At 35.2% G+C, this 57,671-nt stretch carries 55 protein-coding genes and 3 pseudogenes (1 of these 58 running past the window's edge); 42 read left to right on the forward strand and 16 right to left on the reverse strand.

The window, feature by feature from the left end; genetic code table 11:
- Positions 1-385: 385 nt before the first annotated feature.
- Positions 386-718: pseudogene (gene tnpA, locus PCY08_RS05285) on the forward strand (IS200/IS605 family transposase); the annotation flags it as partial.
- A gap of 986 nt (positions 719-1,704) precedes the next feature.
- On the forward strand, positions 1,705-1,881 hold the full coding sequence (locus PCY08_RS05290; RefSeq protein ID WP_180364268.1) for a hypothetical protein: 177 nt from the start codon (positions 1,705-1,707) through the stop codon (positions 1,879-1,881).
- Between the two features lie 290 nt (positions 1,882-2,171).
- Here the strand turns inward: PCY08_RS05290 and PCY08_RS05295 are convergent, their stop codons facing one another.
- Entirely contained in the window at positions 2,172-3,035 is an 864-nt protein-coding gene (locus PCY08_RS05295) for a helix-turn-helix domain-containing protein (RefSeq protein WP_301559674.1), read from the reverse strand.
- A 190-nt stretch (positions 3,036-3,225) separates the two neighbouring features.
- Here PCY08_RS05295 and PCY08_RS05300 point away from each other — a divergent pair, with 190 nt between their 5' ends.
- Positions 3,226-3,396 (forward strand): PhrA family quorum-sensing system peptide, encoded by a 171-nt coding sequence (locus tag PCY08_RS05300; RefSeq protein WP_268717994.1) that lies wholly within the window; start codon positions 3,226-3,228, stop codon positions 3,394-3,396.
- Between the two features lie 155 nt (positions 3,397-3,551).
- Here the strand turns inward: PCY08_RS05300 and PCY08_RS05305 are convergent.
- Positions 3,552-4,780, reverse strand: a pseudogene (locus tag PCY08_RS05305) (IS110 family transposase).
- A 299-nt stretch (positions 4,781-5,079) separates the two neighbouring features.
- On the opposite strand from PCY08_RS05305, the gene PCY08_RS05310 reads away from it, so the two are divergent.
- On the forward strand, positions 5,080-6,333 hold the full coding sequence (locus PCY08_RS05310) for a trypsin-like peptidase domain-containing protein (protein ID WP_301559675.1): 1,254 nt from the start codon (positions 5,080-5,082) through the stop codon (positions 6,331-6,333).
- Positions 6,334-6,351: 18 nt separating this feature from the next.
- A complete protein-coding gene (locus tag PCY08_RS05315; RefSeq protein WP_301559676.1) occupies positions 6,352-7,332 on the forward strand; it encodes an N-acetylmuramoyl-L-alanine amidase family protein in 981 nt (326 codons plus the stop codon).
- A gap of 182 nt (positions 7,333-7,514) precedes the next feature.
- Here PCY08_RS05315 and PCY08_RS09980 read toward each other — a convergent pair.
- A pseudogene (locus PCY08_RS09980) lies at positions 7,515-7,703 on the reverse strand (ImmA/IrrE family metallo-endopeptidase); the annotation flags it as partial.
- A 415-nt stretch (positions 7,704-8,118) separates the two neighbouring features.
- Between PCY08_RS09980 and PCY08_RS05320 the strand changes: the two are divergent.
- From PCY08_RS05320 to PCY08_RS05330, 3 genes are read left to right on the forward strand one after another with little or no spacing between them, the layout of a single operon-like run.
- Entirely contained in the window at positions 8,119-9,708 is a 1,590-nt protein-coding gene (locus PCY08_RS05320; RefSeq protein WP_000625580.1) for an ATP-dependent endonuclease, read from the forward strand.
- A complete protein-coding gene (locus PCY08_RS05325; RefSeq protein WP_301559677.1) occupies positions 9,690-10,736 on the forward strand; it encodes an RNA helicase in 1,047 nt (348 codons plus the stop codon). The genes PCY08_RS05320 and PCY08_RS05325 overlap by 19 nt, the downstream gene beginning before the upstream one ends.
- Before the next feature lie 10 nt (positions 10,737-10,746).
- Complete coding sequence (locus PCY08_RS05330) at positions 10,747-13,065, forward strand: hypothetical protein (RefSeq protein ID WP_301559678.1); 2,319 nt, start codon at positions 10,747-10,749, stop codon at positions 13,063-13,065.
- 148 nt (positions 13,066-13,213) lie between these two features.
- On the opposite strand, the gene PCY08_RS05335 is transcribed toward PCY08_RS05330, so the two are convergent.
- Entirely contained in the window at positions 13,214-13,639 is a 426-nt protein-coding gene (locus PCY08_RS05335; RefSeq protein ID WP_301559679.1) for an ImmA/IrrE family metallo-endopeptidase, read from the reverse strand.
- Positions 13,640-13,641: 2 nt separating this feature from the next.
- Positions 13,642-13,977, reverse strand: coding sequence for a helix-turn-helix domain-containing protein (locus PCY08_RS05340; protein WP_301559680.1), 336 nt, complete (start codon positions 13,975-13,977; stop codon positions 13,642-13,644).
- A gap of 909 nt (positions 13,978-14,886) precedes the next feature.
- On the opposite strand from PCY08_RS05340, the gene PCY08_RS05345 reads away from it, so the two are divergent.
- The 24 genes from PCY08_RS05345 (at position 14,887) to PCY08_RS05460 (ending at position 36,456) form a co-directional block, all read left to right on the forward strand.
- Positions 14,887-17,904, forward strand: coding sequence for an SspB-related isopeptide-forming adhesin (locus PCY08_RS05345; protein WP_301559681.1), 3,018 nt, complete (start codon positions 14,887-14,889; stop codon positions 17,902-17,904).
- Between the two features lie 88 nt (positions 17,905-17,992).
- Positions 17,993-18,295 carry a hypothetical protein gene (locus tag PCY08_RS05350; protein WP_301559682.1) on the forward strand — a complete coding sequence of 101 codons (303 nt, stop codon included), beginning with the start codon at positions 17,993-17,995 and terminating at the stop codon, positions 18,293-18,295.
- Positions 18,295-18,753: a hypothetical protein gene (locus PCY08_RS05355; RefSeq protein WP_301559683.1), complete on the forward strand. Its 459-nt coding sequence runs from the start codon at positions 18,295-18,297 to the stop codon at positions 18,751-18,753. Before PCY08_RS05350 ends, PCY08_RS05355 begins: the two co-directional genes overlap by 1 nt.
- A 19-nt stretch (positions 18,754-18,772) precedes the next feature.
- The gene (locus tag PCY08_RS05360) at positions 18,773-20,524 is read left to right on the forward strand and encodes an FtsK/SpoIIIE domain-containing protein (RefSeq protein ID WP_301559684.1); all 1,752 of its coding nucleotides are present in this window, start codon (positions 18,773-18,775) and stop codon (positions 20,522-20,524) included.
- 277 nt (positions 20,525-20,801) lie between these two features.
- Positions 20,802-22,031, forward strand: a complete 1,230-nt coding sequence (locus PCY08_RS05365; protein WP_301559685.1) for a replication initiation factor domain-containing protein — start codon at positions 20,802-20,804, stop codon at positions 22,029-22,031.
- Complete coding sequence (locus tag PCY08_RS05370; protein ID WP_301559686.1) at positions 22,028-22,348, forward strand: hypothetical protein; 321 nt, start codon at positions 22,028-22,030, stop codon at positions 22,346-22,348. The genes PCY08_RS05365 and PCY08_RS05370 overlap by 4 nt, the downstream gene beginning before the upstream one ends.
- An 81-nt stretch (positions 22,349-22,429) precedes the next feature.
- Positions 22,430-22,702 carry a hypothetical protein gene (locus PCY08_RS05375; protein ID WP_001152051.1) on the forward strand — a complete coding sequence of 91 codons (273 nt, stop codon included), beginning with the start codon at positions 22,430-22,432 and terminating at the stop codon, positions 22,700-22,702.
- Positions 22,703-22,761: 59 nt separating this feature from the next.
- Positions 22,762-23,130, forward strand: a complete 369-nt coding sequence (locus PCY08_RS05380) for a hypothetical protein (protein ID WP_049504181.1) — start codon at positions 22,762-22,764, stop codon at positions 23,128-23,130.
- A 22-nt stretch (positions 23,131-23,152) separates the two neighbouring features.
- Positions 23,153-23,620, forward strand: a complete 468-nt coding sequence (locus PCY08_RS05385; protein WP_301559687.1) for an antirestriction protein ArdA — start codon at positions 23,153-23,155, stop codon at positions 23,618-23,620.
- Positions 23,617-24,090, forward strand: coding sequence for a hypothetical protein (locus PCY08_RS05390; RefSeq protein WP_000561368.1), 474 nt, complete (start codon positions 23,617-23,619; stop codon positions 24,088-24,090). The genes PCY08_RS05385 and PCY08_RS05390 overlap by 4 nt, the downstream gene beginning before the upstream one ends.
- The gene (locus tag PCY08_RS05395) at positions 24,090-25,019 is read left to right on the forward strand and encodes a conjugal transfer protein (protein ID WP_049504186.1); all 930 of its coding nucleotides are present in this window, start codon (positions 24,090-24,092) and stop codon (positions 25,017-25,019) included. The genes PCY08_RS05390 and PCY08_RS05395 overlap by 1 nt, the downstream gene beginning before the upstream one ends.
- A gap of 5 nt (positions 25,020-25,024) precedes the next feature.
- On the forward strand, positions 25,025-25,243 hold the full coding sequence (locus tag PCY08_RS05400) for a TcpD family membrane protein (RefSeq protein WP_049504187.1): 219 nt from the start codon (positions 25,025-25,027) through the stop codon (positions 25,241-25,243).
- A 9-nt stretch (positions 25,244-25,252) separates the two neighbouring features.
- Positions 25,253-25,645, forward strand: a complete 393-nt coding sequence (locus tag PCY08_RS05405; RefSeq protein ID WP_049504189.1) for a TcpE family conjugal transfer membrane protein — start codon at positions 25,253-25,255, stop codon at positions 25,643-25,645.
- Complete coding sequence (locus PCY08_RS05410; RefSeq protein WP_301559688.1) at positions 25,629-28,136, forward strand: ATP-binding protein; 2,508 nt, start codon at positions 25,629-25,631, stop codon at positions 28,134-28,136. Before PCY08_RS05405 ends, PCY08_RS05410 begins: the two co-directional genes overlap by 17 nt.
- Positions 28,137-28,145: 9 nt before the next feature.
- Positions 28,146-30,209, forward strand: a complete 2,064-nt coding sequence (locus PCY08_RS05415) for a hypothetical protein (RefSeq protein ID WP_301559689.1) — start codon at positions 28,146-28,148, stop codon at positions 30,207-30,209.
- Positions 30,209-31,303: a phage tail tip lysozyme gene (locus tag PCY08_RS05420; RefSeq protein WP_301559739.1), complete on the forward strand. Its 1,095-nt coding sequence runs from the start codon at positions 30,209-30,211 to the stop codon at positions 31,301-31,303. The genes PCY08_RS05415 and PCY08_RS05420 overlap by 1 nt, the downstream gene beginning before the upstream one ends.
- A gap of 15 nt (positions 31,304-31,318) precedes the next feature.
- A complete protein-coding gene (locus PCY08_RS05425) occupies positions 31,319-32,191 on the forward strand; it encodes an LPXTG cell wall anchor domain-containing protein (RefSeq protein WP_301559690.1) in 873 nt (290 codons plus the stop codon).
- A gap of 62 nt (positions 32,192-32,253) precedes the next feature.
- Entirely contained in the window at positions 32,254-32,571 is a 318-nt protein-coding gene (locus PCY08_RS05430) for a hypothetical protein (RefSeq protein ID WP_301559691.1), read from the forward strand.
- 49 nt (positions 32,572-32,620) lie between these two features.
- Positions 32,621-32,872, forward strand: a complete 252-nt coding sequence (locus PCY08_RS05435) for a hypothetical protein (RefSeq protein WP_000588738.1) — start codon at positions 32,621-32,623, stop codon at positions 32,870-32,872.
- Complete coding sequence (locus PCY08_RS05440; protein WP_001127469.1) at positions 32,865-33,110, forward strand: DUF4160 domain-containing protein; 246 nt, start codon at positions 32,865-32,867, stop codon at positions 33,108-33,110. Before PCY08_RS05435 ends, PCY08_RS05440 begins: the two co-directional genes overlap by 8 nt.
- 60 nt (positions 33,111-33,170) lie before the next feature.
- Complete coding sequence (locus PCY08_RS05445) at positions 33,171-33,506, forward strand: DUF771 domain-containing protein (RefSeq protein WP_000665060.1); 336 nt, start codon at positions 33,171-33,173, stop codon at positions 33,504-33,506.
- Between the two features lie 37 nt (positions 33,507-33,543).
- Positions 33,544-34,677, forward strand: a complete 1,134-nt coding sequence (locus PCY08_RS05450) for a site-specific integrase (RefSeq protein WP_301559692.1) — start codon at positions 33,544-33,546, stop codon at positions 34,675-34,677.
- 434 nt (positions 34,678-35,111) lie between these two features.
- Positions 35,112-35,975, forward strand: a complete 864-nt coding sequence (locus tag PCY08_RS05455) for a DUF6287 domain-containing protein (RefSeq protein ID WP_301559693.1) — start codon at positions 35,112-35,114, stop codon at positions 35,973-35,975.
- Positions 35,976-36,150: 175 nt separating this feature from the next.
- On the forward strand, positions 36,151-36,456 hold the full coding sequence (locus tag PCY08_RS05460; protein WP_301559694.1) for a hypothetical protein: 306 nt from the start codon (positions 36,151-36,153) through the stop codon (positions 36,454-36,456).
- A gap of 45 nt (positions 36,457-36,501) precedes the next feature.
- Here the strand turns inward: PCY08_RS05460 and PCY08_RS05465 are convergent, their stop codons facing one another.
- On the reverse strand, positions 36,502-38,160 hold the full coding sequence (locus PCY08_RS05465) for an N-acetylmuramoyl-L-alanine amidase (RefSeq protein WP_301559695.1): 1,659 nt from the start codon (positions 38,158-38,160) through the stop codon (positions 36,502-36,504).
- A gap of 121 nt (positions 38,161-38,281) precedes the next feature.
- The gene (locus PCY08_RS05470) at positions 38,282-38,635 is read right to left on the reverse strand and encodes a DUF3397 domain-containing protein (RefSeq protein ID WP_301559696.1); all 354 of its coding nucleotides are present in this window, start codon (positions 38,633-38,635) and stop codon (positions 38,282-38,284) included.
- A 251-nt stretch (positions 38,636-38,886) separates the two neighbouring features.
- On the opposite strand from PCY08_RS05470, the gene PCY08_RS05475 reads away from it, so the two are divergent.
- Positions 38,887-40,137: a dicarboxylate/amino acid:cation symporter gene (locus PCY08_RS05475; protein WP_301559697.1), complete on the forward strand. Its 1,251-nt coding sequence runs from the start codon at positions 38,887-38,889 to the stop codon at positions 40,135-40,137.
- A 14-nt stretch (positions 40,138-40,151) separates the two neighbouring features.
- Positions 40,152-41,093, forward strand: a complete 942-nt coding sequence (locus tag PCY08_RS05480) for a RimK family alpha-L-glutamate ligase (RefSeq protein WP_301559698.1) — start codon at positions 40,152-40,154, stop codon at positions 41,091-41,093.
- Positions 41,094-41,160: 67 nt separating this feature from the next.
- On the opposite strand, the gene PCY08_RS05485 is transcribed toward PCY08_RS05480, so the two are convergent.
- From PCY08_RS05485 to PCY08_RS05505, 5 genes are read right to left on the reverse strand one after another with little or no spacing between them, the layout of a single operon-like run.
- Entirely contained in the window at positions 41,161-42,024 is an 864-nt protein-coding gene (locus tag PCY08_RS05485) for a YihY/virulence factor BrkB family protein (protein WP_301559699.1), read from the reverse strand.
- A 31-nt stretch (positions 42,025-42,055) separates the two neighbouring features.
- The gene (locus PCY08_RS05490; RefSeq protein ID WP_301559700.1) at positions 42,056-44,110 is read right to left on the reverse strand and encodes a sodium:proton antiporter; all 2,055 of its coding nucleotides are present in this window, start codon (positions 44,108-44,110) and stop codon (positions 42,056-42,058) included.
- 11 nt (positions 44,111-44,121) lie between these two features.
- Entirely contained in the window at positions 44,122-44,376 is a 255-nt protein-coding gene (locus tag PCY08_RS05495) for a hypothetical protein (RefSeq protein WP_006150587.1), read from the reverse strand.
- Positions 44,369-44,926: a class I SAM-dependent methyltransferase gene (locus PCY08_RS05500; protein WP_301559701.1), complete on the reverse strand. Its 558-nt coding sequence runs from the start codon at positions 44,924-44,926 to the stop codon at positions 44,369-44,371. Before PCY08_RS05500 ends, PCY08_RS05495 begins: the two co-directional genes overlap by 8 nt.
- Positions 44,910-45,857 carry a TIGR01212 family radical SAM protein gene (locus tag PCY08_RS05505; protein ID WP_301559702.1) on the reverse strand — a complete coding sequence of 316 codons (948 nt, stop codon included), beginning with the start codon at positions 45,855-45,857 and terminating at the stop codon, positions 44,910-44,912. Before PCY08_RS05505 ends, PCY08_RS05500 begins: the two co-directional genes overlap by 17 nt.
- A gap of 200 nt (positions 45,858-46,057) precedes the next feature.
- On the opposite strand from PCY08_RS05505, the gene PCY08_RS05510 reads away from it, so the two are divergent.
- From PCY08_RS05510 to PCY08_RS05535, 6 genes are all read left to right on the forward strand, one after another.
- Positions 46,058-48,244 (forward strand): PTS transporter subunit IIBC, encoded by a 2,187-nt coding sequence (locus PCY08_RS05510; protein ID WP_301559703.1) that lies wholly within the window; start codon positions 46,058-46,060, stop codon positions 48,242-48,244.
- A 52-nt stretch (positions 48,245-48,296) separates the two neighbouring features.
- Positions 48,297-49,115: an endonuclease/exonuclease/phosphatase family protein gene (locus PCY08_RS05515; RefSeq protein WP_301559704.1), complete on the forward strand. Its 819-nt coding sequence runs from the start codon at positions 48,297-48,299 to the stop codon at positions 49,113-49,115.
- Positions 49,116-49,263: 148 nt separating this feature from the next.
- Positions 49,264-49,989, forward strand: coding sequence for a CppA N-terminal domain-containing protein (locus PCY08_RS05520; protein WP_301559705.1), 726 nt, complete (start codon positions 49,264-49,266; stop codon positions 49,987-49,989).
- The gene (locus PCY08_RS05525) at positions 49,986-50,918 is read left to right on the forward strand and encodes a serine hydrolase domain-containing protein (protein WP_301559706.1); all 933 of its coding nucleotides are present in this window, start codon (positions 49,986-49,988) and stop codon (positions 50,916-50,918) included. Before PCY08_RS05520 ends, PCY08_RS05525 begins: the two co-directional genes overlap by 4 nt.
- Before the next feature lie 9 nt (positions 50,919-50,927).
- Entirely contained in the window at positions 50,928-51,839 is a 912-nt protein-coding gene (locus tag PCY08_RS05530; protein ID WP_301559707.1) for a DMT family transporter, read from the forward strand.
- 115 nt (positions 51,840-51,954) lie between these two features.
- On the forward strand, positions 51,955-52,713 hold the full coding sequence (locus tag PCY08_RS05535) for a CPBP family intramembrane glutamic endopeptidase (RefSeq protein WP_301559708.1): 759 nt from the start codon (positions 51,955-51,957) through the stop codon (positions 52,711-52,713).
- A 199-nt stretch (positions 52,714-52,912) separates the two neighbouring features.
- Here the strand turns inward: PCY08_RS05535 and tnpA (PCY08_RS05540) are convergent, their stop codons facing one another.
- The 3 genes from tnpA (PCY08_RS05540) to rsmG form a co-directional block, all read right to left on the reverse strand.
- A complete protein-coding gene (gene tnpA / locus PCY08_RS05540) occupies positions 52,913-53,359 on the reverse strand; it encodes an IS200/IS605 family transposase (protein ID WP_301559709.1) in 447 nt (148 codons plus the stop codon).
- Between the two features lie 202 nt (positions 53,360-53,561).
- The gene (locus PCY08_RS05545; RefSeq protein ID WP_301559710.1) at positions 53,562-54,845 is read right to left on the reverse strand and encodes a solute carrier family 23 protein; all 1,284 of its coding nucleotides are present in this window, start codon (positions 54,843-54,845) and stop codon (positions 53,562-53,564) included.
- A gap of 410 nt (positions 54,846-55,255) precedes the next feature.
- A complete protein-coding gene (rsmG, locus tag PCY08_RS05550; protein ID WP_301559711.1) occupies positions 55,256-55,969 on the reverse strand; it encodes a 16S rRNA (guanine(527)-N(7))-methyltransferase RsmG in 714 nt (237 codons plus the stop codon).
- Between the two features lie 94 nt (positions 55,970-56,063).
- Here rsmG and PCY08_RS05555 point away from each other — a divergent pair, with 94 nt between their 5' ends.
- Together PCY08_RS05555 and htpX are read left to right on the forward strand one after the other, a co-directional pair.
- The gene (locus PCY08_RS05555; protein ID WP_000219831.1) at positions 56,064-56,624 is read left to right on the forward strand and encodes a LemA family protein; all 561 of its coding nucleotides are present in this window, start codon (positions 56,064-56,066) and stop codon (positions 56,622-56,624) included.
- A 1-nt stretch (position 56,625) separates the two neighbouring features.
- Positions 56,626-57,525 (forward strand): zinc metalloprotease HtpX, encoded by a 900-nt coding sequence (gene htpX / locus PCY08_RS05560; protein ID WP_301559712.1) that lies wholly within the window; start codon positions 56,626-56,628, stop codon positions 57,523-57,525.
- A gap of 44 nt (positions 57,526-57,569) precedes the next feature.
- On the opposite strand, the gene PCY08_RS05565 is transcribed toward htpX, so the two are convergent.
- Positions 57,570-57,671, reverse strand: the 3' portion of a protein-coding gene (locus PCY08_RS05565; RefSeq protein WP_301559713.1) for an ATP-binding cassette domain-containing protein. 1,425 nt of this gene lie beyond the right edge of the window; the window shows 102 of its 1,527 coding nt (coding positions 1,426-1,527); the start codon falls outside the window, past its right edge; its stop codon occupies positions 57,570-57,572.

Below are 57,671 nucleotides of genomic sequence, written 5' to 3' on the forward strand. Positions count from 1 at the left end.
TTCTCCTATCGATAACTATTTATTATCGTTAGTATACCATAAATTCATCTTTAGTAGATTGATTTGTATAATGATTTTTTTAGTTAAAATTAAATAGCAAACTATGATATTGATCAACGAGAGCTTAAAACACGATTTTTAAATCATATCTAATACTTTTGATTTAATTACAAACTTGAAACAATGGGGTATTTGTATAGGTTGAAGGAAATAAGTACAAATTTATTAGAAAATCAAGATTTCATAGAATTAGAACGAAAAATTTCAATTTTAGAATTGTATTCTCTAATGATTTTGAATCGGGCTTTTTTATTATATGACTCTCAGTTCGTCTCTCTCCGCTAGTGCGAGACGAAAAAAACACCCACTATGTGGGTGCGTATCGATGGTTATACCCAAAAACTCCAAACGAGATAAAATAAGGATGTTCAAGCCTAAGTATAGACGAAAAGTCATCTATAATCAATATCGAAGTAGTTTATGAGAGATATTAGTTATAAAGGAGTTGAAATTATCGATGGTCACTTAATGCTAGACTATGTACTTGTGTTAGTAAGTATTTCTAGTTTCATCGGTTATTTAAAAGGTAGAATAGCACTCATGATGTTTGATAAACACGCCAATCTCAAGTACAAGTTTGGGAATCGGTACTTTTGGGCAGAAGGTTATTTCTTAGGCACAAGTAGGGCTTAATGAAGCCACAATTAAGAAATGTATTCAAGGTGAGAGAAATTATCCAGTGGATGATTTCTTCACAAGTATGAAAATTTGGGAACGAGTAAAGCATGATATAGTACTAGATAAATGAATATGAGGATCCCTTTAGGGATAGTGATAAGTAATACTAAAGCCTCTTTAAGAGGCAAGTAACGAGTCAAGAGCAATAAGCTTTGAACAAAGTGAAAGGCAGCGTTTTTAGGCGCTGGCTGGTGATTTAGCTTATAGTCCTAATACCAACCACCCGTTTGACGGTGGTCATGATTTTTATAAGTTTGCTTGGTGGAGAGTAGTTTGTAAATAATTCTAAGAATCTTATGAGCACATGTAATAAACGTCTTCATCTTGTTTTTATTTGGGAAATTCGATTGTAAAAAGAAGAAAAAGCTGGATCCTTAGAATGTGCTGCAATCAATCTTGACATGGCAAAGCCTGTTTGATATATCGATTTCCTTGCGTGATGTGTGAGGATTTCTTTATGCCAGTACTTTCATAAGCTCCTGAGCAGAGTCCAGTTCATGATGCTAAATGTGCATCGGATGGAAAGGCTGCAACAGTTGATATGCTTGGTCTATCATAAATGAAGCGGAGATGAATACATGATTGATAAAACCCTGTGGGTCATTCTTCTTACAGTTGGTAGAATTTAAGTAGTTATATTTCTCTTGAGAATATGGTTTAACCTTTTGGGATAGAGTAGTACTAAATTTACGAAGAGAAATATTACTCATAAGGTTGAATAGTTGGTTAAGGAAGATCTTTTCAGTCTTATGAGTTACAGCGACAAAAAGACGTCTTGGTATTAATAGAAAATTGTAACCTGGATATTCACGATGATGAGCAGAGCAATTCCTACAGTGGCTTTACACAAGAGACTACTATAATAAAGAAATTTCAGAATTAAATCGTCACATGTGAGGGAGTGTGAACTAATCCGTTAGCTCTCTTAGGATAGTAAACACACTCCTAAACGTAGACGAACAACCTTTGAAACTAATCGCAGAACTTAACATTTTGATTGAACTGGATACTGATAATAAATCTTACCAGGAGATTAAGGATGAGATGATTCAAGATATTGCTCAATTGGAGTTGATGATTATAGATTATCAAGATGGGCTTGTCCAACTTAATAGAGGGGGCGGAGATTTTATTCAATCTTAATAATGCAGAGTTATAAAATCGCAGGCTGGCCCGATAAGAATATGCTAAGATGAATCTGACAGTAGCTATAATACTTGGACAGGTGGAGCTAGAAGTAAAAATGTTTCAAAGAATATTGGAGAAGTCATTGATCTTTACGAATAAAGTTAGAAGATTAGAGAAATGTGCCAACATACTTGATAAAACAAAGCCACAAAATACCACGAATTTAGGATGTGAAACTAAATCAAACTAGTTATTAGCTTTAGAGGTTATTTCAAGTTTAAGAAGAATTCTAATGATAGGATAAATTAATCAGTCTCCAATTCCTTCAAATAATTCTCTATCTTCATTAGCATTAATGGATTGTTATAAATCTTGCATAATTCTTTTGCTTCTATATAATAATTTTTAACCTGTTCCTTATCTAGAAATTGCGATCCAGCATTTCCGACTAGAATAAGCAGAGGAGCTAGTTGATAGCTTGTTTGTTTTAATTTACAAAGTTCAATGGTTTTAAGTGCTTCTTGAATAGCTTCATTATATTTTTCTTTTGATACTAAATAGTGAGCGTAGTTGTGACGGACTCTGATGTAACCAAATAGAAACTCTTGATAATCCAGATTTTTTGTCTGATATAACTCCATTAGATGAGCGTAGTTTTTTTCATAATCTTCTTCACGGCCAACTAAGGAATAAAAATTAGATAGAGTGTTCAATACCTTTAAGTAAATTAAAGTAGTTGAGGATACTTTTGATAATATATTTTCCAGGTAGGAGATGGCCTCAAACTGAAGATTATATAGATAGAAGTCAATTATAGATTTAATCCATTCAAGGTAAGTTCGGTCTTCTAATGTTAGAAAAGTGCTTCGTTCTACCTCTATTTTATAAAGATATTCTAAATCGTCATAATTTCTATCATCTAATAGGCGAGCAGATAGATGTTTGAAATTAGAGAGGTTAGACTTAACTTCGATTTGTTCATTGAAAAAGTAATCCAAAGGGACTTCAAGTCGTTGAGAGAGTTTGAATAACAAGTCTGCGGAGGGAATAAAATGACCTCTTTCAATTTTACTAATCTGGCTTTGTTCACAAATTCCTTCTGCAAGAGTTTGTTGGGAGAGTCTCAACTCTTTTCTTTTTAATCTGAATTTCTCTGCGAGTGTATTCATTAAAGATAATAAACCTTCCTATTTGCTTAATTTTATTATAAAATTTTTAGTTCAAAATAGCAAGTTAAAGGAATAAAATATTCTTTATGGTAATAAAAATAAAAAAAAGTTCAAAGTAACATAAAAAACTTGACTAGTTTTCATATACGTGTTAGAATTGAGTGGAAAGAAAGGAGGTTCACAATATAAGATGAGGAAAAATCGTGGAATTAAAAAAATAGTTATATTTGTATTACTAAGTGTTCTTGCATTTGGTAATACACTTCCCTATCAACAGTTTGTTCAGAAGAATAGACAATTGGAAGTTCGAGTACAATCACAAGAAAGATCGAATGGACTTGATGTTGGAAAGGCAGATTAAAGAATAATGGAATAGAATTAGTCTCTAGTATATTCGCTTTTATTATTCATAAAAAATTGTAGGGGCAAGTTTAAAAAAAATAAAAATTAGTTGATTGCTTATTTCTCCAAATTTTGGGTATACTAAAAAGAGGTCTTGACACCTAAATTTTAAAATTAAAGCACGTTAAATCCATGTTTCTGTGCGAAGCGAATAGCGTCTTGAAGAGACATTGTCTTATCTGGATTTCTTATTTCTGTAAGACCTTGTAATCTTGGATTATAACTCTCCTGTTTTAAAAGTACGTGGTAGATGGCAACCAATAATCTGCGACAAATAGCGATGATAGCTTTTTGATGCCCGCATCCTTTCTTGAGTTTGAGATATTTATTTCGTAATTCAGGGTGCTTCTCTGATTTAACCACGGCGTTAGCTATTTGAACAAGAAAAGGTTTTAGATAGTGACCGCCTTTCGAAATACGAGTAGAAAATTTCTTTCCTGCACTTTCATTGTTGGTAGGAACTAATCCAGACCAAGAACAGAGTTTATCCGCAGTATTAAAAACAGTCATATCAGCTCCGATTTCAGAGAGTATTCTGAGGGCAGATAGTTCCTCTTTGAAACCAGACACGGTTTGGATTAGCTTGACCTGTTCTTGGTGTTCTTGTCCGAGTTTCCGAATCATGGTTTCTAAATCTTCTTTACAGATGGCAAGTGCATCATAGTGTTGCTTGATGATTCTGATTTTCTCAGCTTGTTCAGGTGTCACATCACCTTCAATAGCGATTTTCAAGTCTTGCACCTTATCCTCATTCGTTTGTGAACCAACTGTTTAATGTCTGGTTTCTCCTCTTGATTGTCAAGGATGCTCTGAATAATAGCCTGAGCACTTTTTCCGAACACATCAGAAACTATACTTGCAATCTGAAAATTAGACCAAGTCAGACAGTTCTGGTAACGATTCTTCTCGCTAACTTGAAGTTGTGTTAATTTTATGAAATAGCGAAACAGATCTCGGAGTTGTCTGATTTTAAGAGGTAGGATAAAGCTAGAAGCAACCAAGTCATGCTTTAAGAGATCGGCTATCCACTGTGCATCTTTCTTATCGGTCTTCTTTACTCTGATAGCCTTGACATACTTGGGGTGAGCCAAGCAAATGTTGCAGGATTTTTCAAGGATATTGAAGACAGGCATCCAATATTTACCTGTGGATTCCATACAGACATCAAAGTAAGAATAGTATTCTAGCCAATCTCGTAGCTGTACTAAACCATTTGTAAAAGTTGAGAAACGTTTACGATGGTAGGTTGTGATTCCTTGCTTGTCGGTGATGGTAATAACCTATATAACAAAGGTTTTATGCACATCAATACCACAACAATTAGGATAAATAATTTTTAACACGAGAGTCTCCCTTCACCAAATTTGAGTCTGCCTATCCCTTGACTATCCTTTCCTTTCACAAACGAGTCGCTTATTCAATTATAAGTTTACGTGCTCCTAGTCACAGTTAGTTGTGCTTGATGGAAAGAATGACACCTATAAAAATGCGAGGTAGTGGCTATACCACTCACTTATTCCCCTCCCCGTGATTTGTAGTAGTGATAGGCTTTCTCACTATTATTATAAAACAAAATAAAGAGCACAACACTTTTTTATTCTGTGTTGTGCCTTGAGTGAAACGAAAGGAATGAATTATAAAAATGAAGAAAACATTTTATCGCAAATTCGGTATTTCAATTATTGCTAGTATTTTATTGGCTAGTCAGTTATCTACAGTATCTGCTTTGACTGTTATTTCTAATACAGGTGAAGAATATGAGGTAAGTGAAACTTTACAAGAGAGTCCAGGAACTAATAATTTTTCCCTTCCAGATATTTCACCGACTTATGGTAAATATTATACAGATCAGTCAGAAGTCATTATTGGCAACAATGATTTAGTTAAGATTGGGAATACTTTACAGTATCCTTATTCTACATCAGCTTACGTAGAAGCAGAATTTAATAGTATGAATGCTAGTTTTAGAGGCAGTGCTAGTTTCATAAGAGATAATGTTTTGGTTACAGCAGCTCATGTTGTTTATGATCGTGATTCTAGAACAGAGGCGGATTCTGTATATGTTATCCCTGCGGCTACTCCGAACGAAAATCCTGTAGGAAAAATAAAGGTAAAAGAAGTTCGTTATCTAAAAGAATTTCAAAACACAGCTTCAAATGAGCTTACTACGTATGATTTAGCAGTTTTGATTTTGGAAGAACCAATTGGCGCTCAATTAGGTACACTGGGGCTTCCGAATAACCTAGGGAATCTTTCAGGTACAAGGGCTACTATTACTGGATATCCTGCTGTAAATAGTGCTAAGCAAATGTATACTGACTCTAAGGATATTGTAAAAGATACTGGAGATTTTCTAATGTATCAAATAGATACTCTAGGAGGTGCTAGTGGAGCTGGCGTATATGACAGCAGTTTTAGATTGATTGGTGTTCATGTGTCTGGTAGTTCTGCTGGACAGATGAATTCTGCTGTTAAGTTAAATGAAAAGGCTTTATCATTTATCTACTCTGTTATTCAAGGACATTCTATTGATGGTTGGAAATTGATTAGTGGTACATGGTACTATTATAAGAACAGTACTAAACAAACAGGTTGGCAAAGTATAAATGGCAAATGGTATTATCTTGAAACCTCTGGTTCAATGTCCACAGGTTGGAAATATGTACGAGGAAGATGGTATTATTTAGATAAGACCAATGGTGACATGAAGACTGGTTGGTATAAAGATAGCTCAACATGGTACTATTTAGATCCTACTAATGGAGATATGAAAACAGGTTGGATAAAAGTAGGAGAAAATTGGTATTATCTCAACTCCTCTGGAGCAATGGTTACAGGTAGCCAAACTATCGATGGTAAAGTTTATAATTTCGCTTCATCTGGTGAGTGGATCTAATATTGGAGGGGTATATAAATGAAACTTTTGAAAAAAACTATGCAAGTTGGACTAACAGCATTTTTCTTTGGTTTGTTAGCTACAAATACAGTATTTGCAGATACCACAGGTGGCCAATTTGTTGATAAGGACAATAGAAAATATTATGTAAAAGATGATCATAAAGCAATCTATTGGCATAAAATAGACGGAAAAACTTACTATTTTGGTAATAAAGGAGAAATGGTAGTTGGATGGCAATACTTAGAAATTCCTGGAACAGGTTATCGTGATAATTTATTAGATAACCAACCAGTTAATGAAATAGGCCTTCAACACAAGTGGTACTATTTTGGACAAGATGGAAGTCTCCAAGAATATGTTGGTTGGAAGGAATTAGATGCTAAGGATTCATTAAATGTTGGCAAAGAGTATGGTGAACCATTTGAAGGTCCTGAAGTTCTTAAATATGCAAATTATTACTTTGATGAAGATCATTCGTTAAAGACAGGTTGGTTTTATGATCAATCCAACTGGTACTACTTAGCAAAAACAGGTTATTTAGGAAAAGACTATCTTGGTGGTGAAAGACGTGCAGGTTGGATATATGACGGTTCAAGCTGGTATTATCTAGATACAACAACTGCTGCAATGCAAACAGGATGGCAATATCTAGGTAATAACTGGTATTATCTCCGTTCATCAGGTGCTATGGCAACTGGTTGGATGAAAGATGGTTCAACTTGGTATTATCTAGATGCTCAAAATGGTGATATGAAGACAGGTTGGGCTTATGTTTCTAACAGTTGGTACTACCTTCGTTCATCAGGTGCAATGTCTACCGGTTGGGTGAAAGATGGTTCAACATGGTACTACCTAAATGCAAGTAATGGAGATATGAAGACAGGTTGGTTCCAAGCCAATGGTAAATGGTACTATGCCTATAGCTCAGGTGCTTTAGCTGTTAATACTACAGTAGGTGGTTACTACGTAAACTATAATGGTGAATGGGTTAAGTAATGAAAGCTAATAGTAAACTGTAGTTGATACTTAACATAGTAAAAGAGAGAGTCAGATTGATTCTCTCTTTTGTAATTCAAAATAATTTTAAGGAAGTTTTTATATGTGTTTGAAAAATTGTATAATCTATGTGATGGATTAAATTTCTACAAATTTTATAGAGTCAAAAAATAACACTATCATCAGATAATGTTATTTTTTTTGTTATCATTATAAAATTGTCTAGCTATTTCTTTAACATAATTTTCATATTTTACTGGAATTTCAGCATTAGAAATATAGTTTTGGTAATTGAAACTATCATCAATTGGATATTCACTATTTACTAGACTCATAAAATCAAGGATTCTTCTTTTTTCAGTATTAGAATCTTATTTTTTTTAAGAGAGCTGAAGATAGGGGATCATAATCTTGTATACTGATTCAAAATATGTTGTTGGAACATCAAGTGTTCTTGCAAGAGCAGAATGAGTTTTTTGATCTGGAACGGATTTACTACTTTACCACTTGTTGTACGAAGCTCTATTGATTTTTAATAGATTAGATAGCTCAGATTGGGAATAGTGTTTATCTATTATGTGCTCTTTAAGATGAATACTAAAAAATATAAGCTAAAACTCCTATTGCTTTATTATGCAACAATTATGTCAAAATCTTTTTAAGATGCAAGAATAAAGCAATATTCATCTTATCTGTAATTACAATTTTGAAAAATTAACACCATTTATGTGATATAATATTAATAAATAACTATTCAAACTAATATGCGAGGTTTAGGTAGTCTGTATGATATCAAGAATAATATTACAAAACTTTAAACGTTATCAGAATGTTGATTTTACTTGTAATTCTGAAGTTAATATTTTTGTTGGGGAGAACGGTGCTGGGAAATCAACTCTATTATACGGAATTGGTTTAGTGCTGAGTGGTAGTCACAGTCAAATTGAAAGAAGTAGTTTGTCTAGTATCATTAATCAAGAAGCGATTTTAGAATTTATGGGTACAAGGGATATAAATCAGCTCCCTGAGGTCTTCATTGAGATTTATTTTGATGAATTAAGTACTGAAATTTCCTCTAACTTCAATATTGAAGGGAAACATAACTCTCAAAAAATCAAAGCTTTTGGACTTTCATTAAAAATAATTCCCAATCAAGATTATATAGCTGAAATTACTTCTGTCTTAAATGATAGTAAATGGACAGTCTTTCCATTTGAGTTTTATAGAGTTGAATTTTTGACATTTTCAGGGAAAACCTATTCCTCTTACAACAAACCATATAAGTTTCTACATTCAATGATAAATACAAGTCTTATTGATACACAACAAGAAATTCAAAAACGTATTCATGAGGTTTATTTGGATAATATATCAGCTGAGAATAGAGCAAAAGTTAATCATCAATACAGGATAAATTCATTTAATTTTTTAAAGACTTTAAGGAAGGATGAACTGTTGAAGGAGAATGCTTCAGAATTCCAACTTCATTTTGACGAATCAGAAAATTCATTTAGAAATTCAGTATCAGCTGTAAAAAATGGTGTAGATATAAAAAATTTAGGGCAAGGAGAAAAGGTATTATTAGGTGTTGAAAATGCATACAGTCATCTCAAGGAAACGGTTAAAATACTACTTATTGAGGAACCTGAGAATCATTTGAGCTTCCAAAACCTCCAGAAATTGGTTAGAATGCTAAGTTCAAATACAGGTGTTCAAGTTTTTATTGGGACTCATTCAAATATGATTGCTTCAAGATTGGGTGTAGACAATCTTCTTTTTTTAGATAATGGTCAGATATCTAAACTTAAAGGTTTGAAAAAAGATACTGTAAGATTTTTCAAGAAATCTACTAATCAAAATTTATTGAACTTCTCTCTAGGTAAGAAGATAATTCTTGTTGAGGGGAATGCTGAGTATATTTTAGTAGAGAAGTTTTTCGAAATACTCCACTCCAAAAAGCCTGAAGAATTTAATGTATCAATTATTTCTGTAGATGGATTAAGTTTTGAGAGGTATTTAGAAATTGCAACTAACTTTACTGATAAAAAAGTAGTAGTTATCACGGATAATGATGGTGATTACGAAAGTAAAGTACAGTCAAAATATAGTTCTTATCAACAATTTCAGAATATAAAAGTTTCTTCTGATTTAGATAATGATAATCGAACATTTGAGATATGCATTTATAATTGTAACTCGGATTTATTAGAGTCTTCAGGATTAACCAAATCTAATGATTTATTAGAATACATGCTCAGGGAAAAGGCTGAATTTGCACTGAGATTACTAGAACAAATGGAAACTGATAATATAAGGGAAAAATTTATTATACCCAATTATATTAAAGAGGCGATTGAATGGATAATAAAAGATTGATTCATGCTGTTGCTGGAAGTGGCAAAACAACTAAAATAATTGAAAGTATTGATCCTCAAAAAAGAAATCTTATCCTTACGTATACAGAGACGAACCAGAATACAATCAGAGCAAAGTTGATTGAAAAATTTGGCTACATTCCTGAGTCTACTTTTATTTTTGGTGTTTTTGAGTTTCTTTATAGTTTTTGCTTAGTGCCATATTTAGGGAAACGACCAAAAGGAATAAATTTTGATTATAAAACTCAAGGAAAATTTGATAAGACTGCTATAGATAATACTGGAAGAATTGTTCAGAATCAACTTTCTAAATCTCTATTAAGGGGTTCATTAATCTATAAGAGGAAAGAAATTAGATTTGATAATTCATATTTGGATAGAATTGATAAATTTTTTGATTGTATTTATGTAGATGAGTGTCAGGATTTTGAGTCAGATGATTTTGATTGGCTTTTAAGTTTAAGTAATCTTAATGCAGAAGTATTTTTATTTGGAGATTATTATCAAAAAACCTTTAGTACTTCAAGGCGAGGTAATAAAGGAAAAGGGATCCATTCGAGTTTTGAGAATTGGTTAAAAGTTATTTCTGATTCAGGATATGAAATTGATTTATCGAGTTTGTCAAAAAGTTATCGTTGTCCCAAAATAGTTTGTGACTTTATTGTTGATAATTTAGCTATTGAAATTTTATCACAGCGAGAAGAAAAGCTTTCTTCCCAAATTACTCTTATCGATTCACAGAAAAAAATAGAATCAATAATGACAGATGACAATATTATGAAACTTTTTTATCAAAAATCTTATGATTATGAATGCAAGAGTCAGAATTGGGGGGATAGTAAAGGCTCTGAATATGACAATGTTTGTGTAGTATTAAATCCAACATCATACAAATTATTCGCAGCTGATCGCTTGAATGAACTTTCTTCACAAACCAAAAGTAAATTTTATGTTGCGTGTACACGTACGAGGGGAAACCTATATTTTGTAAATCAAAAAGATATCATAGATTATAAGAAGATAAAGTAAAGGAAATATTATGACAGAACAGTTTTTAAACATACCATTTGTAAGTTATTTTTTAACTACAAATAATCATGATAATCCAAATTTTATTGAGAGAGACACATTCTCCTATCGTTTTAATAGGAACATTGTGACTCATACTCAATCAAGGTATTTAGTTGCTCATATACCTAAAAGTTTTGAAGAGTTAGTTCTTCCTTGGCCTCTATCCTCATTTGTTGAGGAACCAAATTATATTACGGAATACATAAACATAGAGCTGTTAATTAAGAATACAGAGGGTATTATAGATTTAATTAAACAAACTCCTTTAGGCTGCGTTTTCATTCCTGAAGAATTAAAAGATCATCCTATTATTGAACAAATACAAGAAACAACACTACCTGTGATTTTTTTAACAGATGGAGTAGATATTCCTTTCAGCAAACTACAATTGATTGTTGAAAAAAATAGCATTAATGCTAGTCAGATATTAGATAATAAAGTTACAATCTCTGATAAAACAAAAATTGAGCCGATTAGCATACCTCATAAGCACTTTTTGCGACCTTTAGAGATTGCAATCAATCGTAATAGAGGTTTGTACCTATCTATATTTGAAAATAGGCAGGAACCAAAACCATTTGATAACCCAACAACAGAAGGAAAACTAGTGGCAGAGGAACAAGCGATAAGTGATTTGAAATATTATTTAAAGCTCCTAATTGCAGAAAAGTATATCATATATCTTGCAAAACATGAAAAAGGAATTGATTCTTTGATTGAAATTATAAGGACATGGGATGATTCAATAGATACTGCAGATTTAGACTTGGATATTCTTGAAAAATATTTTTTAAATCTATCGGATTATTTTTTTGAAAAATTTGACGAAATAGTTTATCGTACAGATATGGTATTTGTGTTGCCGATGGTAAATAAAACAAGTGTTGATTTACTAAATAGAGAGTTTCAGTTACGACTATCTAAACCTGTTCTGAGGCAGATATATGATTTTTCAGGATATTATGGAATAGGGGGTGGCAAAGATTTCGAAACAATGCTGAGAATCATTTCTGATAGAGCATCAGAAAACTCAATTTTAGATTCTTTATCCCTTAATTTTACACTAGATACAAAATCTCCGTATGTGCGTTTACCTAACTTACCTTCGCAAGACATAACAGTTTGGTATTCCCATATGTTTAAAAATACAATGAAGAATGCCAATTTCTCAGAAATTGAAAAATTTAATAATAATTTCCATAAAATATCTGAGAAGTTAAAGTTATCATTAGATGATGAGTTTATTGATATACTTGTCAAATATGGGAAGCATATAAAATTCATTACAGATGCACCAATTGAATGGGTTAAATATAAAGATACTCCTCTGGGCTTAATAAAATCAATCAGCAGATTGCCAATTATTCCTGGTAATACGCTAGTAAACTCAGCAAAGCATAATTTACTAATAAAAATTCCAAAAGCTACTGTATCATTTTTAATTATTAATGCACTTAACCCTAATGATACATTATATAAAAATGGAAAAAAATTGGGAGAGCTACTAAAAGAGTATTTTCCTAAACATTGTGTTAATTACTATGAAGTTAAAAATAAAACTGATTTTATTCGTACGATGAATGAAAACCCTTCAACTTTTTTTATTTACTATGGACATGGTAGTATGCCTGAAGTGAGTAGAAATCAACCAGATCAGATTGGTAAACTTCATATTGGCGATGATGAAATTGATATGATTGAGTTAGAAAATAATATAAAAGTTGTACCTGCTGTCACAATATTGGGAGCATGTCAGACTCAGGTATTGGATGCTCACTATTTAAATATTGGAAATATGTTTCTCGGGTTAGGAAGTCAATCAGTATTGGCAACATATTTCCCAGTTGATGGTTTCTATACATTTAGTTTAATAGAGTCTATTTTTAGACATTTAAAAAATTTTTTAAGCAATCAAGCGCCAGAGTATATAAAGAACTGGTCTGATATTATTTTACAAGCTCGACGAACTCATTATATCATTGAACCAGTTAATACAATTATTGAATATTTAGATAAAAAGGGAGATAAAACTAGAGTAGACTCAGAAAGTTTGTCACAATATGTTATGAAATATTGTATAGAATCAAGCTGTAATGCTAACACCTCATATATTTCTGTGATGGAACAAAGTGTCATATATAGAGATAAAGCTTATAAAGAATATTTTAAAAACTATCCAGAATCGACTAGAATGTTAATTGATTATATTTTTAAACATAACTATGTCTTTCCAGAGAGTATAATATTTACATCTCTTGGTTCTCCAGAAAAAATCAAATTTGTATAGAGTTTTAAGATAGAATCAGAGTGTGATTCTATCTTTTGTAATTACAAATAAATTCAAGGGCGTTTTTATATGTGTTTGAAAAATTGTATAATCTATGTGATGGATTAAATTTCTACAAATTTTATAGAGTCAAAAAATAACACTATCATCAGATAATGTTATTTTTTTTGTTATCATTATAAAATTGTCTAGCTATTTCTTTAACATAGTTTTCATATTTTACTGGAATTTCTGCATTCGAAATATAGTTTTGATAATTAAAACTTTCATCAATTGGGTATTCACTATTTACTAGGCTCATAAAATCAAGGATTCTTCTTTTTTCAGTGTCAGATTCAATATGATTTTTAAAAGTATCGATCTGAGATAAAGAGTTGTTACAATCATCATTAATGAGATGGTGTTTTTCGTGAAGAAGTATATTTATTTTTTCAATATCTGTTGTATCGGAACTAAGGAAAATAAAGTGTTTGTTATTTGCAAGTACATATCTCCCCTTACAGGATAAGTTGTCAAGAATGACAACTTGGCAGTTTAATTGCTCAATCTCTTTTATAACTTTATTTAGATTCATACTTATTTTTTATTTGCGAAGTAATCTTTCAGATAATTTTTGATGATTTCTCGGTCGTCATCTGTGATAGGCGTACCATCGAAAGCGACTGAATTATCAATAGCAGTATCTAAATCAATATCCGAATCAGGTTCAGGAAAATCATTTTTCCCTAAAAGGTAGTCAGTTGAAACGTTGAAAAAATCTGCAAGTTTCTGAAGATTTTCTGCTGATGGTTTTCTTAGCCCTTTCTCCCACTGGGCATAACTTTGGGGTGAAGTTTGGAAGTGGTTTGCAACCTCTTTTTGAGTGAGTTTATTGTTCAGTCGAACTGCTTTTAATCTATCTTTAAATTCCATAATAAGTACCGTAATAAGAAATAATAAAATTATTTTACAAAAGTCTTGACAAAGTAATCATTTGATTATATAATAGTCGATGTAATCAGATGATTACATTTTCTATGGTGATTGAACTTTGAAAATTTAATAAAAAAACGTGTCAGGCAATGATTTACACTGACCAAACACGAATAATTGATGTTGCAACTTTATTATAAGTGATTTATGGTTAAAAGTCAAGGCTGTTAGTAGTTCTAGTTTTTATATCTACTAATCTTTTATTAAGATCACGTTGGGTATTTCGTCCTTTCACCTTAGTAGATAAGTAAAGGGAACTGACGGCTGGGGATAGTCAATGATACTTCGTAGAAAGTAGCTAGAGAGAGATAGTGAAGTCTATATGTCGTATGGTCGGTATGTGAAAGTTGAGTGATTAACTTTTGCTAATGCCTTTAGGTAAGAAAGAGGGGATATTGAGTTATTCTTAAATTCGTGACTTTGGCGAAGGTAGTAGGCTTAGAAGCTGAAAATATGCGAAGATATGAGCATATAAATAATCAGGAATCAGTAAAGACATTAGAGAAAAATCTTTACTGATTAGAAAATTAACAATAAGCTTTATTGTTAGTTTTCACAAGAGAATATAGTTGTATTCTTTTATGTGAATTAACAATAGGAAATGAGGTGATAAAGAGTTCTTCAAAATTTATGTGCAAGATTATATAGTTTTTAACAATCAATGAATAGATATTTCAAAAGATAGCATACAAAAATGAATTATTATTTTTAAAGTCAGTTGGGTAACTGGCTTTTTTATTTGTAGAAAAGGAGAAAAAATGATTGTAGTAGCTAAGCGATCTCGTTCCCCTTCTTGAAAGTGACGAGATTAAAAAATAAAAATATCAATAAAAGGAGAATTAATAATAAATGTTGAAAAATCAAGAATTTAAGTCTTACGGTTCTATTCGTAAGATGAAATCTGGTGGTGCATGTGGAGTTATCCTTGCACTTGCAATGTTGGGAATGGCTTTCTCTTCAACTGTAACTGCTGATGAGGTAAATGTGAATACCCCTGTAGCTGTAGAAAAGAAAGCAGAATTTGAAGTTGCAATTTCTCATGAATCGCTTGATAAAGCTATGACTGAAGCTAAAGAAGCTGGGGTAAATGTTGAAATTGATGATGTTCAGGATGAAGGAGTTGCAACAAGCGAAACAGTCGTAAGTAAGCAAAAAGAAATTGAAGCTGATTATGCAAAACATGAATCAGAAGTCAAACAGAAAACGGATGAATATAAGAAAGCTAAAAGAAATAACGAAGCTGAACGTCGAGCAGTTTTAGCTGAAAACGAGAGTATCGAACGTGATAATGCAAAGAAAAAAGATGACTACAAAGAAAGCCTGAAAGCTCAAGAAGATTATAATAAGAATGTTGACAAGGAAAATACGGAACTAAAAGAGCAGTATGACAAGAAGCTAGAAAACTACAATAAGGAACTGGCTGCTTACAACAATCAAAAAGAAGAACTTACTAAGAAAGGATTGAAGGCTGAAAATACTCATATTAAAGTTTATGGCAATTATGATGAAAGCAAACGTGGCAGTGTGGGCTATTACAGCAATCTAACTGCTTCATTTGAAGGAGTAGAAGGTTTAACGGCTGTTAAAGATTATATTGGACTACATTCAGACACAACTATTAGTGGAAGTCGTACAGACTTGCTCTCAAAAAATGATGATGTTTTTGCTGAAATTGTGAATCCAAAAACAGGTGATTCATTCACGCTCCATAATGTTGCTGAAAGCAAAGAGGGGCAGAAAATCTCTGCCCGATTTACTTTCAATAGTGTGGAAGCTGAGTGGGTTAAGGATGGCAAGCCATTAAGTGCTACAAAGATCTTTATTAGAAAAGACAATGGTAGTGGTTCAATCAATTTCTTGTTTGGGAATCTAGTTCAATTTGACACAAAAATTGACTTTTTTGATGAAAAGACAGGAAAAGAAGTTGGGATGGCTATCGCTGCTACTTTTAATGATATTGATTATGGACAAGAATTACGCTTTACCTATCAAGATGGTTCAGAAGGAATTGTTTTAAATCCAAATGGTTCAGAAGTTAAGAAAGTAAACCGTGATAATAAGGAATATTATAAAGGCGAATATAAAACCCCATGGACTCATGATGTCCATGAATTGGGAGTAAAAGCAGGTGATCTTGGATATGCTAACGTAGGGGATGAATCAGATATTCCTCTAGGTTCGCTTCTTTCTGTTGGATATGGTTCTAAGTTGAATTTTGCTTATCACAATGGAGTAGGCGTTCGTGGAGAAGATGAAATTGAATCCAAACGAGCAGAAGTTAAAAGACAACTTGGTTCGGCAGGAAGTAATTTGAAAGATGAAGATATTTTCTATCAAGATGGGTGGGCTGTTGGTATCTTTGGTAAGGCAAGTTCAACAGTGCCTGTAACTATCCTTTCTAAGCCACCAGTTGAACCTGAGTGGAAGAAAAAGGATACTAAAGAAATAAAGCTTGTTTTGAGAAAACCAAAAGATTTACCAAATAAACCTGATGCCCCAACTGTAAAAATTAAATATAGACGTTTACGTGTAACTCCTTCCACTCCAAAACCTGTAAAGGCTATTACTGATAACTTTGGAAACAATATTGATGGAGCAAATACATTTGATAAAAATGTGAAATTCAGTTTGACAACGGATTACAAACCATATTCAACATTTACTGCTGATTCTAAAACTCATGGTAAGACTTGGGCAATGGTAGATGATGTACAAGATGGTGCTTACATGGTAGATGATAACAAAATCACAATGAAGGATTCTACTGGTAAAGATGTTAAGGATCTTTTTAATATGTATCATGTTCTTTCCGAAAAAGAACGTACACAGGAAATTCAAAACATTTTGAAAGAGGCAGGCTTGAATCCAAAAGGTGAGTTCTATATGTTTGTAGCGAAAGACTCGGCTTCATTTTATCAAAACTACGTTAAACAAGCTAAGAATATCACGATTGATCTTCCTGCTCATTTGTTGGTAGAAAAAGGTCAAATTGTGAAGAACGATTTCAACCAAATTGACTTTGGAAATGGCTATGTTTCTAACTTAGTAACGGTTCAAGTTCCTAACTTGAAACCTGAAAAACATGCTTTGGATCACAAAGATAATTCTAAAGTTCGGGACGGTCAAGAAATTCAAATTGGGGAATATTTACGCTATCTTTTGGACGGTGTAACTGTTCCAGTAAAACATGACACTCTTTATCAGTATGATGGCATTGATAAGTTAGATGTTAGACATGATCGTTATACTGGCAATTGGTCAGGTATCATTCGTGGTACAGAATACCTTGCTGAAAAAGACTTAGTTCTTCCTTATGATGTCGTCTTGGCTGACGGTAAAGTGGTTAAGGCAGGAGATCAGATCGTGAAAGGTTCTGCTTATGCTTTTAAATTTGAATTTGATCAAAGTACAAACTCTGACTTTATCAAGAAGATTGTTAAAGTAACATGGAATGAACAAGACGGTAAGTGGGCTTACACTATTGATAAAGAGTTCCTAAACTCTCTAGGAGTACAAGGTACGTTCGATGCTGATTTCTATATCGAAGTTGAGCGTATCGCAAGTGGGAAAGTTGAAAATACATTTGTCAATATTGTCAATGGTCAAGAGATGGAAGCTAAAGTAGTGACTCATACTCCTGAAGTTCCTAATTCTCCTGAATTACCTAAACTACCTAATCCAGTTAAACCGACTGAGCCGTCTAAAACAGTTGAACCCTCCAAGCCAGTTGAATCTGTTAAACAAGAACAATCTGTAGAATTTAAAGAGTTGCCAAATACAGGTACTGATGCAAGTTCTCTTGGATTGATAGGTACTGCTATTTTATCTGTTCTTGGTCTAGCTGGTCTTAAACGTAAAAAATACTAGTGAATATTGTGTTGTTGGGCGATAATAGAACAGGATTATCGTCCTTTTTGTTTTGTTTAAAAATGTAATTAGAAAAGGAAAATAAGAAATGAAAATTGAAAACTTTAAATTCAATCCTGAAGCGATTGGGAAGGCTAACTATGTACGCTCTGAAAAAGCACCAACTATTATTGAAGGTAAACCTTTTGAGGGTACACGACATATTGTGATGAATGGGAAGCACGGTATGTTCTCAATTATTACTCCAAAAGATATGTCTACATATCAAGTAAATGAGGAAGTTGAACCTATTGATCCAATTTTCCTAGAAGATTATGTTGAAGGACCGAATTTCTCTGCTTCAACAAATGTATTGGCTAAAGTACTTAAACGTGTAGGAGGTAATAAATAATGGCTAAAAACGGACTAGAACTTGGAAATCGTGTAGAAATTTTTTCAAAAAAATATCGTATTTTGAATGATTTGTTGTTAAATCCAAAGGAAGTTTTGGGGAATTGTAAATTTATTAAGAATGAAGGGGCACAGTTTGTAAATATTGATCTCGAAACAGGAGAAGGTGATTATGATGGTGTTGAAGTTTTAGTATATTCAGAAGGACAAGAAGACACTGTATTCTTGAAAGTAACTGAACAATCAGAAGAAGAAATTGATGCTTTGAATCTTGGATATCAAGAAACTATTGATTTTGATACGTTGTTGATTGCATATCATGGTATGCGTAAGGCTGATCGAAATCAAGTTGAACCTAATAAGCACCGATTCGTATTTGTAGTTGATAAGCTAAAAAAAGCTGCTACCAAACCTAAACAGGATCAAAAGCAAGAACAGAAACAAGAACATAAAGGATAATTGCTAAAGGAGAAAAGATATGGGTTTATTTCCTGCATATAGAGGAATTAAGATTAAGCCTTATATGGTGAATCTTAGATACTTTATCTTTTCTTTTTTCTTTTTATTGTTTAGTCCTGCGCTTATTTATTATGGTTATTTAAATTTTGAAAAAATCAAGGCTTTGGATATACAAGCTATTGTTATTCTTGTAATTATGTTTGTAGTATTTATTGTTTTGAGTATTTATTTTACATGGTTTTCACAAGAAAGATTCTTTCTTTTCCAAAAATTAGAAAGACTTTCAAAATTAGCATTCTTTTTGAAAGAGAATGGCTATACCTATACAAAGAAAGTGAAGCGTGAATCAGGTACTATTGATAAGATTGTCTTTCCTGCTGTCTATTTGAAACAGAATCGGTATGATCTTGATGTTGCTTTTAAGATGGCTGGGAATAAATTTCAAGAGAAATTTAAGAAGATTGGTAGTGAGTTAGAAACAACTTTCTTTATGGACTTTATGGAAGTTCAGGACGATATTAAGTTTAAAACTTATAAACTAGCATATTCTGCTTTCTTGAATCGAATCAAAGTGACTGATGTTAACTATTCTGATAAAGGTATTCAACTGATGAAGAATCTCTATTGGAATCCTGTTGATGATCCTCATATGTTAGTCTGTGGTGGTACTGGTGGTGGTAAAACTGTACTTTTAAGAACGTTGATTCTTGCTATGTCAAAAGTAGGTGTAGTGGATATTTGTGATCCAAAACAAGCTGATTTTGTTACAATGGCAGAACAAAAGGCCTTTGAAGGTCGAATCTCTTATCAAGTGGAAGATATTGTTTCTATGATTGAAAGAGCAGTAGAGATTATGTTTTCACGTTATGCCTATATGCGTAAAAAACGTGAAGAAAATGGCGATAAGGACTTGAAGAAGTTTTATGAGTATGGTTTAGAGCCTTATTTCTTAGTTTGTGATGAATATAATGCCTTGTGTGCTATGCTTGATTTTCAAACAAGACAGCGTTTAGAAAATGCTATGGGGCAATTCCTACTTTTAGGAAGGCAAGCTGGTTGTTTTGGAGTAATAGCTATGCAGAAACCTTCGAGAGAAGACTTAGGCTCTAAACTACAAGCGAATATTAACTTCCGTATTTCTGTTGGTCGATTGGACGAGGTAGGTTATGACCTAGCCTTTGGGGAAGTCAATAGGAACAAAGAATTTAAGTATGTTAAATATCTTGCTGGTGAGCGTGTTTATGGTCGTGGTTATGCTTGTGTTTATGGAGAAGTAGCGAGGGAATTTTATTCACCCCTACTTGAAAGAAAATTATCTTTTTATGATGAATATGAAAAGATAGACAGAAGAGAAAATCCCTTCAATCCTTTAGAGAATCCTAGAGCTGGATTGTCTGAAGAAGAAAAACAAGTATTACAGGAAGAAATGCAAGCTAAAGAAGAATTGCAAAAAGGACAAGTTAAAAAAGCTAGTTCTGAAATGGTGCAAGACTTGATGGCTAGTAAAAAAGAAATAAAGAAAGATGAAAATGATCTTGCTAAAGCAAGTGATGTATCTATGGATATTGGAGTTAGTTTCTCATCAGTTCAAAATTTACTGAAGAAGTTAGAAGAATTAGGAAAAATTACGATTATAAGGGAAGATGGAATAATTGTAATGAATCAGGCTCTGGTTCTTTTGGTTAGAGATTTGTTTGAGCTGAAAAAGTCAAGAACTCAAAAATGGTCTGATATTTTAGAAGATTTTCCATTTGATGAATACGAACTATGAGAAGAGGGGAGTTCCCCCTTTTCTTAGTTTATAGGTAGTTGGTGTAGTCCAGCTCTCTAGTAGCTAGTAGCAGAAGCGAGGAAGCGAAGCAACGAGCGTCTGCGCTCACTAGCGCTCACTAGAGGGCTGGACTATACTAATTAACCCACCTATTCTAATAGGTGGGTAACAAAAGTTACAAAATGCACTTTACGCTTACGGCGATAAGGGATAAAGGTGTGTCCCTTTAGTGATTTTTTGTGTCCCTTTTGGTAAAAAATGGAGTTTTGAAGGAGAAATGGAAGGAAAAAACTTAAAAAAATTTAGAAAAGAACGAAATATGACAAGAAAAGAGTTGTCATTAAAGACTGGTATCCCTGTTTCTACCCTAAAAGCCTATGAAAATGGGTATAGAACATTGAAAAAGGAAGATTTCATAGAAATAAAAAATCAGTTCAGTTTAAAAAACGGTGACACTAATCTAACAAGATACATGATCGACTATTTCAGATTTACGCTTCACAATGAAACAGATGTATACTTTGTGGCAAAAGAATTTTTCGGATTGGATGTTATGCTTCGACCTGAAACAACTTCATTTATGAAATATGAACTGTTGTATCGTTATGGTGATATTTGGTTTTTCGGCTTTAATTCCTGCTTTAGTGAAAATGGAGAGGATAAAAATAGGATTACGGTTCAATTAAGTGGTCAAGGCTGTCGTCAATTAGAAATGTATCTTGAAAATAGTAACCTAACGTGGACTGACTTTATAAAAAGGTTTCAGAAGTGTTATGGAGGTGATTTTAGTGTAACTCGAATAGATATTGCAGTTGATGAAATGGCAATGGAGGATACGAAGGAGAATTTTGATTTGTCAACACTAGTGACTAGATACTATCAACAAGAGATTGTATCCCCTTATTTGAAGAGCTTTTCATTTGTCGGTGGTGGAGGATTTGATTTTGAAAATCCATTTGAATCAGAAAATAGGCAAGGCTTATCAATCTATCTTGGTAGTCGTCAATCTGAAATGTATTTTAACTTTTATGAAAAGAGATACGAGATAGCAAAGAAAGAAGGAATTAGCGTATCAGCTAGTGTCAGACTGTTTAGGATATGGAATCGCTTCGAAGTTCGTTTTTCGCAAGGAAAAGCTAGGGCATTTGTTTCAGAAGTCTTAGCTGGTAGTGAGATTGCAGAATTAACGAGGTCAATTTTTCAAGGAGCGATACAAATCTATGATGGTACTGATGAACATGGTTTTAGAAAGTATGATAGCAAGTGGCAACAACTTTTCGGAAATCATGAAGCAGTCAGACTAACAGTTAGCCCTGAACCTTATTCAGTGGAAAGGACGATTAGATGGTTGGTAGAAAGGGTTTCTAATTCATTATTATTTGTGTCTGAAATTGATCGATTGTTCATGCAAGAGAATATGAAAAAGATAATGGATTCAGGAGAACTGACACCTAGGCAGCGAAAAGAATTAGAGTTTCTTCAAAATCAGTTAGGGAGGACAGAATGATTGAATATAAAGACATTGAAAAAATTGTATATTTGATTCCTGCAAGAAATTTTTATGATGGTTTGACAGATAGTAAGCTAGCAAGAGATTATCAAGCCTATATTGAGTTTCAATCTCAAACCTATAATCTGACAAAGAAGCGAAGTGATTGGGTTAAATTGAAACGATTGATTACAGATTATGAATCATATTTAGCAGGACAAGTAGAAGTTAAGAGAAAGTTACTTTGGTTTGGATTGTTAAGAAGGAGTAAAGAAGAAATGGAAATGGAGTGTTTAAAATTGATTGAACGATTTCATTTAGAGGGGTGGATGTGAATATGAAAGTTAAGAAACGTTCTCCAGCCTGTCTAATTAGAAAATGTAAAAGATAAAAATGAAAAGAAAGAGGTATAAAAAATGGCTTTAGCTGGAAAAGATAAACAAATTATTGATTTGTCGAATGAACTTGCAAAAAAACTAAAGGATCAAGAATTTAAGCAAGCATGGACTATGGCTGGTGAATTGAGTGCACTTCTTAAAAATGAAGAAGAATTGCAACTACCGTATCAAGTTATTGAATGTATCAAGAAAGACCTGTCTAGTTATTATGCGATGAATAAGGAACTTAATAAAGTTACAAATCGAGCATTTGCGATTGGTTGTAGTTTTGAGCGTTCAGCTTCAATTTAATGAAAATTGTGAAGGAGGTCAATTATGGCTTCCTTTTTATTTTTTGGAAGGAGAGTTAAATGAGTGTTAAAGTAGTTTACGATAATTTTTCTGATGTATGTAAAAACTATGTGCATGGGAAAACCTTATTGGATTTACCTGAGAAAGTTATTGCTAAGTTAGATGAATGTTTTGATGGTGTGGAGTTTAAAGAATTTGAAGGTTGTAATCCTGATAATGTAGCAATCAATTCATTTACAGAAGTTGATACGAAGGAATCATTGATTGATTTTGCTAAAATTATAAACCATGAAGAATATGAGCAGTTAGTTAATGAAGAGCGATTATTTGCTTATGTAGAAGAACATAAAGAAGAAATCATCAATCGTTTGAGTGAATCATATACCTATTTAGGTCATGAGGGCGATAGTTGGTTTTTGTTGCAGTAGAAAGTAAAGGAGGGAAATAAAAATGGATTTAATGGCTTTAGTTATTTATAAAGGAATCGCAAGACGAGTTTTGCTTCCATGCTCTAGTGAAGAAGTAGCTGAACGCTTTGGCTATGAAGGTCAAGAAATTGAGGTTATTATTGATTCGATTGAAGGTTTTCCTACTTTGAATTGTGAAGGCTTAACTTTGGATTCAGCGAATAGCATTGCTGAAAATGTGGAAGATGTAGATGAAGATTTGGTTTTATCATTTATAGAATCAGAAAGTTCTGATCCATCATACTTGGCAAGTGTAGATTTTGATGATTGTTTTTTATATCCTGATGTAGATACGGATAGAGAGTTAGGTGAATATCTTGTTGAGGAACTTGGTGTAGAACTATCTAAGGAAAAATTGCTTCAATATTTAGACCATGAAAAATTGGGTCGTGATGTTCGCTTAGAAGAAGGTGGTAGTTTTGTAGATAAAGGTTACTTTGTATCAAGATGATAGCGAATATAAGGGTTCTGAACGAAGGTAATTTTGAATTTCTTTGTGAATTGGATATTATGAAGTACAGTCGAGATCAAATCCTAGAAAGAATGAAAGATAGAGGAATTGAAAAAGATAATTTTTTTATTTGTGGGATTTCTGATTGGGAAGTAGATAAGATTATGTCTTTAGATGAGGTTTACTTGCTGAAGAAAGCAGTGTTGGAATTATATGATGGTGATGAATACATTGTCAAATTTCAATTACAGCGTTATATTCCTGTGACAAAAATTGCAACGACTTATTATAGATTTTGTTCTAAAGATGAAGTTGATACAATTTTTGAATTGACGAAAGAGTTAGATTATAAATCGGTTATTGATTATTTTTTTAAGTGTGGGAATTGGGTGACAGTATTTCAAGGATTTATTAACCAAGGAGAAGTTTTGAATACTCCTAATGGATTTTATAGAAAGGTTTCTTTTTAATGAGGAATATGTTTTTAAAGAAGCCACGAAAAGACAAACAGTTAAAGATTAAAAAAATAAGCCAGAAAAAATCGAATTTGATTTTTTTAGCTGGCTTATCTTTTTTTGTCTTATTCGGAGCTTTTTCTATGTTTGTTTCTTTATCGACTACTGCAAAAATGAAAGCAAGACTTTCTGAATCTCCTGTTGTCGAAGCAAGAAAAGAAACAGATCGAACTTTGGAACAGTTTTTAGATGGCTATGTGAGTAGATATTTTACTTATGATTCACAAGCTGGATCATCTGATGAAAATATCTCCAAACTGAATGACTATTATGGAAGTGTTCCTGATGTAAAAAATCAAGGTCAGACAAAACAGGAAATGAATCTTGTTAGTGCTCGAATGTTAAGTGCTAAAGATGGAATTGCTGTTTACCGTGTGATCTATGATACAAAAAATGGAGATAAAAGCCAGCGAGTAGGGATTGAATTTTCGATTCCTTACGGTGAAAAAAATGGTAAGTATTATGTATCTGGATTGTCTTGGTTTTCTCCTGTAAGTGATTTTAAAGCTGATGGGGTAGAAAAAGAGAATCATGTATCTCTAGTTGCGAATGATGAAATGGAAGAAGGAAAACGTAAAAAGTTGGTATCTTTCATGGAATTGTTCTTTAAAAATTATACGACTAGTCAAGCAAACTTAGATTTGATTTCTAGTGGAATTAAGTCTATTGGTGGAGCAACATTCAAGAGTTTGGATTATACCTATTTCAAGGAAAAAGATGGGAAAATACTTGCTTATGCTCAAATCACTCTTGATGTTGCTGGGACAACTCATAGCGAAAATTTTAGTTTTGAGTTACGACAAGATAAAGATAGTTATTTTGTAGAAAAGATGGAACACATAATTCCATCTGATTTTAATAAAAAGGAAGAAAAAGGAGAATAGAATAAATGGCATTGTTTCAATTTTTAGTATCAAAACTTGGTGTTCCAGCAGTCGCATTTTTTGCTGGTATGAAGGCTCTTAAAGCATGGAAGGAGCAGCAGTTAGGAAAACTTGTTGTGATTGTTTTGGTTGCAGGATTCATTCTTTTCTTTTTTGAAAATCCTGAGACAGTATTAAATGCTACGAAGCCTATTTGGTCTAAAGCCCTTGAATTATTCAAGTAGGAAAATGTTATGAGGAGGGAAGATAAAAAACTCTATGTTTATACTACTGCTTTTAAACAACCTATTTGGGTACATAAAATAAATGAGGATTTCAGTTTACCATTTGCGATAAAAATGTCGACTATAGTCTATACTCTAGTAAGTTTTGTTTTAGTATGGTTCTTACTAGGGTATGTACCCTTATTGGATTGGGGTTTTCGTTTTGTAACTTCATTGTTTGCTGGTTGGTGGTGTGGAAACATATTATCTGAGAATAAGATTGATGGAAAAACATTGTTTCGATTTCTAGTAGACTATTTCAAGTTTTGGGTTGAGTATGATAGAGAACGGACAACAATGTATCTTTGTAAAGGAAAAAAATATGAGAAAGTGAGAAGAATTTATCGTGGAATTAACGAATAACATTTGGGCGATAGATGATAGCTTGATTCTCTTAAAAGATGGAAGTGTGCTGGCTGTATTTGAAGTAGAGCCACAAGTCATCAATACGATTGAAGATGGTGAGAAAGAGGATAGCAAAGACCTGGTATTCAATAATTTGTCTAGTATTGCTGAATACAATGATCTTGCGATTCATACTATTAACTTTGATTTAGATTTAGCAAAGAAGATCGCTTTACTATCTCAGGATATTGAGCAAGATGTTGGTACAAGTCCATTAGGAAATTATGTGATTTCAAAATTAGAAGAAAGGCTAGAGGAAGAAGTTACATATTTAACAGAATCAAGAGATTATTTAGTTGTACCTTTAAAGTCGGTCAATGTGTCGTCTGATTTTAAGGTGACGATTAAGCAGACAATTATGACTTTCCGAAAAACAATTATGAAAATGATTGGCTTTGAAGAGTTGCCGAAAGTTGAATGGTGGAAAGATTGGGAAAAACAGAAAGAATTGATTCAAACAAAGTTACATACTTTAACTATTAAGGAAGTTGAAAAAACTGATTTAGAGCTATTGAATCGAATTCATTTTTTGAATGGTCAATACTATGATAAGGAAAGTGAAATTGTTGCGCTTGAAAATTCGATTGAGAATGTGGACGAAACAATTATTGAAGTTGGTGCTGGAAATGCTTTGAAGTTGATCAATGGTGAAGAAGAAAGTTATGTTGCAACAATTCCTGTATATGCTTATCCCAAAAACGTTTCCTATTTACATTTACTAGAGGAAATTAAGAATATTGGTTTTCCTGTCAATAGTGTGTTGAAAGTTCGTTTTTCAACAAGAAGTGGAATCTATTCTTTAAGTACAAAAGCAAGAAATAAACGCAAAAATCTTGGGAATACAGTAAATGAAACTGCTGAGAATGATGATGTTCAAAAGATTGAAGTTTTGGAAAGTCATGAGTTGTTAGAAGATTTTCAAGAGAAGCATGATAATAAGGAATTGATGGTAACGTATCTTCACTTGTTACAGATTACTGGTGATAGTATTGAAGAATTGAATGTGAAGTATGATGTATTAGCTTCAAGATTGAAAGATATGGAAGTTGAAATTGTCAAGGCTGTTGCAGATCAAGTCTACTTATTCTATAAGTGTCGTTTGACAGAGTTGATTGATAATAAAAGAGAAAGTTATTTACAATATTCAAGTCTGCGTGGATTATGTGAGAATCTTTTCTTTACAAAGAAAAAAGTAGGTACAGATATTGGCTTTCCTATTGCTCGAATTGATAAAGAAATTGCTTCATGGTTTGGAGATTTTAAACGTGCTTTGGATTCAAGTACCAATATTGTGTTTACGAACTTACTACAAGCGAATAAAATTGGTATTCATGGAAAGGAAACAAGCAATCCTCATACAGCTATTACTGGTGCGACTGGGAATGGAAAATCTTTCCTGACAAAGTTATTATTTGTTTTTCATGCTCTATTTAAAGCCAGAGTATTATATGTCGATCCTAAAGCTGAAATGAAGAAACAGTTTTTATCAGTTTTAGCTAAGTTAGAAAAGGCTGGCACCTATAAACCACTTCAAAAATTTATACGCTCTATTCGTTTTATCACTTTGGATATGCGAAAAGAGGAAAATAGAGGGGTTCTTGATCCATTCTCATTTTTAGAAGATGAAGGAGAGTTGACAGAATTAGCAACAGTACTTGTAGCTTCTGTGTTGGATAAAGATTCTTATATCAAGATTCAACCCTATCTGTTAGATGCGATTGATAAGGTATTTGAGCGTAGAAATGCTGGTGAAAAGGTTGGTATGTTGCAGGTATTTGCAGAATTGGAAAGCAATGAAAAAGAAGAAGTTGCTACTGCTGGCTATTTCCTGAAGAGAATTTCAAAGAATTCACTGCTATCTTTGTGCTTTTCTGATGGTAGTCAAGAAGTTTTGAAAACAGATGATAAAGTAATTATTGTTGAAATTACAGGTCTTGATATGCCTAAAGGTACAAATAAAGATGAAATGACTGAAACTCAGTTGAGAAGTTTGACCGTTATGTATGCTTTAACTTATTTCTGTGCGATTTTTGGTGAACGTGAGAAAGATAAGGAAACAATGTTATTCCTTGATGAAGCATGGCAGATTATGTCAACTCCTGCTGGACGACAAGTAGTTAACCGTATCAAACGTACAGGACGATCCTTTAACAATTTCTTAGTATTGGTAACTCAATCCGTAAAAGACTTGAAAACAAGTGATGATACAACTGGATTTGGTACAGTCTTTGCTTTTCCTGAACATACAGAAACAGAAGCAATACTGGAACATTTACGAGTTGAAAATGATGAATTATCAAGAGCGTGGTTAGAAAATCAAACAATGGGTCAATGTATCTATTACGATACTTTCGGACGAAAAGAACGTATTACAGTAGATGGTACAATTTTCCCTGAGTTTTTACCATTATTTGAAACAGTTGAATCTAGTTTGGTATCAGTACAGTAAGGGGGAAAAATGAGAAGGAATATTTTATTAGGATTTATTTTGTCTATATTTTTCTTTCCTTTTGTAGCTAGTGCTACTGAGCCAATTTTACCGAATAATAATTTTAATATTATTGAGTTTGATAAAAATACAAATACTCCAAAATTAACCGATCCTGCTGAAAATGCAAAAAAAATACTGGATAATGCCAAAAAGGCAAAAGAAACACAAGAAGCCTTAAAGAAAAAAGAAGAATCAAGTAAATTGACTTTTGAAAATTATAAGTCCCAAATGTCTGATTTGACTAGTAAGGTTTATTTTGATAAGAAATTTTTTGGATTTGATTCAAATATGAATTATTTCTTCAATTCGATTGTGCAAGCTGTATTTTGGGTATCAAAATTTATCTTTTGGATTATTGCTGGTATTTATGGTGCAGTTGATGGAATGAGTGATATAACTTCTTTATTGAATAATACGATAGACAATTCTAGTAAAGTATTTTCTTCTCTATTCAGTAAAGAAGTTGTTTATGTTGTTGGTGCTAGTATGGCAGTTTATCTATTGTATTTGTTTGCGACTGGTAAGGGTAGTGTGATGAAGTCATTTATTAAAATGGTACTGATCTATACTCTTATTGGTTTATATTTTATAAGATTCAATGTGGACGGTCAAAATAAATATTTATTGGCTCACTTATATGATGGATTTAGAACAACAACAATTACGCTTAATGGTGAGATAACAAAAACTCTGACTCCAGAAAGTTCCAATGAGATTGATGCTTATTTTAATGATACTATTATCAAGGCTTATAAGTATATGAACTCTCCAGTAAAGGAAGATGGCTCATTTCAACTATCTGATAAGGAATTTGAAGATTTAGCTGGATATAAGCAGGGTGATGGAGATCATCTTGTCGGTGGGAAAAAAATCAAGGATATTGCCAAAGACAAAGATCCTGAAAATAAGATGTTGAAAAATGAGTGGGGAGCAAAATTTAGCTATGCTTTTGCTTCACTGGTTGATGTAATTGTAGTTGGTAGTGTTTATCTTGTTTTAGGATTATCACGATTTTTCTTTTTAATGGTTTATATCTTTTTAATTTTGATATTGCCATTTATTTTATTGATCAGTCTATTTCCAAAGATGGAACATTTGATTCATGGATTTAATAAAAAAGCTATATCTATGTTGATTTTATCATCTGTAACATTATTAGCTACAACATTGTTTGTATTCTTCTATAATTCTTTAACAGACTTCATTGGCTATGCAGTTGGTGAGAATGTATTAGTTGTGATATTTGTGAAAGCGATATTGTTAGTTTTAATGATTAAGAATAGAGCAATGATTTTATCTATGTTCTCACGAATTGGGCGTTTGCCTGTTAGTCGAATAAATGGATTTAATCTGAATAAAGGAACTAAAACGATTCGAGAGAAATTGTATAGGACAGGTAAAGACGGTTTAGTAGTTAGTGGTCAGTTGGCAAAAGGTGGTTTGAAGATGGGGAAAGAATGTCTACAAGCTCGTCTTAAAAATTTACGCTCGCCAACTAATAACCTGGATAAAAAACAAGAATTGGCTAAAGAACAGGTATCTGGTACTAACGAAAATGAAACTTATAGTAGAGTTAGAGATGGTTATGCGACTGTCAAACATAGAACAACAGGTACGGTTAATGCTCTGAAAGAAAAAGGAAATAGAGCGATGTCTTTCCTTTATGAAGTTCGTACAAATGCGTTTAGAAATCAAGAATCGAATAAGTTTATAGACTTAAATTCAAAAAGAGAATCTTTTGGAACAAAGGCAGATTATCATGAGAAAATGAAAAATAGTTCTCGTAATGAGGTGAAACGTTTGAGAGAAAAACGTTTGGCCAGAAAGAAAGCAGAATTTCAAGCCAAGGTAGACAAGAGAATGAATCAAGTGAATCCTTTGAATAAAGTTTCACCTCAAAAATCAAAGATTAATTCTCCGAAAAGTAAAAAAATGAAAGGAGGTAAGATTAGTAGTTTAAAGAAAAAGGGAAGAGATAAAAAAGTAGAACTTCCAAATGTAAATATTGAAAGAAAGAGGGGTAGGAAGTGATAGCTAAAAAATACGCAAAGATTTTTGGTTCTATAATTGCGACAATTCTACCCTTATTTCTAATCTTGATTCTGATGATTGGATTTGTAGGTGTGTCTTCAGGTAGTTCATCTGATAGTACGACTGGAAAGAGAACACGTTTAACAGCACAAGAAGTAGCTCAAAAAGCGAATATCTCGGTGGAACGTGCAGAAGATGTCATTAAGATTCTTAACTGGCAACTATCTAAAGAGAAATTTACTTTAGAGGGAGCTAGTGGATCTCTTGCAAATGCTGAAAGAGAAAGTGGATTTGATCCTAAACTAACGAATCCTTCAGGTGGAGTTGCTGGATATTTCCAATGGTCAGGTTGGGATAATACTATCAATGGTGATAGATGGAGAAATGCAAGTTCTCGTACTTTGGATAGTACAGTAGAGCTAGAACTAATGAGTTATGAATTAAATCATAGCTATAAAAAAGTCAAAGATTATATGCAAAAGGCAACTGATCCTTTTGAAAGTGCCAAGTATTGGTCTGAACATTATGAAGGTGTATTGTTATCAGACGGTCAAACAAAACTAGAGAAGCTGGAAAAGGACAGTAAGAAGTGGTATGAAGTCTTTAAAGGTACGATTGAATCAGATGGCTCATCAAGTAGCAGTGCAATAGCAGGTAGCGTAGATGTTCCATTTGGTCAGGTTTCGACTGAATTACCTAGTGGATTTTCGATTGATAAGGAAATAAATCAAGCTGGCTACATCACTCAATTTTATCCTTATGGTCAATGTACTTGGTATGTTTTCAATCGTGCAAAAGAATTTGGAATAAACTTTGATCCGTATATGGGAAATGGTCAGGATTGGGCACACAAGGATGGATATGAGGTGACAAATACACCGACTAAACATTCTGCTGTTTCGTTTCAAGGAGGACAAGCAGGTAGTCATGCAACCTATGGTCATGTTGCCTTTGTCGAGGATATTAAAGATGATGGTTCGATATTGATTTCTGAATGTAATGTGATTCAACCGATGCAAGGAACAGGAATTACTGATTATCGTGTCTTTACTGCTGACCAAGCAAAAAACTTTTTATATGTAATTGGTAAATAAGAAAAGAGGAAAAATATGAATAAAAAATTTGTAACATTGTTGTCAGTGGCTGTATTGAGTTCAGTCGCAAATGGAATTTTAGCAGATGAAATTAATTTGGGTGGAAATAGTTCAACTCCAAATGATAATTCAGGTTTAGTAGTTTCAGAAAAACCTGCAGAAGCTCCTAAGGAGTCTACAGCGCCAACAGTAAATGAAAATCTGGATTTGGGTGGAAGTGTGGAGAAAAAAGAGGACAAGGATAGTACAGGAGTAGTTGTAGAGCAGATAATGCCAACAGAACAACCAAAAGAAGATAAACCATCTGAAGAACTTGGAAAAGATACTAATAAGAATCAGGAACACGATCATACAGGAGTAGTTGTGGAGCCAACAAGTCCTTCTACCAATAAATCTAAAGAAGAAAAGCCTGTTGAAAATGTGGGTGATGATAAACAAGGAGATCAAAAATCTTCTGATTCAACTTCGGATAAATCAAAAGAGGGAGAAGAAAATACGAAACCAAATAAAGAAGATACTCCAGAAGTGAAGGAACAAAAACAAAAGGCAGAGGATAATGTTGGAGTAAAAGAAAAAGAAGAACCTAAACCCTTGAATGTGACTAAAGAAGAAATTAAGGAAAAACCTATCGAAACAAATACAGGATATAAGATTGTAGGCACTAATAAAGGCAAAGTAGTTGTAGAAGAAAGTGAAGGCAGTTATGTAGAAAAAGAGCCTTATGAAGTGGGAGCAGTCAAACAAAAAGATGGAACAATCGCTTTGAAAGATAAGGAAGGGGAACTAAAAGTTCTTCCAAATACTGGAACAGCTAGCACAATTTTTGCAACTATTTGGGGATTTGTTGGTTTGATTGCAACATTTTTGGGAAAAAGAAAAGTAAAGTAGCACAAAATTAGCCAAGGCAGGGTAAAGCTTGCCTTGTTTTTTTGTTGGTTTAAGGAGTTAAAATGGATCAAGTAGAATTATTAAAAATCTATGCTGTGAAGTTAGCTAGTAGGTTAGGTGAAAATCAAGAATCTATAGAGTTTATTGCTGACTCTGTAACTGATCATGGTATTGAAACTATGATAGTTGAAGTTATAAAAAATGCGAAGTTTGTTAAAGTTATTTATGATTATGAAGGGAGTCATGCTAATAAAAAATTACCAAGAAGAAATTATGCTAGTGTATCTGTATCAATTGAGGAAGGCTACTCTTTTGATTTCAGTAGAGGAGTAGCTTATACTTATTTTCCTGATATAGAGAAGTTGTTAGAACAATTATAAAATAATTGAAAATGTGATATAATAAAAGAAAGTGAAAGGAGAAAGAATCATGATTAAAGAATTTGGTGTTACAAATCTAGAAGTCACAAAAGAAGATATTTTTAAAAATCCTAATAACCCTATCTTACGTATGTATGATGATGAAGAATTGATTGGAACTTTTAATATTCTTACAGGTGAAGTCTTAGAGGACTTGGACTTGGCTGATTATGATATTCGGTTTGCTCAAAAACAAATTGAATTGAATCGTGATAACTACCTTGAAACGTGGAAGGACTACGTGGGGTTGTTACATGCCTAAGTATTCTTTTTTGAAGTATGGTATTGAGATTCGTCCGAATGAGCATAATCATAAAGGTCAGAAGGCACATATTCATATCTATATCCATGGTGAGGAAGTAGGTTCAATGTTTTTGACTGGAGAGCTTCGAGATGGTAGATTGAAATCAAAAGATATGAAGATTGTAAGGCAGTATGTTTTAGAAAATGCAGATGATCTTCAAGCTTTATGGGATGAATATCAAAAAAGTGCGTATTAAGAAAATAAATTCAAGCCAGAAATGGCTTGTTTTTTTTTGCTGTTGTTTAAGGAGTAGTAAATGAAAGAGTCGAAACAAGTATTTAATATTGAAGTTCCAATTCCTTCCAATATGGTTTTGATCAGTCGTTCCGAGTATCTAGATTTAATACAGAAAGAAGAAATTGGTCAATGGTGGACTATTGATAAGGTTGAGGAATTATTGTCTATTAGTAAAACAAAATTGGTCAATGATATTTTATTGAATCCAACAATAAAAAATGAATTAGATATTGAGCAAAATAAAGAAGGATTTGTCTTATATCCGAAAAGTAAGGGATCACCTTATAGATTTTTAGCAAGAAAAACAAGGGAATATTTTGATAAAAATTATCAAAAAATATTATTAATGTTATAATAGAATGGTGATGACTGCCATTCAGAAAGGAGTTAGTGTGGCAAGTTACAGACAGCGTGGAAAAAACAAACTTTGGGATTACCGTATCTTTGATAAGCAAGGTAATGTTATTGCGACAAATTCGGGTTTTAGAACTAAACGAGAAGCAATGAATGAAGCTCAGGAAAAAGAGAGGAAATTATATCAATCAAATTATACAGCGAGGTTTGATAGTAAGGCTACACTGTATGAGTTGTGGCAGGATTGGTATGATTTAGTGATTCTTCCATCAGAAAAGGCAAAATCGACAAAAGAAGGCTATTCTTATAGAGGAAAGATGATGGAGAAAATCTTTTTAGACATACCTGCAGTTCAAATTAGTCATAAAGAATATCAGTCTAAATTGAATGAATATGGTGAACAAGTAACTAAAGATCATGTAAGTCGATTAAATGCTGATATTCGAACAGTAGTCAATTTTAGCAAGAGAAATGGTCTAGTTTTGAATGATTTTACTGAGGGTGTAAAAATATTTGGTCTGTCTGGTAAAGATATTGATGATAAATATCTCCATAGTATTTCTGACTATAAAAGTTTGTTATCTCATCTACGGTCAAAATTTAATTATCGAGAATCGGTGATGGCTTATCTATTATACTTTTTATTTAAGACTGGATTTAGAGTTGGAGAAGGTATGGCAGTATGCTGGTCTGACATTGATTTTGAAAACAAGACCATTAAAACATATAGAAGATTTTCAGGAGATCGACAAGAGTTTACTCCCCCAAAGACGAAAACCTCTGTTAGAGAGATTCCTGTTGATGAAAAATTATTGCAAGTTCTAGAAGATTTAAAAGCAGAACAGTCTAAAGTTCTTTATGATCGTGAAGATTTGAATAAAGAAGATTTAGTTTTTTATGATAGAAGATATAGAATCCCAACAAATGCAGGTCTTAATAAATATTTAAGAGTTTGTTTATCAGAACTTGGAATTGGTAGTCAAGAAATGTCAGCAACTTCAGGTAGACATACCTACGGTTCATTTCTACTTGCAAAGGGGGTGGATATATGGATAGTAGCAAAGCTGATGGGACATAAAGATATTCAGCAAATTATTAGAACATATGGTCATGTTTTGCAAGAAGTGATCGATAAAGAGTATGATACAGTTAGGCAGTTATTGGTCGATTAAAGAAGAAAAATAAAAGCAAATTCATTGACCAAAATTTGACCAAGTGTATCAAAAGCATTGATAATACAATATTTCTGAGATATTTTCTTATCCCTGCAATCGGCATTTTAGAAAGGTAAAGAAAGACAAAGAAGATTCAAAATGTTTATTTAAAGGCAATTATCACAAGTTGATTTTTAAAAATAATGTAGTAGATTTGTCTTTTTGACCAAATTTTGACCAAAAAGGGAATATAGAATAAAGTAGATTAGATTGATTTACTCTTTAGCAATATTCAAAAACATTTTTATAAAATTTTTTATCTGTATTTGAAGAGAGGTATAATCTATGTGCTAGATTACCTTTATACAAATATTATTGATTGGCATCAGAAATAGTAAAACTACAATAGCTGGTTAGAATCATCAACATTTATTAAAAAGAGGAGGAGTATCATGAACAAGAAAGAACGGATGAAACATGTTGAGAAGACTCACGGTCGAAAAGCAACTGCATCGAAATTGGCAAAAGCCTCTTCTACAACTAAAAATATAAAAATGTATATCGGTCTTGCCCTAACAGCTCTAGTTATAATCATTGTTGCTAGTATCTTTTTAAATTCATCTAATCTTAAGCAAGAAGCAAATCAAACTTCTTCCTCATCTAAGACTGAAGAAACTACAAAAAGTCAGGGGAAAGAGAACGATAAGGATAAGGCTAAGGAAGAGGAAATTCAAAAACTAAAGGAACAATTGTCTGATTTGGATACCAAGATCTCAGAATCAGAGCAACTCGTTAATCAATTTAAAAAAGAAGCTTCTGTTCCCAAATTAGATATTGAAGCTATCAGAAATAATGATTTATCAAGTTTAGAAGGAACTTGGCGGACACAGTCTGGTAATGGATATGTCATTAATGATTCAGGGGAAGTCCAATCTTCTTGGATATACAATGATCAAAAGCATGAGTCTATTGTTGAATTGAAAGTATCAAAAAGTCAGAATGATCGTAACCCAGAAACAGTAGCCCTTGGCGCTTGGGCAAAAGGTTCTCAGGCGGGAGGGTTTGTGGTAGTCGTTGTACCAAGTGGGGTTGTCATGGAACCTGGTGATGATGGTAAAATAACAGACAATTCCAATCACACTGAGGATAGACTCTTTGCAGGACAACAATATGAAGGAATGTTAATGCATCCAGAAAATGTTTACTATCGAGTTAAACCAGATACGACTCAATTAGAATCTGAAGAGAAAAATTTAACGAAATTAAAAACTGATCGTGATGCCATCAAATCAGCTTTAGAGTCTAAAGAAAAATGAAAAATAAATGAAAAGAAGCCAGCAATGGCTTCTTTTTTAGAGAAACTCTGACCACATAGTCTATCATGTCTACCACATAGACAAAATCTATTGTTTGCGATTTTTATTTCTGTTATAGTAGTAATTGTCAAGGGGAGATGAAGCTTCCTAACAAAATAGAAAATGAGGTCGTATCATGAAAAAAGTATTAGGTATTGGATTTTTAGTTGTTGCAGTAGCAGTCTTGTATTTTGGCTTTGTTGGATGGCCAAGTTTGGATGTTAACATCTGGGCACTCTTTCCAGTAGGTCTATTTCTGTTTTTCACTCTTGAAAATCTAGTAAAAAAAGATTATAAGGCCAGTCTCATGAGCTTGATTATTGCCTTTATCATCGCTAATGCCATTCTTGATCTCTTGCCACTTTCAAGTGGTGTAGTTATCGGTGCAGGAGTCTTGGCTTGCGTGGGAATTGGTTTTCTATTTCCTGAAGCCAACAAGTAAGAAGAATAATACAAAAAATCTCGAGTATTCCTCGAGATTTTTTCTTTATTGACCTGCGTAATATTTTTGAATCCCCTTAACGATACCTGCAACCAATCTGTTTTGGTAGGCATCACTGCGGACTTGTTGATTCTCGTTGAAATTGTCAATATAGCCCAATTCCAATAGAACGGCTGGTTTATCAGTTTCTCGAAGGACAGCAAAACTACTTCGTAGACGACCTGCATCCTTAGCACCAGTTTCAGCTAGTAGTGAAGAGTGGATATCTGCCGCGAGGCGATTACTTTCACTGATTCGGTCAGGGTGGTTATGCCAGTACGGATTGATCTTAGAAGGATAACCAGCAGCTTCTTCATAAGAATAAGTTTGGATTCCAGCTCTGTTTGAAGCTGGATTACCACTAGCATTGAAGTGAATACTAATAAAGATATCTGAGTCAGTCTTATTAACCATTCTTGAACGTTCGGTGACAAAGTCTACAAAGACATCACTGTCTCTTGAAGAAAGAACAGTATAGCCGAGTCCTTCAAGCTCCTTGCGAAGCTTTTGGTAAACTTGCATATTCAGTTCTTTTTCGGTGATATTATAATAAGATGCACCGGGATCTTTACCACCATGGCCTGGATCTAGGAAGATAATATTGTTATATTTCCCCTTTTCAAAACCACGACTTACAGAAGTTTCACCAATCCATTTACCATTGCTTTGGAATTGATGAGTTTGTCCATCGATTTTATGGGTCCCTGTAACATAGACTCCATTTTCATCCACATAGTAGCGGGCTTTATAGTAGCTATCGTCAATCCATTCGCTCTTAGCCATGTAGCCACCTGCCTTGAGGTAGTAAGAACCAATCCATTCACGCGCTGCGTAAGCACCACCAGATTTCAAGTAGAACCAGCTATCATAGTTTTTATCGAAAATCCATTCTTTTTCAGCCATAGCCCCGCTAGCTTTTAGGTAGTAGCTACCTTGCCATTGGTTACTTGCCATAGTAGCATCTTTGTTAAAGTAGTACCAGGTACCACTAATTTTATCCCACTTATTTTTGATTAATTTACCAGAAGCAAGGGCATAGTACCATTGTCCATCTTGTTTTACCCAAGAACTCTCAGCCATGGCACCACTATTGGTAAACAGATAGTCGTCAAAAATTGTGTTGCTGAGCATGACACCATCTTGATCAAAATAGTACCAGACACCACTGATCTTTTCCCATTTTTGTTGAGAAATTTTTCCATAAGCGTTAGCGTAATACCATTTATCTTGGAGTTTACTCCAACCAGAATCGACCATAGCCCCGCTACTAGTTAGGATATATCCATCAAAAATAGTATCACTCAGCATGATGCCATCTTTGTTGAAGTAGTACCATTTCCCTTGAATTTTTTTCCAGTTAAGAACAGGGGCATTATTTTCATAGAAGCGCCAGTGGTTTTCCTCTAATACCCAACCTTCTTTTTGAACTTCTGGAGCCTTGTCTTCTTTCTTAGCTGGATTTGTCGTTTGATTGGCATTTGCTTCAGTTGAAGGTTCAGTTTCCTTGGCTGGAAGACTGTTTTTCTCCACTTTGTCAGTAGCGGTTTCACTGTGTGTTGTTTCTACTGGGGTAGACTGTGCTTTGTTTTCCTCAGCATAGCTAAGATTGGTTGTTAGACCAAATACTGAAAGCGTAATGGCACTTGCCAAGAGCGTTTTTTTCACTTGATTAATCTCCTATACATTTTTTATAATCTTTTTTTAAAAATCTCATTAGAAAAGCCCCTCTTAGGAATATCTAGTAACCAATGATCGAGGTGCTGGTAGATTGTATTGTTTTAGTTGACTATTTCATCATGAAAATTTGAGCAATCATGATAATATAGATGAGCAGTGTTAGTAAAAATCCAGCTCGCCAAAAGAATTTAATAAATTTGGGATAATAAAAGCTACGTCTTTTGTTTAAGAAGAAAAAGACTAACACAATTGCTAGTATTGATAAGGCTATTCCCAATACGGGAAGTAGATTATGTGTAAACATCTTAGCCGTAATCAAATAATATTCAAAAATTAGAAAAGGGAAAGCCAAATCAGCAGCATTGACGCCCCTTTTCTTTAACTTAAAGAGTCTGCTTAAAATAATCGCCAGAGCTAAGGTTAGTACCAAAAGCAAGATAGAAGCAAGTTTCATTAAAATCATACCATTATTGTATCATAAAATTTTGAGAATAGAAAAGTAAATTCCTTGATTTATCACTGTTTTAGCAAAAAATCATTGGTAAGAAACAGATTTTATAATTCCTGCTTGAATAGAATGAATCATGTGTTTGCTACGATGATAGTTTGAACTCTCAATATAAATCTTTTTTATGTTCACCATAGAAAATATATATTAGTCAGAAGAGAAGAATAGTAGTAGAATGAGTAGCAAATAAAATAAAGGAGTTTCTTATGAAATTAGTTACGTTATGGTCAAAACTCTCACTAGGAATCCAATTATTAGTGGCTTTGGTCTTGGGGGTGATTGCTGCAGTCATCTGGCCACAATTTGCAGGCTTTTATCAATTTTTAGGACAAGCTTTTATTAAATTGATCAACATGGTTATCATCCCATTAATTTTCCCAACTATCGTTGTTGCAGTAGCCGGTGTTATCGGGAAAAAATCTTTCGGAAAAATATTGACCAAGAGTTTGGTTTACTTTTTCGCAGTAACAACTGCCATTACTCTTTTGTTTGTATTTGCTAGTTACTATTTAGGATTTGGTCAAGGAGTGAATATCGGTCAAACTGGTGGAAACCTTGATGGAATTGCCAATAATGTCAAATTTAGCGAATTTTTGCTTGGTTTTATTCCATCAAATATTGTCAAGTCTCTTTCAGATGGCGCTCTATTGCCAATTATCGTGTTTGCTATCTTTCTTGGTTACGGAATTGGGAATCTTAAATCAGAGAAATCTCAGAAAATTATCGAAGGTTTCCAAATCTGGATTGAAGCCATCTACAAGATTGTTACAGTGATCGTCAAACTTTCACCGATTGGAATTTTTGGATTTATCGCCAAAGATGTTGCAACTACTGGCCTTGATAAATTGATTGGGCTTGGTCAATTTGTAATCGGAACTTACTTGGCTTATGCTGTATTGGTTCTCCTTATTTTCCCTTTGATTGCTGTATTCTTTAAAGTGCCGTATTTGTCAGCCTTTCGTGAAAATTGGAGTCTCTTGACTCTAGCTTTTGTTACGGGTAGTTCTAGTGTTGTCTTGCCATCACTTCTTAAAGATTTAAAAAAACAGGGGCATGACGAGCATACGATTGATTTAGTTGTTCCTTTAGGATATACTTTTAACTTAGAGGGAGCAGCAGTTTATTTCTCAGTAGCGACGATTTTTATCGCGCATGCCTACGGCATTCAATTTTCTTTATCAAGTCTCTTGTTTACTGTTTTATTATTGAGTTTGATTGGAAAAACTGCGGCAACCGTACCATCAGGAGCTATCGTGGTTCTATTGGCAGCAGCACCTCAATTGGGCTTACCAGTTGAAGGAGTCGCCTTGATTTTTGCAGTAGATTTCTTTGTCAATGCTGGCCGTACTATGATCAATGTTTTGGGTCAAATCTTAACAGTTAGCGTTATTGAAAAAACAGAAGGATATATTTTAGAAGAAGAAAAGGAAAGCCAACTTTCAGTCAGCTTTTCTTAAGGAGTTTATAAGTAATGAGTGAAGCAAAAGTTTATGTGATTCATGAGAATCTTGAATGGACCCAGCATTTGGTCAAATGGTTGGAAGAGTTAGAAGTCCCTTATGAACTGTGGGATTTGTCTAGTGGGATATTGGATCTTCAAAGTCCACCGCCACAAGGTATCTTTTACAATCGTATGTCTGCATCTTCTCACACTAGAGGACATCGCTATGCACCAGAATTTACAGAGCAGGTAATTACTTGGTTAGAAGCCCACGGACGCAAGGTTGTAAATGGAACTGGGGCTATCAACCTAGAGATCAGTAAAGTCAAACAATATTTGAAGCTAAATGAGTCTGGCATTGAGACTCCTGCGACAGTTGCAGTTTTAGGGCAAGAAAATATTATTGAAGCAGCCAGAAAATTGAACATCTATCCATTGATTACCAAGCACAATCGAGCAGGTAAGGGGTTAGGTGTTCAACTCTTCCAAAATGAAGAAGAATTGGAAGCTTATGTCAATAGCCCTCTCTTTGAGCCATCAGTGGACGGTATCACCTTGTTACAAGCCTACATCAAACCAAGTGATGGCCGTATTCGTCGTTCAGAGTTTATCAACCAGAAGTTCCTTTATACTGTTTCAATCGATTCTTCAGATGGTTTCCAACTGTGCCCAGCAGATGGTTGTCAAATTGGCAAGAGACCAGAACAACTAGAAACGTCTGAAAAATTCCAGATTACAGAACCTCTACCAGATTCTCGAAGAGAAGCTTATGAGAACTTTCTAAAAAATGCTCAGATTGAAGTTGCTGCTATTGAATGGGTTCAGTCAGAGAGTGGTGATATTTATGTTTATGATGTAAATACCAACACAAACTACAATCCTACCGCAGAAAAGAATGCCAATATTTTCGCCCACCAACATTTGGCTCAATATCTAAAAACAGAATTGCAAGCCCTAACGCGTGGACAATAAAGTAGGAAATTCAAAAATCCCCCAGTATTAAATGACTGGGGGATTGATTTGTTTACTAATTAAAAACTTATTTGTTGACCTTAAAATCTGGATCCTTAAGACTTTGGACACTCGCATTAATAACAGCACCGACAATCAATAACTTGGCAATGATTATAAACCAGAACATCATGACAACAACGATGATGGAACTGAAAAATCGAACGTCGACTAGATAGTTGACATAGTTATTGAAATAAGCTGAAAAGATCGTTAATAGAGATATGAGAGTAAGAAGTACGAACAGACTTCCAGGAAGGACATAACGAATACGACCGACTTTCACATTTGGAAGGAAATAATAGAGCATGATCAAGATCGCAAACAGAAAGACATAAATCAGCGGTCCTGTAAAATCCTGTAAATATGCAAATAGAGAACTTTCGGATTTCCAGTAGTTTTTTAGCAGATCCAACAACATATGACCAAACATACTTAGGAATAGGGCAAGAGCAAAGAGAATTTGAAGTCCCAAACTAACTAGGAGACTCATCAGTTGGTGTGAGATAATTCCTCTATTTTTTGCAATTCCATAAGCTTTATTAAAAGATTTTTGGAGGAAATTCATGGATTTTGAAAAGGTCCAAAGAGCTGATATTACCGCAAAACTCAAGAGTCCAGCAGATGGTTGTGTCAGCACTTCACGAGCAATCTTTGCTACTACATCATAGATCGTATCTGGTAAAAATTCCTTTAGGGTGATCAAGAAATCAGAGATCGGAATTTGAAAATACGGCAAGATATTGACGGCTATCATAAGTAAAGGGAAGATTGAAATCAACCAATAATAAGCCACAGCTACACTGGTTAATTCAATATCTGAAACATGATAGTAGTGTAAAAAAGCTTTCAATAAAGGCCTATTAGTTAGTTGTTTCCACAACTTTTTCATTGCATAATCCTCCACAATAATAACCTAAATCTTAATTTCTGCGAACTAATTCCATCATATCATAAGGTAATGTGTTGGCTGATTCTTTTAGAGAATAAGTTTCTAGGTTGTTTACATTTTGTCGCAGTTTTTTAGCATACTGGGCTGAAATAAGTTTTTGTTTCTCATATTCAAAGATAGACTTACGTTCTAGATAGTATCCTCTTAACATTTCGTCGATATTATTGGGTTTGATACGATTGATAACCCGTTCTACAAAGGCACCACTGGTAATATGACTGGTTTCACGGAGACGCGATTCCTGCATGAAGCTGATCAGAGAACTCTTATAAATCCCTTTGAGGTTTTCTAAACTTTCGATGATGATTTCAGTGTTGGCTAGATAGAGCTCTGCAATCTGGTCATAATCGATGGCAAGAAGTCTTTGGTTTTCCTTGTCTCTCCAAGAACGAAAGGTTTTTCCAAATGTGAGCAACTCATGAAGGAGAAAACGCACAATCCGTATAGAAACAAGGAAGTAGTAGGTTAGGCGAGAAGCAAAGTTTCGCTTAATATTTTTCTCCATGCTTTTCAGATAACGTTGGTAGACACGATATCCTCTTTCACCAATTTTGCCTTCTTCGTAGGCCTGTTCCAAACCATCGCTCTCGATACTGAGAATCAAGAGTTTAAGAGCTTCCCAGTCTTCCTGGATTTCCTTGTTCTCCTGGCTGAGGATGAGATTTTCAATCCGTCCGTGATAGTTATCGATAGCTGCATAGAGTGGAACCTTATTTTTAGTTTTCTCTAAATCCTTCTCTAATTCCATGGCAACGTCATTTAAGATAGCGATGTGCATGAGCTGATCCTTAGATGGTTCTTGTTCTTCGGAAAGGTGTGGAAGTACCAGTAATCCTGTCAGAAAACTGACAAGTGTTACCCCAGCTACGAGGAAGAGAAGAAGAGGATATTCTTGTTCCAGATTAGACGGTATCAAGAGGATAGTGGCAATGGATACAGTTCCCTTGACGCCAGAAAAGGTAAGGAGAAGCATATCTTTGACATACTTGTGGAGACTTTTTTGAAGTTTCTTTATTCGAAACGCGTAAAAGCCGTAAATCATCACAAAGCGGATGGCAAAGAGTAGGAAGGTTAAAAGAAAGACTGTGACGAGAAGAAGCACATTGTTATAAAAAGCACTCTTAAGAATCGGCTCCGCAATCATCTCCAGTTCCATTCCTAACAGGACGAAGACAGAACCATTAAGCATAAAGGTAACAGTGTGCCAAACGGTTTCAGTCACTGTATCCACTTGAGCTTCGAGAAGATTTATCTTTTTAAAACGACTAGCTTTTAAAATACCAGCGACAACGACCGCGATAATTCCAGAAACATGAATCTCTTCAGCGATGAAGAATGTTAAAAGTGGTAAACTAAGATCCAGCAAGAGTTCACTGGCTATATCAGTAGCTCGAACACTGAGTAGAAAAGTATGGAGGAAACGATTGATTAAGGCTGTTATAAAGCCGACTGCAAATCCTCCAATGATGGAAATTGCTAATGAAGTACCAGCTTGGGTAAGTGAGAAAGTCCCTGTTGTCCATGCGATGAGAGCTACACGAAAAGCAATTAGCCCAGAAGCATCATTAAGGAGGCCTTCCCCTTTTAAGATATTTGAAATTCGTTTTGGAAAAGTAAAACGTTCAGAAAGAGAAGCAAAAGCGACGAGATCGGTAGGACCAAGTGCAGCTCCGACTGCAACGCAAGCAGCTAATGGTAAGCTCGCCCAAAGGACATGGGCAAGGCCTCCCATACTCAATGTTGATACAAATATAACAGGGAAAATCAGGTAGAGAACGATTTTCCAGTGTTTTAAGATAGAGGTTACATCTGCTTCTTGAGCTTCTCGAAAGAGGAGCGGGCCGATTACCAAGGCTAGAAACAACTCAGTGTCTAAGTGATACTGGTTATTCGGTAAGCACAGACCAATCCCAATCCCCAGAAGTATTTGAATCAGGGGCATGGGTAAAAAGGGAAGTAGTTTATTGGTCGTACTCGAAACAATGAGAACAAGTAAAAATATCAAGAGATAAAACAGTAAATCCATCTTCTACCTCCTTATTTTTGTTTTCGACAAGCTTCAAAAAGTTCCTTTTGTTCTTGGATTTTTTGATCAATCTTCGAGCAGTCCTTGTGCTCGATTTTCTTCTGACAACGTTCCATTTCAAGTGTTATCATTTTCTTCTTGATTTTTAGCATCTTTTTGCTCATATGAGCTTCATCTAACATACCAACTGCCCGTTCATGTTGGGTTGATTCAACGAATTTGTGGCGAAGTCCTTCTATTTTATCTCGTAGGTATTGTTTATCCATGGCGATACCTTTCTAATTTTTCAATCATGACTAAAAATGGTGGATTGTTGATTTGGTTGAGGGTACGATAGATCGTAGCGGTATATTCTTGTTGTGGCAACTGACTGACAAAATCTAAGACAGCATCTCGCTCTATATCTCCACCTTCATGCCCATAGTAAATCATGATGGCTATTCGTCCACCTTTAACTAGCATTTGGCAAAGTTTATCCAGTGCTTCAATAGTTGTTTGAGGTTGGGTGATAATGCTTTTATCAGCTGAAGGAAGATAACCAAGATTAAAGATGGCTGCCTTAACTTCCCTTACAAACTGATCCACGGTTTCATGACCTTGTAGGATTAATTCTGCATTGGACAAACCTGCTTCTTGGATACGTTGACTTGTTTTTTCCAGAGCTTGTTCCTGGATGTCAAAAGCATAGACTTGTTTAGCCAACTTAGCTAGAAAAAGGGTATCGTGGCCATTTCCCATGGTCGCATCAACGACAATATCCTCTGGGGTGATGACTTGGGCAAGAAAATCATGCGCCATTTCAAGTGGTCTTTTCATTCATAAACTCCTGTTTTACAGCCTTGCATCCTTGAACACTACCGCGTCGTTTCATTTCATCTTCAATGCTATTTAGAACTTCCCATTTATTGAGACTCCACATAGGACCAATCAACATATCCCGAGGCGCATCACCCGTAATCCGATGGATGACAATATGCTTGGGAATAATTTCTAGTTGGTCACAGATGACCTTGACATATTCATCCTGACTCATGAGCTGCAAACGACCTTCATGATAATCCCTTTGCATCCGAGTATTGGTCATGAGGTGAAGTAGGTGAAGTTTAATCCCTTGGATATCATTGTCCCTTACACAACGCCGAACATTTTCCACCATCATTTCATGAGTTTCACCGGGCAAACCATTGATCAAATGGGCAACAATCTCAATCTTCGGATACTTCCGAAGTCGTTTGACCGTCTCCACGTAGAGTTCATAGGAGTGGGCGCGGTTAATCAATTCTGAAGTTTCTTCATATGTAGTTTGTAAACCTAGTTCTACGGTAACATGCATTCGCTCTGATAATTCTGCCAAGTATTCAATCGTTTCATCAGGAAGACAGTCAGGTCGAGTACCAATATTGATGCCAACAACACCAGGTTCGTTGATTGCTTGTTCATAGCGCTCGCGAATCACTTCAAGTTTTTCATGTGTATTGGTAAAATTTTGGAAGTAAACCAAATATTTTTTAACTTCAGGCCACTTACGGTGCATAAAGTCAATTTCCTTATAGAATTGCTCGCGGATAGGAGCATCAGGAGCAACGATTGCATCTCCAGAACCGGAAACCGTGCAAAAAGTACAGCCCCCATGTGCTACAGTTCCATCGCGATTGGGACAATCAAAGCCAGCATCAATAGGGACTTTAAAAGTCTTTTCTCCAAATAAATTTCGATAATAATCATTCAACGTATTATAGGATTTCATAGCTAATATTATATCAGAAAAGACTCGCAAACTCAAAAAAGGTCAGTAAGAGAGAGTGCCTAGAAAGTGAAACGAAAGAAAAAGTCAAAATTTTTTTTATAAAAGCCTTTACAAAAAAATAAAAAGTGGTAGAATTAAATCATAAACAAGCGCAAACGTTTTCGTAAAACGTTTGCCGAATAAATATAAAGGAGATTTGAATGATGAAAGATACATTCAAAAATGTCTTGTCTTTCGAATTTTGGCAGAAATTCGGTAAGGCTCTAATGGTGGTTATCGCTGTTATGCCAGCGGCTGGATTGATGATTTCAATCGGTAAGTCACTTGCAATGATTGACCCAAACCTTGCTCCCCTAGTTATTACTGGTGGCGTACTAGAGCAAATTGGTTGGGGAGTTATCGGTAACCTTCATATTTTGTTTGCCCTCGCTATTGGAGGAAGCTGGGCTAAAGAACGTGCTGGTGGTGCTTTTGCGGCAGGTCTTGCATTTATCCTTATTAACCGTATCACTGGTACAATCTTCGGTGTATCAGGGGATATGTTGAAAGATCCTAACGCTATGGTTTCAACAATCTTTGGTGGATCTATCAAGGTTGCTGATTACTTCATTAGTGTACTTGAGTCACCAGCCCTTAACATGGGGGTATTTGTAGGGATTATCTCAGGTTTTGTTGGAGCGACTGCATTTAACAAATACTATAATTTCCGTAAACTTCCTGATGCCCTTTCATTCTTTAACGGGAAACGTTTTGTACCATTTGTAGTTATTCTTCGCTCAGCAATCGCTGCAATTCTTCTTTCAGCTTTCTGGCCAGTTGTTCAAACAGGTATCAACAACTTCGGTATCTGGATTGCTAATTCACAAGAAACAGCACCAGTTCTTGCACCATTCTTGTATGGTACTTTGGAACGCTTGCTCTTGCCATTTGGTCTTCACCATATGTTGACTATCCCAATGAACTATACAGCTCTTGGTGGTACTTACGATATTTTAACTGGTGCAGCAAAAGGCACTCAAGTATTTGGACAAGATCCACTTTGGCTTGCATGGGTAACAGACCTTGTAAACCTTAAAGGTACTGATGCTAGTCAATACCAAACATTGCTAGATACAGTTCATCCAGCTCGTTTCAAAGTTGGACAAATGATTGGTTCATTCGGTATTTTGATGGGTGTGGCTGCTGCTATTTACCGTAATGTTGAAGCAGACAAGAAACACCAATACAAAGGTATGATGATTGCGACAGCTCTTGCAACTTTCTTGACTGGTGTTACTGAGCCAATTGAATATATGTTCATGTTCGTTGCAACACCTCTTTACCTTGTCTACGCTGTTGTTCAAGGTGCTGCCTTTGCTATGGCTGATATTGTTCACCTTCGTGTGCACTCATTCGGTTCAATTGAATTCTTGACTCGTACTCCACTAGCTATCAATGCTGGTCTTGGTATGGATATCATTAACTTTATCTGGGTAACAGCACTATTTGCAGTTATCATGTACTTTATCGCCAACTTCATGATTCAAAAATTCAACTATGCTACTCCAGGACGTAACGGAAACTACGAAACTGCTGAAGGTTCATCAGAATCTGCTGCTTCTGGTGAGTCAAAAGTTGCAGAAGCTTCTCAAGCTGTTAACATCATTAACCTTCTTGGTGGACGTGCTAACATCGTTGATGTGGACGCATGTATGACTCGCCTTCGTGTTACTGTAAAAGACGCTGAAAAAGTTGGAACAGAGGAACAATGGAAAGCTGAAGGAGCTATGGGACTTGTCATGAAAGGACAAGGTGTCCAAGCTATCTACGGACCTAAAGCTGACGTTTTGAAATCAGATATCCAAGACCTTCTTGACTCAGGTGAAGTGATTCCTGAAACTCTTCCAAGTCAAATGGCAGCAGCTCAACAAGATGCTGTTGTATACAAAGGTGTGACTGAAGAAGTATACTCAGTTGCTGACGGTCAAGTGATTGAATTGGATCAAGTTAAGGATCCTGTATTCGCACAAAAAATGATGGGTGATGGATTTGCAGTAGAACCATCAAACGGGAACATTGTATCTCCAGTATCAGGTACTGTATCAAGTATCTTCCCAACTAAACACGCTCTTGGTCTTGTGACTGAAGCAGGCCTTGAAGTACTTGTTCACATTGGTTTAGACACAGTCAGTCTTGAAGGTAAACCATTTACAGTTCGTGTTACTGAAGGACAACAGGTTGCAGCTGGTGATCTTCTTGTCACAGCTGACTTGGGTGCTATCCGTGAAGCTGGTCGTGAAACCACAACTGTAGTTGTCTTCACAAATGGTGATGCGATCAAATCAGTTAAATTAGAAAAAACAGGTTCTCTTGCTGCTAAAACAGCAGTTGCAAAAGTAGAATTGTAATATTTAGGAGGTTGGAAGCTGTTTCCAACCTCTTGTTTAATAGGAGAAAAGCATGAAGTTTTTAACACTCAATACCCATAGTTGGATGGAAAAAGATCCTGAACAAAAGTTTCAACTTTTACTTCAAGATATACTTGAAAACAGTTATGATTTGATTTGTTTTCAAGAAATTAATCAGGAAATTACTTCAGCGCAAGTAGAAGCTGGTGTACTTTATCAGCCATTACCATCTGCTGAGCCGATTCATCAAGACCACTATGTGCGACTTTTGGTAGAGAAGTTGGCTGAGCAAGGTCAAAACTATTATTGGACTTGGGCCTATAACCATATCGGTTATGATCGTTACCATGAAGGTGTTGCAATCCTATCTAAAACACCAATTGGGGCGCGTGAAATTTTGGTTTCAGATGTAGATGATCCGACAGATTACCACACTCGTCGAGTTGCTCTAGCAGAGACAGTAGTTGAAGGTAAAGAACTTGCAGTTGCCAGTGTCCATCTCTCTTGGTGGGATAAAGGCTTCCAAGAGGAATGGGCGCGCTTTGAAGCAGTTCTGAAAGAATTGAACAAGCCACTCTTGCTAGCAGGTGATTTTAATAATCCTGCAGGTCAAGAGGGCTACCAAGCTATTTTAGCTAGTCCACTAAACTTACAAGATGCATTTGAAGTTGCAAAAGAAAGAAGTGGTAGTTACACTGTTCCGCCTGAAATTGATGGTTGGAAGGGGAACAGCGAACCTCTTCGAATCGATTATATCTTTACAACAAAGGATGTGCAGGTAGAAAAACTTCACGTGGTCTTTGATGATAAAAACAGTCCACAAGTTAGTGATCATTACGGTCTGCAAGCAACACTATCTTGGAAAGACTAAATAAGCTATTTTAGTAAAAACAATCAAGCCCCCTTCTACAAACAGAAGGGGGAATTTAATTTAAAGAGTTAATATAGTTAAAGTTTTTTATTGAATAACTTGTAAAAAAAGATAAAATCCTTTAAAATAAAAAGTGTTGGAGGAATTTATGATTGTAAATCAAATAAAGCGTATGATCCCGACGCTAAAGGTAAATAATAGAAATTTAAATGAGTTGTTTTATATTGAGACTTTGGGGATGAAACCCTTGCTTGAAGAGTCAGCCTTCTTATCACTAGGAGACCAGTCAGGTATTGAAAAGTTAGTTTTAGAAGAGTCACCAAGTATGAGGAGCCGTAAGGTTGAAGGGATTAAAAAATTAGCTAGATTACTTGTAAAGGTAGAGAAGCCATCTGAGATTGAAGCACTACTAGCTAGAATGGAAGAAATCCCTCAACTCTATAAAGGAAATAAGGGATATGCTTTTGAGGTTCTTTCTCCAGAAGGGGATTGTATTCTTATTCATGCCGAAGATGATATCAAGGATTTGAAAAAAGTTGAGGAAGAAGTCACTTTTTCAAAAGATGAGAAACTGAGATATTTGACAGCCTTTGAAATCTCGGTGGAAATTAACTTACCAGATAAGACATCAAGCCTACTTGATAAAGAAGAAATCGAAAACCGACTAGCTTTTAATCAAGCTCAAGGGAGCGATTTACTGGTTGAAAATAATGTAACTTGGGACTTGTCTATGTTGAAATTTCAAGTAGAGAATTTGGATTTTCCTGTATTGCGTCAGCGATTTGAAGAAGCTGGTTACTTTATTCCAAAATCTGAGAAGTTTTTCCTAACTAAGGATACCAACAATATTGAATTGTGGTTTGAAGCAGTATGAAACAAAAAATCATTCAAAAAATAAAGCAACAAATTGAGGCGGGGATTTATCCTGGTGCCTCTTTTGCGTATTATCAGGATGGCGTTTGGTCTGACTGGTATCTAGGAGAAGCAAATCCAGAAACTGGTGAGCAGACTCGTGAGGGCTTGGTCTATGATTTGGCAAGTGTGAGCAAGGTCGTTGGAGTAGGAACGGTCTTAACCTTTTTGTGGAAGGAAGGCAAGATTGAGTTAGATAACTCCATAAGAGACTATCTTCCAGAAGTGGATTACCCAGACATCACCATTCGACAACTCCTAACGCATGCAACGGATTTAGATCCTTTTATTCCTAATAGAGATCAGCTTTCTGCAGATCAGTTAAGAGAAGCTATGTTTCATCTGAATCGCCGAGAGAAGAGAGCCTTTCTATACTCAGATGTGCACTTTCTCTTACTAGGTTTTCTTTTAGAATCTTATTTTGAAAAGGACTTGGATCAGATTTTACAAGAGCAAGTGTTGAATCCATGGAAGATGAAGGAAACTCAGTTTGGTCCAGTTAACTGTGCTGTTCCAACGGTCCGTGGACAGAAAGCAGGAGTGGTCCATGATCCCAAGGCTCGTTTGCTTGGAAAGCATGCAGGTAGTGCAGGCTTGTTTTCGACAGTTCATGATTTAAAAGTCTTTCTAGAGCATTATTTGCAGGATGATTTTGCTGCAGACTTAAGTCAGAATTTTTCGGATCTGAATGATAAAGAACGCTCATTGGCCTGGAATCTTGAAGGTGATTGGCTGGACCATACAGGCTATACTGGAACCTTTATCATGTGGAATCGTAAGAAACAAGAAGCTGCTATCTTTTTATCCAATCGAACTTATGAAAAAGATGAGCGTGCTCAGTGGATTTTGGATCGTAATCAGGTCATGGACTTGATTCGAGAGGCAGACTAGGGAGGAAGTATGTCAAAAGCTTTAAAAGGAACTCTTTATACAGTCATTGCAGGTATTGCCTGGGGCTTGTCGGGGACCAGCGGTCAGTACTTGATGGTTCACGGGATTTCAGCCCTCCTTCTGACCAATATCCGTTTGATAATTGCTGGTTTACTCTTGATTCTTCTTGCCTATACTAAATCAAGGGATAAATTTATGGCTTTTCTGAAGGATAAATCAAGCCTGTTTTCTCTCTTGTTATTTTCTTTATTTGGTCTTTTTCTAAATCAATTGGCTTATCTTTCAGCTATTCAGGAGACAAATGCTGGGACAGCGACAGTTCTCCAGTATGTCTGTCCAGTTGGAATCCTTGCTTACACTTGTATCAAGGATAAGGTGGCTCCGACGCTTTCAGAAATCATCTCTATGTTTTTAGCTATAGGTGGGACCTTTCTCATTGCAACCCATGGGCAATTGGATCAACTCTCGATGACTCCAGCTGGTCTATTTTGGGGTTTGTTCTCGGCCCTAACCTATGCTCTTTATATCATTTTACCTATAAAATTGATTCAAAAATGGGGGAGCATATTGGTTATTGGTGTTGGAATGACCATCTCAGGTATACTAGCAGTACCTTTTACGGGGCTTATCGGGGCCAGTATTCCCATATCTTTTGATATCTTTCTAGCTTTTGCTGGCATCATTCTGATTGGAACGGTCTTTGCCTATACAGCCTTCCTCAAGGGAGCTAGTATGATAGGACCAGTCAAGTCTAGCCTTTTGGCTTCGATTGAGCCTATCTCGGCAGTATTTTTTGCCTTCATGATTATGGGGGATATCTTTTATCCTGTAGATTTTCTTGGTATGGCAATGATTTTACTAGCTGTGACTATCATTTCATTGAAGGATTTAATGCTTGAAAAGAAACATCATTCCGTTTAATGGATTAAACCAGTCTTTGATAAGGCTGGTTTTTAATCTTCTAGCAAGTTGGTTCATATAACTTTAAGAATGAATGTTTATAATCAATTCATACATTTAAAGATAAGGAGGAAATATGAATTTGCTACAAAGTATTCATCCATCAAAACCTTTAAGATACTTAAAATGGTTCGATATCCTCATCATCACTGTTTTAATGTTTGGAGAGTTTATCATTCGTTCTACTCAACAATTTATGGAGAGTTTATCGACTTCAACTCTTACTAGTGTCACAGAAACTACGACAAATGTAGCAAGTGATGGAGCAGCTTATTCTAGTAATTTCAATTTTCAATTGATTATGTTAGGGATTACCTTCCTTTATCTTGTGATTCGAAATTATGATTTTAAACAGCTTCCTATACGTTGGAGCTGGTCTGTTTTAATTTGGGTTCCCCTTATCTTTGCTGTAGTTGGTATCTTTGGTGATATCATTACAACCCTTAGTGGTAAGTATAATTATTTTAATCCTCAGTTGATCCCTTTTATAGACCCCATGGAAATCATTCGAAAATTCATGGCTTTAACACCGATAGCGATTTGCTATGCTTTACTAAATGGTTTTTATGAAGAATTTTTCTTCCTAGGCTTACTGATTTCAGTAAAAGAAAAGCACAAGTGGTTGGCTTTGGTCTATTCGGTAATTATACGGATTTCTTTCCATACCTATCAAGGATTGCTTTGGGCCTTGGTGATTGGGCTTGTTTACGGTCTCTTTTATTATTTCTTGTACAAGTATGTAGTCAAGAATTTACTGCCATTCTTTCTCATGCATGCTCTTGCTGATATGTTTGGTTCAAGTCTCTTGTATCTTCTGATTGCTTGGGAAAATTAAGAAATCAAACTTTTTGACAACAGTCCAATGAGTCACTGTATCAAAGTCTTCTTGTGAATCATAACCACCCGTCTAACGGGTGGTTTGCACCAGGGCTATAAGCCCAAATTACCAGCCAGCGCCTAAAGACGCTGGCTTTCACGTTGTTCAAGCCTCATTGCTCTTGACTCGTCACTTGCCTCTTAAAGAGGCGTGAGTATTACTTGCCACTATCCCTAAAGGGATCCTCATATTCTTTTACACTTAATTTATCTAGTGCTATATCATGCTTTTCCTGATCTGTGGCTTCATTAAGCCCTACTGTACTCACATAATAACCTTCTGCCCAGAAATGCCGATTCCCAAACTTGTACTTGAGGTTGGCGTGTTTATCAAACATCATGAGTACACTTTTGCCTTTTAAATACCCCATGAAACTTGAAATACTTATCCTAGGTGGAATACTTACCAACATATGTACATGATCAGGCATTAAATGACCTTCGATAATCTCAACACCTTTATAACTACATAATCGGTGGAATATTTCTCCCAAACTACTTCGATATTGATTATAGATCACTTTTCGTCTATACTTAGGGGTGAACACAATGTGATATTTACACATCCACTTTGTGTGTGATAAACTATGAGACTTTTGTGCCATGGTTTTCTCCTTTCGCTTTACAATTGGCTTGAACACCTTTATTGTATCGCGCTTGGAGTTTTTTTGGTATAACCTTCGACGCGCACCCGCATAGCGGGTGGTTTATTTGTCTCGCACCTCACGGAGCGAGACGGACTAATAGTCACATAATAAAAATAGAGGTCGGGATTTTGGTCCCGACCTCTTGTTGATTCTATATGGATTAGTCTTTGTTTTCGTATGGCAAGATCAAGTTTAGGATGATACCTGTCATAGCTGATAGGGCAGTACCTGAAAGGGTAACTGGTCCAAGTTTAAGGATGGCTCCACCAAGTCCAAGCACTAACATAGCACTAGCGATGATAAGGTTACGCATTTGGCTAAAGTCAACACGTTCTTTGATCAAGACTTTCAAACCGTTACTTGCGATAACCCCGTAAAGAAGGATAGACATACCACCAAGTACAGCGTTTGGAATTGTTGAAATCAAGGCAGTAAATTTACCAAGGAAGCTAAGGGCAATTGCGATAAAGGCAGCGTTACGGATAACTGAGACAGAAGCGATACGAGTCATTCCGATAACCCCTGTATTTTCACCGTAAGTTGTATTGGCTGGTCCACCGAGGAAGGCAGAAACAGATGTTGCGATACCATCACCAAGAAGAGTACGGTGTAGACCAGGTTCTTTCAAAAATTGGCGTCCACAGATTTGACCTAAAACGGTATGGTCTCCGATATGTTCAGAAATGGTTACGATTGCAATTGGTAAGATGGCAATTGTTTCAGGACCGAAGTAAAGGTCGTATTGTTTGAAGGCACCACCTGTATTGAATGGTAGGTAGAAACCAGGGATTTCAAACCAGTTAGCTTCAAGAACAGGAGTGAAGTCAACCAATCCAAGTGCTAGAGCAAAGAGGTAACCACCGATAATGGCAAATAGGAATGGGATAATTCGTAGGAATCCTTTTCCTTTTGTATTGATAAAGGCAGCAATCAAGAAAGTAACAACGGCTACAAGAGCGTTTTTCCAATTTCCATCAGCTACAAGGCCAGCATTGGTTACAGCTGAACTAGCTAGTCCAAGACCGATAACAATGATCATAGGACCGATAATGATTGGTGGTAAGAGTTTGTCGATCCATTTTGTACCTGCAAAGCGCACACTTGCAGCAACAAGGACATAAACAAGACCAGTCAGGATAACCCCTGTCTGAGCAGCAGATACATCACCACCCATTTCTTTCATGGCAAGTGACATAGCTGTGATAAAGGCAAAAGAAGAACCCAGATAAACTGGAACTTTAAAGCCAGTAGAGATCATGTAAATGAGTGTTCCTACACCTGATGCAAAAAGGGCAACCGATACAGGCATTCCCAAGATCAAAGGTACTAAAATAGTAGCACCAAACATGGCGAATACGTGCTGGAAGCTAAGAAGAATTCCCTTTCCAGCTGAAGGACGTTGGTCAACGTCTAAAAGCAAATCAACAGTTGATTCCTGTTTCATATTAACCTCACTTTTGGGCATCAAAAAAGAGCCCATTATTTTATAGCAATAGGCTCCCAGAGTAAGACCTCTCTAAAACAAGACTCCTTCATCAAGTTTTAAAGAGTTTTATATAGATCTGCGCCTTCGTCACCTCACGGGATGACATTAAAAACCTTTGCTTAGGATAGTATAGCAGAAAAAAATGATTTTGTAAATCATTTTTTCCTGAGCCTTGAAATGAGAAAGCGAGGTATGATTTTGTAAATCATTTTTTCCTGAGCCTTGAAATGAGAGAGCGAGGTATGATTTTGTAAATCATTGTTTCCCGAGCCTTGAAACGAGAAAGCGAGGTATGATTTTGTAAATCATTTTTTCCTGAGCCTTGAAATGAGAAAGCGAGGAATGAGTTTGCAGATTTTTTAATCTTTCTAAAGCGGACGTTTGTTAGGCATCCCAGCCTTACGTGGATATTTGTTTGGAGTTTCCTTTTTCTTCTCAACAATAGTAATGTAGCGAGGGTCTCCGTTAGGAAGAGTGTAACTGAGGTTTTCTTCAACCTTACTAAAGAGAAGATTGAGGGCAATTTTAGCTTCAGTTAATTCCTCAGGTGCATTGCTAGCCTTAAGTGCTAGCAATTTTCCACCGACTTTTAAGTAGGGAATAGTCAACTCGGACAAGACCTGCATACGGGCAACAGCACGAGCTGTAACGATATCAAACTGAGCACGGAAGTTCTTATCTTGGGCGAAGTCTTCGGCACGTCCATGATAAAAGTGAACATTTTCTAAACCTAGTTCTTGGGCTAATAGATTAAGAAAGTTGATTCGTTTATTAAGGGAGTCAATAATGGTCACATCTAGCTGAGGATAGAGAATCTTTATAGGAAGGCTAGGAAAACCTGCTCCAGCACCGATGTCTAAGAGTTTAATGGGCTGGTTTTCAATCAATCCCTGTAAAATAGGAGCGATGGAATCATAGAAGTGTTTGAGATAGACTTCTTCTTTTTCTGTAATAGCAGTCAGGTTGATTTTTTCGTTCCACTCGACTAAGAGTTCAAAATAACGCTCAAATTGAACTTTTTGCTGGTCAGAAAGAATAATATTTTGTTCAGCAAGTAATGTGTAAAAAGTTTCTGGTTTCATAGTAGTTTCCTTCTTTAGTATCATCTTATTTTACCACAAAAAGATGGAAATTTGATATACTGGTACTAATCTAAAATCAGAAAGGAATTATACGATGACTTGGATTATTCTTGGAGTTCTTGCTCTTATTGTTATTTTTGTAATTGTTAGTTATAACGGTTTGGTTAAAAATCGCATGCAAACTAAGGAGGCATGGAGTCAGATTGATGTTCAGTTGAAACGTCGTAACGATCTCTTGCCAAACTTGATTGAGACCGTGAAAGGATATGCAAAGTATGAAGGTTCAACGCTTGAAAAAGTTGCAGAACTTCGTAATCAAGTAGCAGCAGCAACTTCACCAGCAGAAGCTATGAAGGCTAGTGATGCTCTTACACGTCAGGTTTCAGGAATCTTTGCGGTTGCAGAAAATTATCCAGACCTAAAAGCAAGTGGCAACTTTGCACAATTGCAAGAGGAGTTGACCAATACTGAAAATAAAATTTCTTACTCTCGCCAACTCTACAATAGTGTTGTTAGCAACTATAATGTTAAATTAGAAACATTCCCAAGCAACCTAGTTGCTGGACTCTTTGGTTTTAAAGTGGCTGATTTCCTTCAAACACCTGAAGAAGAAAAGGCAGTACCAAAGGTTGATTTTAGTGGTTTAGGTGACTAGGATGTTGTATGATCAAATCGCGAGTAATAAGCGAAGAACTTGGATTTTACTACTAGTATTCTTTTTACTTCTGGCTTTGGTTGGATATGCAGTTGGTTATCTCTTTATGCGATCTGGTCTTGGTGGCTTAGTTATCGCTCTGATTATCGGCTTTATCTATGCCTTGTCCATGATTTTTCAATCAACAGAGATAGTCATGAGTATGAATGGTGCGCGTGAGGTGAATGAGCAGACTGCACCAACCCTCTATCATGTTGTGGAAGATATGGCTATGGTGGCGCAAATCCCTATGCCACGTGTCTTCATCATCGATGATGCCAGCTTAAATGCCTTTGCTACGGGTTCAAATCCCCAAAATGCAGCTGTAGCAGCAACTTCAGGACTCCTTGCGATTATGAATCGTGAAGAGTTAGAGGCGGTTATAGGCCATGAAGTCAGTCACATTCGTAACTATGATATTCGTATTTCTACGATTGCGGTTGCCCTTGCCAGTGCCATTACACTTTTATCAAGTATGGCTGGACGCATGATGTGGTGGGGAGGTGCAGGCCGTGGTCGTAGAAGTGATGATCGAGATAGTGGTGGACTTGAAATTATTATGCTAGTTGTTTCTCTCCTAGCAATTGTTTTGGCGCCCCTAGCAGCAACCTTGGTACAACTAGCCATCTCTCGTCAACGAGAATTTTTAGCAGATGCTTCAAGTGTAGAGTTGACTCGTAATCCTCAAGGGATGATCAATGCCCTTCGTAAGCTGGACAATAGTCAGCCTATGAGTCGTCATGTGGATGATGCTAGCAGTGCACTTTACATCAACGATCCTCAAAAACGAGGTGGCTTGCAAAAACTCTTCTATACCCATCCGCCAATCTCAGAACGGATTGAGCGTCTGAAACATATGTAAAAACATCCAGAGATTTTCCTCTGGATGTTTGCTATTTTCTACAGTTATAAATCTTGTAAATCAACTATTTCCAAACCATTCTCTGTCAAACGATAGATACTCCTGCAGACTTCTTTTAAGAAACGTCGATCATGTGAAACAGTGAT

The sequence above is a fragment of the Streptococcus sp. SO4 genome, from assembly GCF_030440055.1.
GTDB classification, from domain to species: domain Bacteria; phylum Bacillota; class Bacilli; order Lactobacillales; family Streptococcaceae; genus Streptococcus; species Streptococcus nidrosiense.

Bases quoted from the DNA above. Each gene is read 5' to 3' on its own strand.
- PCY08_RS05415 (WP_301559689.1), top strand. From the start codon at position 28,146: ATGAGAAGGAATATTTTATTAGGATTTATTTTGTCTATATTTTTCTTT.
- PCY08_RS05300 (WP_268717994.1), top strand. From the start codon at position 3,226: ATGAGGAAAAATCGTGGAATTAAAAAAATAGTTATATTTGTATTACTA.
- PCY08_RS05340 (WP_301559680.1), bottom strand. From the start codon at position 13,977: ATGGAATTTAAAGATAGATTAAAAGCAGTTCGACTGAACAATAAACTC.
- PCY08_RS05370 (WP_301559686.1), top strand. From the start codon at position 22,028: ATGATTGAATATAAAGACATTGAAAAAATTGTATATTTGATTCCTGCA.
- tnpA (WP_301559709.1), bottom strand. From the start codon at position 53,359: ATGGCACAAAAGTCTCATAGTTTATCACACACAAAGTGGATGTGTAAA.
- PCY08_RS05520 (WP_301559705.1), top strand. From the start codon at position 49,264: ATGATTGTAAATCAAATAAAGCGTATGATCCCGACGCTAAAGGTAAAT.
- PCY08_RS05480 (WP_301559698.1), top strand. From the start codon at position 40,152: ATGAGTGAAGCAAAAGTTTATGTGATTCATGAGAATCTTGAATGGACC.
- PCY08_RS05365 (WP_301559685.1), top strand. From the start codon at position 20,802: ATGGAAGGAAAAAACTTAAAAAAATTTAGAAAAGAACGAAATATGACA.
- PCY08_RS05495 (WP_006150587.1), bottom strand. From the start codon at position 44,376: ATGGATAAACAATACCTACGAGATAAAATAGAAGGACTTCGCCACAAA.
- PCY08_RS05555 (WP_000219831.1), top strand. From the start codon at position 56,064: ATGACTTGGATTATTCTTGGAGTTCTTGCTCTTATTGTTATTTTTGTA.
- PCY08_RS05405 (WP_049504189.1), top strand. From the start codon at position 25,253: ATGAGGAGGGAAGATAAAAAACTCTATGTTTATACTACTGCTTTTAAA.
- PCY08_RS05335 (WP_301559679.1), bottom strand. From the start codon at position 13,639: ATGAATCTAAATAAAGTTATAAAAGAGATTGAGCAATTAAACTGCCAA.
- PCY08_RS05430 (WP_301559691.1), top strand. From the start codon at position 32,254: ATGGATCAAGTAGAATTATTAAAAATCTATGCTGTGAAGTTAGCTAGT.
- PCY08_RS05475 (WP_301559697.1), top strand. From the start codon at position 38,887: ATGAAATTAGTTACGTTATGGTCAAAACTCTCACTAGGAATCCAATTA.
- PCY08_RS05545 (WP_301559710.1), bottom strand. From the start codon at position 54,845: ATGAAACAGGAATCAACTGTTGATTTGCTTTTAGACGTTGACCAACGT.
- PCY08_RS05320 (WP_000625580.1), top strand. From the start codon at position 8,119: ATGATATCAAGAATAATATTACAAAACTTTAAACGTTATCAGAATGTT.
- PCY08_RS05360 (WP_301559684.1), top strand. From the start codon at position 18,773: ATGGGTTTATTTCCTGCATATAGAGGAATTAAGATTAAGCCTTATATG.
- PCY08_RS05525 (WP_301559706.1), top strand. From the start codon at position 49,986: ATGAAACAAAAAATCATTCAAAAAATAAAGCAACAAATTGAGGCGGGG.
- PCY08_RS05390 (WP_000561368.1), top strand. From the start codon at position 23,617: ATGATAGCGAATATAAGGGTTCTGAACGAAGGTAATTTTGAATTTCTT.
- PCY08_RS05490 (WP_301559700.1), bottom strand. From the start codon at position 44,110: ATGGATTTACTGTTTTATCTCTTGATATTTTTACTTGTTCTCATTGTT.
- PCY08_RS05485 (WP_301559699.1), bottom strand. From the start codon at position 42,024: ATGAAAAAGTTGTGGAAACAACTAACTAATAGGCCTTTATTGAAAGCT.
- PCY08_RS05385 (WP_301559687.1), top strand. From the start codon at position 23,153: ATGGATTTAATGGCTTTAGTTATTTATAAAGGAATCGCAAGACGAGTT.
- PCY08_RS05535 (WP_301559708.1), top strand. From the start codon at position 51,955: ATGAATTTGCTACAAAGTATTCATCCATCAAAACCTTTAAGATACTTA.
- PCY08_RS05445 (WP_000665060.1), top strand. From the start codon at position 33,171: ATGAAAGAGTCGAAACAAGTATTTAATATTGAAGTTCCAATTCCTTCC.
- PCY08_RS05310 (WP_301559675.1), top strand. From the start codon at position 5,080: ATGAAGAAAACATTTTATCGCAAATTCGGTATTTCAATTATTGCTAGT.
- PCY08_RS05325 (WP_301559677.1), top strand. From the start codon at position 9,690: ATGGATAATAAAAGATTGATTCATGCTGTTGCTGGAAGTGGCAAAACA.
- PCY08_RS05295 (WP_301559674.1), bottom strand. From the start codon at position 3,035: ATGAATACACTCGCAGAGAAATTCAGATTAAAAAGAAAAGAGTTGAGA.
- PCY08_RS05345 (WP_301559681.1), top strand. From the start codon at position 14,887: ATGTTGAAAAATCAAGAATTTAAGTCTTACGGTTCTATTCGTAAGATG.
- htpX (WP_301559712.1), top strand. From the start codon at position 56,626: ATGTTGTATGATCAAATCGCGAGTAATAAGCGAAGAACTTGGATTTTA.
- PCY08_RS05350 (WP_301559682.1), top strand. From the start codon at position 17,993: ATGAAAATTGAAAACTTTAAATTCAATCCTGAAGCGATTGGGAAGGCT.
- PCY08_RS05395 (WP_049504186.1), top strand. From the start codon at position 24,090: ATGAGGAATATGTTTTTAAAGAAGCCACGAAAAGACAAACAGTTAAAG.
- PCY08_RS05500 (WP_301559701.1), bottom strand. From the start codon at position 44,926: ATGAAAAGACCACTTGAAATGGCGCATGATTTTCTTGCCCAAGTCATC.
- PCY08_RS05510 (WP_301559703.1), top strand. From the start codon at position 46,058: ATGATGAAAGATACATTCAAAAATGTCTTGTCTTTCGAATTTTGGCAG.
- PCY08_RS05435 (WP_000588738.1), top strand. From the start codon at position 32,621: ATGATTAAAGAATTTGGTGTTACAAATCTAGAAGTCACAAAAGAAGAT.
- PCY08_RS05400 (WP_049504187.1), top strand. From the start codon at position 25,025: ATGGCATTGTTTCAATTTTTAGTATCAAAACTTGGTGTTCCAGCAGTC.
- PCY08_RS05505 (WP_301559702.1), bottom strand. From the start codon at position 45,857: ATGAAATCCTATAATACGTTGAATGATTATTATCGAAATTTATTTGGA.
- PCY08_RS05530 (WP_301559707.1), top strand. From the start codon at position 50,928: ATGTCAAAAGCTTTAAAAGGAACTCTTTATACAGTCATTGCAGGTATT.
- PCY08_RS05460 (WP_301559694.1), top strand. From the start codon at position 36,151: ATGAAAAAAGTATTAGGTATTGGATTTTTAGTTGTTGCAGTAGCAGTC.
- PCY08_RS05440 (WP_001127469.1), top strand. From the start codon at position 32,865: ATGCCTAAGTATTCTTTTTTGAAGTATGGTATTGAGATTCGTCCGAAT.
- PCY08_RS05515 (WP_301559704.1), top strand. From the start codon at position 48,297: ATGAAGTTTTTAACACTCAATACCCATAGTTGGATGGAAAAAGATCCT.
- PCY08_RS05455 (WP_301559693.1), top strand. From the start codon at position 35,112: ATGAACAAGAAAGAACGGATGAAACATGTTGAGAAGACTCACGGTCGA.
- rsmG (WP_301559711.1), bottom strand. From the start codon at position 55,969: ATGAAACCAGAAACTTTTTACACATTACTTGCTGAACAAAATATTATT.
- PCY08_RS05355 (WP_301559683.1), top strand. From the start codon at position 18,295: ATGGCTAAAAACGGACTAGAACTTGGAAATCGTGTAGAAATTTTTTCA.
- PCY08_RS05470 (WP_301559696.1), bottom strand. From the start codon at position 38,635: ATGATTTTAATGAAACTTGCTTCTATCTTGCTTTTGGTACTAACCTTA.
- PCY08_RS05315 (WP_301559676.1), top strand. From the start codon at position 6,352: ATGAAACTTTTGAAAAAAACTATGCAAGTTGGACTAACAGCATTTTTC.
- PCY08_RS05425 (WP_301559690.1), top strand. From the start codon at position 31,319: ATGAATAAAAAATTTGTAACATTGTTGTCAGTGGCTGTATTGAGTTCA.
- PCY08_RS05375 (WP_001152051.1), top strand. From the start codon at position 22,430: ATGGCTTTAGCTGGAAAAGATAAACAAATTATTGATTTGTCGAATGAA.
- PCY08_RS05330 (WP_301559678.1), top strand. From the start codon at position 10,747: ATGACAGAACAGTTTTTAAACATACCATTTGTAAGTTATTTTTTAACT.
- PCY08_RS05380 (WP_049504181.1), top strand. From the start codon at position 22,762: ATGAGTGTTAAAGTAGTTTACGATAATTTTTCTGATGTATGTAAAAAC.